This window comes from uncultured Megasphaera sp. (assembly GCF_900539295.1).
Classification (GTDB): Bacteria; Bacillota; Negativicutes; order Veillonellales; family Megasphaeraceae; genus Megasphaera.
The window spans coordinates 1-57,671 of the sequence record NZ_UQBH01000013.1 but is presented as its reverse complement, the minus strand read 5'-3'; the positions used below and the strand labels follow the sequence as shown (position 1 = coordinate 57,671).

Annotated in this window: 49 protein-coding genes, 3 tRNA genes and 1 riboswitch (1 of these 53 running past the window's edge); of the genes, 13 read left to right on the top strand and 39 right to left on the bottom strand. The window is 51.3% G+C overall.

The features are described from left to right. The 5 genes in view from QZQ46_RS05865 to QZQ46_RS05845 are tightly spaced (at most 2 nt apart) and all read right to left on the bottom strand, a layout consistent with a single transcriptional unit that may run on beyond the window. Positions 1 to 1,456, bottom strand: partial view of a peptide ABC transporter substrate-binding protein gene (locus tag QZQ46_RS05865; protein WP_296827831.1) — the 5' portion only. 134 nt of this gene lie to the left of the window's left edge; the window shows 1,456 of its 1,590 coding nt (coding positions 1-1,456); its start codon is at positions 1,454 to 1,456; its stop codon lies off the left edge, out of view. After that, positions 1,456 to 2,424 carry an ABC transporter ATP-binding protein gene (locus QZQ46_RS05860; protein WP_296827823.1) on the bottom strand — a complete coding sequence of 323 codons (969 nt, stop codon included), beginning with the start codon at positions 2,422 to 2,424 and terminating at the stop codon, positions 1,456 to 1,458. Before QZQ46_RS05860 ends, QZQ46_RS05865 begins: the two co-directional genes overlap by 1 nt. Beyond that, positions 2,411 to 3,406 carry an ABC transporter ATP-binding protein gene (locus QZQ46_RS05855; protein WP_296827820.1) on the bottom strand — a complete coding sequence of 332 codons (996 nt, stop codon included), beginning with the start codon at positions 3,404 to 3,406 and terminating at the stop codon, positions 2,411 to 2,413. Before QZQ46_RS05855 ends, QZQ46_RS05860 begins: the two co-directional genes overlap by 14 nt. After that, positions 3,403 to 4,308 (bottom strand): ABC transporter permease, encoded by a 906-nt coding sequence (locus QZQ46_RS05850; protein WP_296827817.1) that lies wholly within the window; start codon positions 4,306 to 4,308, stop codon positions 3,403 to 3,405. The genes QZQ46_RS05855 and QZQ46_RS05850 overlap by 4 nt, the downstream gene beginning before the upstream one ends. Before the next feature lie 2 nt (positions 4,309 to 4,310). Next, on the bottom strand, positions 4,311 to 5,243 hold the full coding sequence (locus QZQ46_RS05845) for an ABC transporter permease (RefSeq protein WP_296827814.1): 933 nt from the start codon (positions 5,241 to 5,243) through the stop codon (positions 4,311 to 4,313). 145 nt (positions 5,244 to 5,388) lie between these two features. On the opposite strand from QZQ46_RS05845, the gene QZQ46_RS05840 reads away from it, so the two are divergent. Next, positions 5,389 to 6,594 (top strand): MFS transporter, encoded by a 1,206-nt coding sequence (locus QZQ46_RS05840; protein WP_296827812.1) that lies wholly within the window; start codon positions 5,389 to 5,391, stop codon positions 6,592 to 6,594. A 6-nt stretch (positions 6,595 to 6,600) separates the two neighbouring features. Here the strand turns inward: QZQ46_RS05840 and QZQ46_RS05835 are convergent, their stop codons facing one another. From QZQ46_RS05835 to recG, 15 genes are all read right to left on the bottom strand, one after another. After that, positions 6,601 to 8,211 (bottom strand): FAD-dependent oxidoreductase, encoded by a 1,611-nt coding sequence (locus QZQ46_RS05835; protein WP_296827809.1) that lies wholly within the window; start codon positions 8,209 to 8,211, stop codon positions 6,601 to 6,603. A gap of 9 nt (positions 8,212 to 8,220) precedes the next feature. Beyond that, complete coding sequence (locus QZQ46_RS05830; RefSeq protein WP_296827806.1) at positions 8,221 to 8,892, bottom strand: 2Fe-2S iron-sulfur cluster-binding protein; 672 nt, start codon at positions 8,890 to 8,892, stop codon at positions 8,221 to 8,223. A gap of 73 nt (positions 8,893 to 8,965) precedes the next feature. Then, the gene (locus tag QZQ46_RS05825; RefSeq protein WP_296827804.1) at positions 8,966 to 12,400 is read right to left on the bottom strand and encodes a pyruvate carboxylase; all 3,435 of its coding nucleotides are present in this window, start codon (positions 12,398 to 12,400) and stop codon (positions 8,966 to 8,968) included. Between the two features lie 186 nt (positions 12,401 to 12,586). Then, a complete protein-coding gene (gene tatC, locus QZQ46_RS05820; protein WP_296827800.1) occupies positions 12,587 to 13,282 on the bottom strand; it encodes a twin-arginine translocase subunit TatC in 696 nt (231 codons plus the stop codon). An 85-nt stretch (positions 13,283 to 13,367) separates the two neighbouring features. Beyond that, complete coding sequence (locus QZQ46_RS05815) at positions 13,368 to 13,871, bottom strand: nitroreductase family protein (protein ID WP_296827797.1); 504 nt, start codon at positions 13,869 to 13,871, stop codon at positions 13,368 to 13,370. A gap of 321 nt (positions 13,872 to 14,192) precedes the next feature. Next, a tRNA-Leu gene (locus QZQ46_RS05810) sits at positions 14,193 to 14,276 on the bottom strand. Positions 14,277 to 14,372: 96 nt separating this feature from the next. Next, positions 14,373 to 15,758 (bottom strand): sodium:alanine symporter family protein, encoded by a 1,386-nt coding sequence (locus tag QZQ46_RS05805; RefSeq protein ID WP_296827794.1) that lies wholly within the window; start codon positions 15,756 to 15,758, stop codon positions 14,373 to 14,375. Between the two features lie 111 nt (positions 15,759 to 15,869). After that, positions 15,870 to 15,957: riboswitch (glycine riboswitch) on the bottom strand. 166 nt (positions 15,958 to 16,123) lie between these two features. Further along, positions 16,124 to 16,516, bottom strand: a complete 393-nt coding sequence (locus QZQ46_RS05800) for a cytidine deaminase (protein ID WP_296827791.1) — start codon at positions 16,514 to 16,516, stop codon at positions 16,124 to 16,126. Continuing rightward, entirely contained in the window at positions 16,509 to 17,270 is a 762-nt protein-coding gene (surE, locus tag QZQ46_RS05795) for a 5'/3'-nucleotidase SurE (RefSeq protein ID WP_296827789.1), read from the bottom strand. Before surE ends, QZQ46_RS05800 begins: the two co-directional genes overlap by 8 nt. A 10-nt stretch (positions 17,271 to 17,280) precedes the next feature. Beyond that, positions 17,281 to 18,531 (bottom strand): glycosyltransferase family 2 protein, encoded by a 1,251-nt coding sequence (locus QZQ46_RS05790; RefSeq protein ID WP_296827786.1) that lies wholly within the window; start codon positions 18,529 to 18,531, stop codon positions 17,281 to 17,283. Between the two features lie 20 nt (positions 18,532 to 18,551). Then, a complete protein-coding gene (pssA, locus tag QZQ46_RS05785) occupies positions 18,552 to 19,226 on the bottom strand; it encodes a CDP-diacylglycerol--serine O-phosphatidyltransferase (protein WP_296827783.1) in 675 nt (224 codons plus the stop codon). Then, positions 19,223 to 19,876 (bottom strand): phosphatidylserine decarboxylase, encoded by a 654-nt coding sequence (locus QZQ46_RS05780; protein ID WP_296827780.1) that lies wholly within the window; start codon positions 19,874 to 19,876, stop codon positions 19,223 to 19,225. Before QZQ46_RS05780 ends, pssA begins: the two co-directional genes overlap by 4 nt. Positions 19,877 to 19,890: 14 nt before the next feature. Beyond that, positions 19,891 to 20,622, bottom strand: coding sequence for a WecB/TagA/CpsF family glycosyltransferase (locus tag QZQ46_RS05775; RefSeq protein WP_296827778.1), 732 nt, complete (start codon positions 20,620 to 20,622; stop codon positions 19,891 to 19,893). Positions 20,623 to 20,641: 19 nt separating this feature from the next. Further along, entirely contained in the window at positions 20,642 to 22,105 is a 1,464-nt protein-coding gene (gene guaB, locus QZQ46_RS05770; protein ID WP_296827776.1) for an IMP dehydrogenase, read from the bottom strand. A gap of 120 nt (positions 22,106 to 22,225) precedes the next feature. Beyond that, positions 22,226 to 24,265 carry an ATP-dependent DNA helicase RecG gene (recG, locus tag QZQ46_RS05765; RefSeq protein ID WP_296827773.1) on the bottom strand — a complete coding sequence of 680 codons (2,040 nt, stop codon included), beginning with the start codon at positions 24,263 to 24,265 and terminating at the stop codon, positions 22,226 to 22,228. A 137-nt stretch (positions 24,266 to 24,402) separates the two neighbouring features. Here recG and rpmB point away from each other — a divergent pair, with 137 nt between their 5' ends. Continuing rightward, positions 24,403 to 24,594: a 50S ribosomal protein L28 gene (gene rpmB, locus QZQ46_RS05760; protein WP_044503206.1), complete on the top strand. Its 192-nt coding sequence runs from the start codon at positions 24,403 to 24,405 to the stop codon at positions 24,592 to 24,594. A gap of 156 nt (positions 24,595 to 24,750) precedes the next feature. On the opposite strand, the gene QZQ46_RS05755 is transcribed toward rpmB, so the two are convergent. The 3 genes from QZQ46_RS05755 to ppsA form a co-directional block, all read right to left on the bottom strand. Further along, positions 24,751 to 25,578 carry a pyruvate, water dikinase regulatory protein gene (locus QZQ46_RS05755; protein WP_296827770.1) on the bottom strand — a complete coding sequence of 276 codons (828 nt, stop codon included), beginning with the start codon at positions 25,576 to 25,578 and terminating at the stop codon, positions 24,751 to 24,753. A gap of 2 nt (positions 25,579 to 25,580) precedes the next feature. Further along, positions 25,581 to 26,219 (bottom strand): helix-turn-helix transcriptional regulator, encoded by a 639-nt coding sequence (locus QZQ46_RS05750; protein WP_296827767.1) that lies wholly within the window; start codon positions 26,217 to 26,219, stop codon positions 25,581 to 25,583. A gap of 189 nt (positions 26,220 to 26,408) precedes the next feature. Further along, complete coding sequence (gene ppsA / locus QZQ46_RS05745; RefSeq protein WP_296827843.1) at positions 26,409 to 28,811, bottom strand: phosphoenolpyruvate synthase; 2,403 nt, start codon at positions 28,809 to 28,811, stop codon at positions 26,409 to 26,411. Between the two features lie 327 nt (positions 28,812 to 29,138). On the opposite strand from ppsA, the gene QZQ46_RS05740 reads away from it, so the two are divergent. Beyond that, complete coding sequence (locus tag QZQ46_RS05740; protein WP_296827763.1) at positions 29,139 to 31,220, top strand: transglycosylase domain-containing protein; 2,082 nt, start codon at positions 29,139 to 29,141, stop codon at positions 31,218 to 31,220. Between the two features lie 58 nt (positions 31,221 to 31,278). Here QZQ46_RS05740 and QZQ46_RS05735 read toward each other — a convergent pair whose 3' ends face one another. The 3 genes from QZQ46_RS05735 to cytX all read right to left on the bottom strand — a co-directional run bounded on the left by QZQ46_RS05735 (position 31,279) and on the right by cytX (position 33,294). After that, positions 31,279 to 31,695 carry a GNAT family N-acetyltransferase gene (locus QZQ46_RS05735; RefSeq protein ID WP_296827760.1) on the bottom strand — a complete coding sequence of 139 codons (417 nt, stop codon included), beginning with the start codon at positions 31,693 to 31,695 and terminating at the stop codon, positions 31,279 to 31,281. Positions 31,696 to 31,791: 96 nt separating this feature from the next. Further along, positions 31,792 to 31,995 (bottom strand): hypothetical protein, encoded by a 204-nt coding sequence (locus tag QZQ46_RS05730; RefSeq protein ID WP_296827758.1) that lies wholly within the window; start codon positions 31,993 to 31,995, stop codon positions 31,792 to 31,794. Between the two features lie 135 nt (positions 31,996 to 32,130). Beyond that, positions 32,131 to 33,294 carry a putative hydroxymethylpyrimidine transporter CytX gene (gene cytX, locus QZQ46_RS05725; RefSeq protein ID WP_296827755.1) on the bottom strand — a complete coding sequence of 388 codons (1,164 nt, stop codon included), beginning with the start codon at positions 33,292 to 33,294 and terminating at the stop codon, positions 32,131 to 32,133. Between the two features lie 239 nt (positions 33,295 to 33,533). Here cytX and QZQ46_RS05720 point away from each other — a divergent pair, with 239 nt between their 5' ends. Genes QZQ46_RS05720 through QZQ46_RS05710 form a run of 3 tightly spaced genes read left to right on the top strand, consistent with a single transcriptional unit; the run spans position 33,534 to position 36,596 of the window. Next, positions 33,534 to 34,670 carry an efflux RND transporter periplasmic adaptor subunit gene (locus tag QZQ46_RS05720; RefSeq protein WP_296827752.1) on the top strand — a complete coding sequence of 379 codons (1,137 nt, stop codon included), beginning with the start codon at positions 33,534 to 33,536 and terminating at the stop codon, positions 34,668 to 34,670. Between the two features lie 14 nt (positions 34,671 to 34,684). Next, positions 34,685 to 35,389, top strand: coding sequence for an ABC transporter ATP-binding protein (locus QZQ46_RS05715; RefSeq protein WP_296827749.1), 705 nt, complete (start codon positions 34,685 to 34,687; stop codon positions 35,387 to 35,389). Beyond that, positions 35,379 to 36,596 carry an ABC transporter permease gene (locus QZQ46_RS05710; protein ID WP_296827746.1) on the top strand — a complete coding sequence of 406 codons (1,218 nt, stop codon included), beginning with the start codon at positions 35,379 to 35,381 and terminating at the stop codon, positions 36,594 to 36,596. The genes QZQ46_RS05715 and QZQ46_RS05710 overlap by 11 nt, the downstream gene beginning before the upstream one ends. Before the next feature lie 64 nt (positions 36,597 to 36,660). Here QZQ46_RS05710 and QZQ46_RS05705 read toward each other — a convergent pair whose 3' ends face one another. Further along, on the bottom strand, positions 36,661 to 37,182 hold the full coding sequence (locus QZQ46_RS05705) for a flavodoxin (protein WP_296827744.1): 522 nt from the start codon (positions 37,180 to 37,182) through the stop codon (positions 36,661 to 36,663). Positions 37,183 to 37,397: 215 nt separating this feature from the next. On the opposite strand from QZQ46_RS05705, the gene QZQ46_RS05700 reads away from it, so the two are divergent. Both QZQ46_RS05700 and ychF read left to right on the top strand, forming a co-directional pair. Further along, positions 37,398 to 38,639: an LL-diaminopimelate aminotransferase gene (locus QZQ46_RS05700; RefSeq protein WP_296827741.1), complete on the top strand. Its 1,242-nt coding sequence runs from the start codon at positions 37,398 to 37,400 to the stop codon at positions 38,637 to 38,639. Positions 38,640 to 38,653: 14 nt separating this feature from the next. Further along, positions 38,654 to 39,760 (top strand): redox-regulated ATPase YchF, encoded by a 1,107-nt coding sequence (gene ychF, locus QZQ46_RS05695; protein WP_296827738.1) that lies wholly within the window; start codon positions 38,654 to 38,656, stop codon positions 39,758 to 39,760. Between the two features lie 73 nt (positions 39,761 to 39,833). On the opposite strand, the gene QZQ46_RS05690 is transcribed toward ychF, so the two are convergent. From QZQ46_RS05690 to QZQ46_RS05670, 5 genes are all read right to left on the bottom strand, one after another. After that, positions 39,834 to 40,085, bottom strand: coding sequence for a helix-turn-helix domain-containing protein (locus QZQ46_RS05690; protein WP_296827841.1), 252 nt, complete (start codon positions 40,083 to 40,085; stop codon positions 39,834 to 39,836). A 149-nt stretch (positions 40,086 to 40,234) separates the two neighbouring features. Further along, a complete protein-coding gene (locus tag QZQ46_RS05685; RefSeq protein ID WP_296827736.1) occupies positions 40,235 to 41,644 on the bottom strand; it encodes an FAD-binding oxidoreductase in 1,410 nt (469 codons plus the stop codon). 257 nt (positions 41,645 to 41,901) lie between these two features. Continuing rightward, positions 41,902 to 43,803 (bottom strand): ABC-F family ATP-binding cassette domain-containing protein, encoded by a 1,902-nt coding sequence (locus tag QZQ46_RS05680; protein ID WP_296827733.1) that lies wholly within the window; start codon positions 43,801 to 43,803, stop codon positions 41,902 to 41,904. Positions 43,804 to 44,055: 252 nt separating this feature from the next. Beyond that, a tRNA-Ala gene (locus QZQ46_RS05675) sits at positions 44,056 to 44,131 on the bottom strand. 56 nt (positions 44,132 to 44,187) lie between these two features. Beyond that, a complete protein-coding gene (locus QZQ46_RS05670) occupies positions 44,188 to 44,643 on the bottom strand; it encodes a flavodoxin family protein (protein WP_296827729.1) in 456 nt (151 codons plus the stop codon). A gap of 372 nt (positions 44,644 to 45,015) precedes the next feature. Between QZQ46_RS05670 and QZQ46_RS05665 the strand changes: the two genes are divergently transcribed. Both QZQ46_RS05665 and QZQ46_RS05660 read left to right on the top strand, forming a co-directional pair. Then, positions 45,016 to 45,492, top strand: coding sequence for a hypothetical protein (locus tag QZQ46_RS05665; RefSeq protein ID WP_296827727.1), 477 nt, complete (start codon positions 45,016 to 45,018; stop codon positions 45,490 to 45,492). A gap of 96 nt (positions 45,493 to 45,588) precedes the next feature. Continuing rightward, the gene (locus tag QZQ46_RS05660) at positions 45,589 to 46,071 is read left to right on the top strand and encodes a hypothetical protein (protein ID WP_296827725.1); all 483 of its coding nucleotides are present in this window, start codon (positions 45,589 to 45,591) and stop codon (positions 46,069 to 46,071) included. Positions 46,072 to 46,153: 82 nt separating this feature from the next. Here QZQ46_RS05660 and QZQ46_RS05655 read toward each other — a convergent pair whose 3' ends face one another. The 3 genes from QZQ46_RS05655 to QZQ46_RS05645 all read right to left on the bottom strand — a co-directional run bounded on the left by QZQ46_RS05655 (position 46,154) and on the right by QZQ46_RS05645 (position 49,565). Then, positions 46,154 to 47,674 carry a pyruvate kinase gene (locus tag QZQ46_RS05655; protein ID WP_296827722.1) on the bottom strand — a complete coding sequence of 507 codons (1,521 nt, stop codon included), beginning with the start codon at positions 47,672 to 47,674 and terminating at the stop codon, positions 46,154 to 46,156. A 270-nt stretch (positions 47,675 to 47,944) separates the two neighbouring features. Then, complete coding sequence (locus tag QZQ46_RS05650) at positions 47,945 to 49,108, bottom strand: acyl-CoA dehydrogenase family protein (protein ID WP_225068932.1); 1,164 nt, start codon at positions 49,106 to 49,108, stop codon at positions 47,945 to 47,947. A 380-nt stretch (positions 49,109 to 49,488) separates the two neighbouring features. Beyond that, positions 49,489 to 49,565 (bottom strand) — tRNA-Pro (locus QZQ46_RS05645). Positions 49,566 to 50,201: 636 nt separating this feature from the next. Between QZQ46_RS05645 and QZQ46_RS05640 the strand changes: the two genes are divergently transcribed. Then, positions 50,202 to 50,543 carry a zinc ribbon domain-containing protein gene (locus tag QZQ46_RS05640; RefSeq protein ID WP_296827719.1) on the top strand — a complete coding sequence of 114 codons (342 nt, stop codon included), beginning with the start codon at positions 50,202 to 50,204 and terminating at the stop codon, positions 50,541 to 50,543. Positions 50,544 to 50,563: 20 nt separating this feature from the next. Beyond that, complete coding sequence (locus QZQ46_RS05635) at positions 50,564 to 50,926, top strand: hypothetical protein (protein ID WP_296827717.1); 363 nt, start codon at positions 50,564 to 50,566, stop codon at positions 50,924 to 50,926. A 103-nt stretch (positions 50,927 to 51,029) separates the two neighbouring features. On the opposite strand, the gene QZQ46_RS05630 is transcribed toward QZQ46_RS05635, so the two are convergent. The 4 genes from QZQ46_RS05630 to xylB form a co-directional block, all read right to left on the bottom strand. Beyond that, positions 51,030 to 52,049, bottom strand: a complete 1,020-nt coding sequence (locus tag QZQ46_RS05630) for a LacI family DNA-binding transcriptional regulator (protein ID WP_296827713.1) — start codon at positions 52,047 to 52,049, stop codon at positions 51,030 to 51,032. A 121-nt stretch (positions 52,050 to 52,170) separates the two neighbouring features. Beyond that, positions 52,171 to 52,788, bottom strand: coding sequence for a DUF4867 family protein (locus QZQ46_RS05625; RefSeq protein ID WP_296827711.1), 618 nt, complete (start codon positions 52,786 to 52,788; stop codon positions 52,171 to 52,173). After that, positions 52,788 to 54,227, bottom strand: coding sequence for a sugar porter family MFS transporter (locus QZQ46_RS05620; RefSeq protein WP_296827708.1), 1,440 nt, complete (start codon positions 54,225 to 54,227; stop codon positions 52,788 to 52,790). Before QZQ46_RS05620 ends, QZQ46_RS05625 begins: the two co-directional genes overlap by 1 nt. Positions 54,228 to 54,250: 23 nt before the next feature. After that, positions 54,251 to 55,774, bottom strand: coding sequence for a xylulokinase (gene xylB, locus QZQ46_RS05615; RefSeq protein WP_296827705.1), 1,524 nt, complete (start codon positions 55,772 to 55,774; stop codon positions 54,251 to 54,253). Between the two features lie 306 nt (positions 55,775 to 56,080). Here xylB and QZQ46_RS05610 point away from each other — a divergent pair, with 306 nt between their 5' ends. Continuing rightward, entirely contained in the window at positions 56,081 to 57,565 is a 1,485-nt protein-coding gene (locus QZQ46_RS05610) for an L-fucose/L-arabinose isomerase family protein (protein WP_296827702.1), read from the top strand. Positions 57,566 to 57,671: the final 106 nt, after the last annotated feature.

Below are 57,671 nucleotides of genomic sequence, written 5' to 3'. Positions count from 1 at the left end.
CGTCAAAGAGCATCTGTTCGGCCTGATGCATATAAGCCATGCGCTGTCCTTCATCGTTGGTAGCCTTTGCTAAGCGAATCAGTTCATTATAGGCCGGATTGTGGTACTGGGCATCATTTTCCTCATCGGCAAAGACATCGAGAAAAGTCATGGGATCGGCGTAATCGGCAATCCACGACGCCCGAGCCACTTGGTAGTCCCCCTGAGCCCGCGAGGCCATGAATACTTTTGACTCCTGATTCATGAGGGATACCGACACGCCGAGGTTTTCCTTCCACATAGCCTGCAGGGCTTCGGCAACGGCCTTGTGCATTTCATTAGTATTAAACAGGACCGTCACAGCCGGCAGCGGATGATTTTCATCGTATCCCGCTTCCTGCAGCAGCTTTCGAGCCTCTGTCGGATCTTCCGTGATGAGGTTTCCCCCTTCTTCTCGGAAATCACGGCCCGTCGCCGTATCTTTCAATCCCGGCGGAACCCAGGCATAGGCCGGTTCTTTTTCAGCCCGTATGATGTGGTCAATCAGGCCTTGGCGCTGAATGGACAGGGCGAAAGCCTTGCGGACGCGGACGTCATCAAAGGGCTTTTGCTGTACGTTAAATACATAATAATAGGCACCCAAATACGGGGCAATCTTGTACAAGCCCATTTTTTCCAGTCGTTCCTGATCGGCCGGCGGCGGTTCAACGGTCATGTTGGCCTGATTGCTTTCAACCAAAGTCAGGCGCGTCGCCTGGGAATCGCTGATAGGAAGGTCGATATGACTGAGTTTTACGGCATCGGCGTCCCAATAGCGGTCATTTTTAACCAGTTTAATTTCGCTGGAATGATTCCAACTGACGATCTTAAAGGGGCCGCTGGAAACCATGCCTTCGGCATCGGCCGCCCAGGTATCCGGTTTTTCTTCGACAAGCTTTCGCGGTACGGGATAATAGCAGTGAAAGGCCGTCAGGTTCAGGAAATAGGCCGTCGGCTCTTTCAAGCGGACTTCCAGGGTCTTGTCATCGAGGGCTTTGACGCCGACTTCATCGGCAGAGGCTTTCTTCTTAAAGTAATCTTCAGCCTTATCGATACAAAAGAGCATATAGGCGTTTTCCGAAGCGACATCAGGGTCGACGACGCGCTTCCAAGAATATTCGATATCGCCGGCCGTAATGGGCGTACCGTCGCTCCATTCAATACCGTCTCGGAGATGAAAGATATAGGTCTTGCCATCGGCCAAAACATCCCAACTCTTGGCCAGAGCCGGCTTGGGAACATCGTTTTCGAGACGAGTCAGACCTTCAAAAATTTGTAACTCTGTATTACTTTCGGCAAGGGCCGTGGTCATGGCCGGATCGAGACGGGACGGCTCAGCTTCTAAGACGTAGCTCACCGTATCCGGCCGTTCTACGCCGCAGGCACTGAGAAGGACGGCCATTAATACTGCCATCAATAAAAAGATATATTTTTTCATCAGTCCGTCCCTCCTTTGACATGGTGGCAGGCAACGACCCGACCATCATCGACGGGCCGAAAGGCCGGTATCTCCCTGCTGCATCGTTCATCGCTATAGGGACAGCGCGGATGAAAGACACAGCCAGAAGGTACGTCGAGAGGGCTGGGAACTTCACCTGAAATAAGGGTCTGTCGCCGATAATGCGGATCCGGTCGGGGGACCGAGGCGATGAGCATCTTCGTATAGGGATGGAGGGGGTGATGAAAGACGGCGTCGCTCGGCCCCAATTCAACGAGGCTTCCCAGATACATGACGCCAATGCGGCGGCTCAAATGATGGACCATGCTCAAGTCATGGGCAATAAATAGATAGGATAGTTGCCGTTCCGCTTGGAGCCGCTTCAGCATATTGACAATCTGGACCTGGACCGATACGTCGAGGGCTGAAATCGGTTCATCGCAGAAGATGCATTCCGGATCGACGGCCAGGGCCCGGGCAATGCCGATGCGCTGACGCTGTCCGCCGCTGAATTCATGAGGATAGCGCTGGGCCGTTTCCGGTCTTAAATCGACCTGCGTCAATAAGTCGGCCACGCGCTGACGCCGCTGGCGGTCATCGGAACAGAGGCAGTAATTGCGCAGGGGTTCGCTGATAATATCTTCGACGGTCATGCGGGGATCCAGGGATGCATAGGGATCCTGAAAGATCATCTGCACCTGGCGCCGATATGCCTGCCATACAGAAGGAGTCTCGATGTTGTCCCCTTTATAGTAAATAGTTCCTTCGGTCTTAGGGTATAAGCCCAATAAGGTACGAGCGAAAGTCGATTTGCCGCAGCCCGATTCGCCGACGAGACCGACGGTCTCGCCCGGTTCAATGGCGAGGGATACGCGGTTTACAGCCGTGAGAAATTTTGTCGGCCGGCCCAGCCAGCTGCGATTTATAATGAATTGTTTCGTAAGGCCCTTAGCTTCAATGAGTGCCATCGTCGCCCCTCCTTTCTGCCGCTGTCAGCCAGCAGGTATAGTGATGGCCGGGACCGACTTCTTCCCGCGGCGGTTCCTGTTCCATACAGACCTTCATGGCCAGGGGACAACGCCGATAGAATCGACAACCCTGCGGCATGTGGAATAAGTCCGGGGCCTGACCGGGAATACCCGTCAATACCTTATTTCGATCCGACGGATCAGGCAATGAGGCTAAAAGCCCTCGGGTATACGGATGAGCAGGACGGTAAAAAATGTCGTCAGCCGATCCTTCTTCGACGACCGTACCGGCGTACATGACGTAAATTCGGCGGCACATCTGGGCAATGACACCGAGATTGTGCGAAATGAGGACGACAGCCATGCCCAATTCTTCTTGAAGTTTTTTCAAGACGTCTAAAACCTGGGCTTCCGTCGTCACGTCGAGGGCCGTCGTCGGTTCGTCGGCAAAGAGGAGTTTTGGCGAACAGGACAGGGCCATGGCAATGAGACAGCGCTGACGCATGCCGCCTGATAATTGATGAGGGTATTGGTCGAGCCGTTTTTCCGGAGATGTCAACCCGACGGCTTTAAGGAGTTCTAAGGCCTTGGCCTTTTGTTCCTTTTTCGTAAGCTTTTGATGAAGGCTGATTCCTTCACAAAGCTGGTCCCCAATGGTGAGGACCGGATTGAGGGATGTCATGGGATCCTGAAAAATCATGGCCATATCGCGGCCGCGAAGGTCATTCATATCCCGCTCTGACAAGGGAACGATATCGCGGCCTTCCCATAAAATCTCTCCGCTCCTGTATTCTGCCGCGCCTTGAGGCAATAACTTCATGACCGCCTGGGACGTGACCGACTTGCCGCAGCCCGATTCGCCGACAATGCCGACGGTTTCACCGGGATGGACCGTTAGCGATACGTCGTGAACGGCTTCCAAAAGGCCGCGATACGTATGGAATGAAATGGACAAATGACGCACTTCGAGTAACGGATTCATCGGCTCCCCTCCTTCTGGTTCTGCGGATCCAAGGCATCGCGCAGACCGTCGCCTAAGAACATGAAGCCCAGCATGGTAATGCACAAGGCCAAGGCCGGAAAAACGAGCTGGAAGGGAAAGGAACGCATGCTGTTGATGCCTTCCGAAGCCAGAACCCCCCAGCTTGCCATGGGCGCAGAAACGCCGAGGCCGATGAAGCTTAAAAAGGCTTCTGTAAAGATGGCCTCCGGAATCGATAAGGTCAAGGTGACGATGATCGGTCCGACGCAGTTGGGAATCATGTGACGCCGCAAAATCTGCCAGGTAGAAGTCCCGCAGGAACGGGCGGCCATAACATATTCCTGTTGCTTCAGGCTGAGGATCTGACCGCGGACGACACGTGCCATATTAAGCCAATAGGCAATGCCCAAAGCCAAATAGATGTTGAGCAGTCCCGGTTTGAAGACGACCATCAGCAAGATGACGTAGAGCAGCATGGGAATCGAGTACAAGATGTCGACGATATGCATCATGAGCCGGTCGACTCGGCCGCCGACCAAGGCCGAAATCCCACCGTAAAGGACGCCGATAAAGACGTTGATGAGACTGGCTACAAAGCCGATAGATAAGGAAATGCGGGCACCGTACAAGATGCGGACAAAGAGATCCCGGCCGAGGGAATCAGTACCGAACCAGTGCGCCGCCGAGGGCCAGGCGTTGGCTTCGGCAAGACTTTGGTCGGCATAGGTATAGGGAGACAAAAAGGGTCCGACGACAGCCAGGACAGTCATGACGATAACGATAGCCATGCCCCAGAGGGCCAGGGGATTCCTTTTCATCTGACGCCAGCCGCGGTCGCGCAGCGTTTGGGGTTCCACGTAGGGTTCTCTTCGGTCAGCCGCCGTAATCGGTGTGAAATCCATAGCTATTCCTCCTTTCGGCTGTCGACGGTAATGCGCGGATCCAAGAACGGATAAATGATGTCGACGAGCAGATTCATCATCATGATGAGAAAGCTGTAAAAAATCGTAATCCCTAAGATGACCGTATAGTCGCGATTATAAATACTGGTGACGAAATGGCGGCCTAAACCGGGAATGGCAAAAATGGTCTCGACGATAAAACTGCCAGTCATCAAGGCAGCCGCCAAGGGGCCGATGTAGCTGACGACAGGCAACAGGGCGTTGCGCAGGGCATGGCGGTACAGTAACGACCACGGGCCGACGCCCCGCGACCGAGCCGTCCGTATATAGTCCTGGCCCAAAGCATCGACGAGACTCGACCGAGTCAATCGCATGATGAAGGCTGTCGGCTGGGCAGCCAAAGCTAAGGCCGGCAAAATGACATAGGCCGGCCCCTTCCATAAGGCAGCCGGCAGGATCGGCCAAGTAAAAGCGAAGAGCTGTATGAGCACAGCTGCTAAGATAAAGCTGGGAACCGAAACGCCGAGAGTCGCTCCGATCATCATCCCGTAATCGACCCAGGTATTCTTATACCAAGCGGCGGCCATGCCGGCCAAAACGCCGATCCCGATGGCAAGACAGAGGCTGATGAGTCCGAGTTCAGCCGATACGGGCAGGGTTTCTGCAATAATGTCATTAACCGTTTTGCCGGGATATTTGTAAGACGGGCCGAGGTCGAGGACAGCAGCATGACGGACGTAATCGACATACTGGTCCCACAGCGGTTCATCTAGGTGATACCGGGCTTCAACAGTCGCCATGACGGCCGGCGGCAGTTTCTTTTCCTGCGTAAAGGGGCCGCCGGGAATGGCGTGCATCAGGCCAAAGGTAATGGTAATGACGGCCCACAGGACGATACAGGCGCCTATCAGGCGCTTTGCAAGGTAAATGGCCAAGGAGAATCATTCCTTTCCAATATAGATAAATTCATTATAAGGCTCTATATCCTTCATGACAAGGCAATTGCCGTTGTTATTATCACGGTGTCAGCGTATAATAGTAAATTGACTACGTTAACAAATCGAAAGAAAGGTGATCGCTGTGAACTGGAAACTCTGTTTAGCAATTCTAACGTGTAACGTCGTCTTCATGTCCTCAAGCTACACCATGCTCATCCCCTTCCTACCCATGTATCTGACCCGGGACCTCGGCGTCGATGCGGCGTCGGTCAACATTTGGTCCGGCATCGTCTTTTCCTCAACCTTTCTCATCAGTGCCGTCATGGCCCCCATTTGGGGACGGATGGCCGATAAGAGAGGCAAACGGCTCATGGCTATCCGCGCCAGTTTTCTTTTATCCATCAGTTATTTTCTCGGCGGCATCGTAACGACGCCATTGGAATTGACCTTTATGCGCATGTTCCAAGGCTTTGCATCGGGCCTGTGGCCCATGGAGCTGGCCATTATGACCACCTATGCACCGCCTAAAAAACTTGGCATCTGCCTGGGCGTCATGCAGGGCGCACTCACAGCCGGCGGCATCATCGGGCCCCTCTTCGGCGGCATCTTAGCCGAAGCCTTCGGCATGCGCCGTTCCTTCTTTTTGGCAGCCGCTGCCCTGTTCCTTAACTTCTTAGTCTTAGTATTCTTTATTAAAGAACCTCCGACGGACACGGCCGCAGCCGAGGCGGAAAATACTTCTAATGACGGAAAATCGGTCAGCCTGTGGAAGACTCCTGTCATCCGCCTGATGCTCATCAGTGCAGCCTTGGTACAGGCGGTCATTCTCATCGTCCAGCCGATTTTAACGACCTATATTTCCCGTCTGGCCGGCGACATCGATAACCTGGTCTTTGTGTCAGGCCTCATCTTTTCTCTCGGCGGCTTTGCCAGCGCCATTACGGCTCCCCTCTGGGGCCGCTTCGGTCAGCGCCACGGCTTCGTTAAAACCCTGCGCATCGTCCTGATTCTGGCAGGGATTTTCTTCCTGATCCAGTCCCTTCCCGATGCGCTGTATACCTTTGCAGCCAGCCAATTCGCCGTCGGCCTCTTCTTCTCCGGTATCTATCCGTCGATCAATGCCATCTTGGCAGAAAAGACGAGTGCCAATATCAAGGGCCGTGTCTTCGGCCTCCTGTTCTCAGCCCAGCAGATCGGTGCCATAGGCGGCCCGATCCTAGGCGGCGTCATCGCCACCTTCCTTGGCATGAAGTACGTCTTTTGGGCTGCCGGTGCCATTCTCTTGTGCCTCAGCATGGCCATCACCTGGAAGGTCCATCATCTTCATGGTACCAAAGCAGCCGATTGATAGGCCTTATCCCCGAGTACCCCGGTTGTGGGTATAGTCCGGCAGGAGTTTCGGTGACAAGACGTCACTCGTAAACCCGGCAGCTGCCCGTTCTTCATCGAAGCGGCGGACATGGTCAAGCCCTCCCTTTCCGGGACGGGCCGTCTGACTGTAGACTGCTGCCGCCGTTCCGGCAATCCGGCCAAAGACGATGATATCCAAGAGGCTGTTTCCCATGAGGCGGTTCTTGCCGTGAATACCTCCGACGTCTTCCCCGGCAGCATAGAGGCCAGGGATTTTCGTTTCACTCTTGGCCCCGATACAGATGCCTCCATTTTGATAGTGCAGGGTCGGGTAGACTAAAATCGGCTGTTTTCGGATATCGATGCCGAATTTTTCATACATATGGATCATAGCCGGCAGTCTGGTTTCCATCGTCCCCTCGCCATGGAGGATATCGACCATAGGCGTATCGAGCCAGACAGCCGGACCGTGAAGGGCATAGACCCCTTTATTCCGTTCTTGGCACTCGCGGATGATGGCCGCTGCCACGACGTCCCGCGTTTCTAAGGGATGGAGAAAGGCTTCGCCGTTCTTATTGACCAGCATGGCATCGAGGGAGCGAACCTTTTCCGTAACCAGAGCCCCATAAATCTGAGGCGGATAGGCAGCCCCCGTCGGGTGATACTGAATAGCCCCGGCATAGAGGAGAGGAACGCCGGCCCGATAGGCCATGACCAATCCGTCAGCCGTCGAACCGTAATGATTCGACGTGGGAAATCCCTGGTAGTGGAGGCGTCCGGCACCGCCGGCAGAAAGGATGACACTCTTGGCACGGACGACGTGATATTCCTTGGTATCGAAGTCATAGAGGACGGCACCGGCAGCCTGTCCGTCTTTGTCGAGCAGTAATTCGACAGCCGGCGAATATTCGATGACGTCGACACCGGCATTTCGCACTTCATCACGAAGGACACGCATGATTTCTGCTCCCGTATAGTCGCCGCAGGCATGCATCCGTTTATAGGACGTCCCGCCGCCATGGGTCGTCACCATCGCGCCGTCACTGTCCTTATCGAACAAGACGCCTAGGGAACTGAGCCACTGAATGGCTTCCGGTCCATGGAGGACCAATTCAGCCAATAGTTCGGGAATATTCTTGTAATGGCCGCCGCCCATAGCATCTAAATAATGGGCTGCCGGTGAATCTTGATCCTTATCGGCAGCCTGTATGCCCCCTTCGGCCATGCCCGTATTGGCATCGCCCAGGCGCAGTTTGGTCACCATGAGGACCTTGGCCCCGTGACGGGCAGCCTCAATCGCAGCTGCTGCACCGGCTCCGCCGCCACCGATGACCAGGACATCCGTTTCAAATTGGATGTGGTCTAAATCGACGTCAGCCTCATCCATACGGCTCCTTCCCTGTAAGAGAATGGCCAGCTCATTGGGTACCAAGTCGCCTTTATTCGGTCCTACGGAAAGGCGCGTAAATCCATCTTGGTTATAATCCGGGTGAAACTGCCTTAAAAGAAGGTCTTTTTCTTCGGCCGTAAACCGCGGCAATTCTTCTGACAGGCGAATATTGCGCGTCGCCTCGACCCGTGCCTGAGACGCCCGCATTTCTTCGGTATATATCATGAGGTCCTCCTATTTTTCAATAGTCCGCCCTTCATACAAGCGGCGTAATTCATCGTCATCGGCATCCATTAAGCGCTGTACATCGGCAATATACTTTCCTTCTTGAATGGCCTTTACGCGATCCTCTAAATGGCGGCTCTTTTTGGCCATATACTTGCCGAGAATGCGCCGAGCTAAGAGGCCGACCGGGCCGTGACTGATTTTAGCCGGACAGCTGGCGGCGCAGATATTGCAGCAGACACAGCGGAAGGATTCTTTCGCACAGCCGGCGTAATCTCCCTTTTGAGCCAAGGCGATATATTTCATGACCTGAATTCCTTGAGGACAGTTCCGCGTGCAGGCATTGCAGTGGATACAGTTGTAAATTTCGGGATAAAGCTGACCGACGACGTTTCCGGCAACGGGCAGATCATCCATGTCATAGTCCATCTTTTTGATAGGAAACGATTCCAGCCGGCCGACGCACATGCCGTCTTCGACTTTGGTCTGACAGGCCAGGGCCGAGTGCGTTTCAGTCTGTCCTTTCAGACGGTAGACGACGGCACAGGCACCGCAGAATCCGCTGCGGCAGCCGCAGCCTCGGACGAGGCGGAAGCCGGAATATTCCATAGCCCGCATAATCGTCAAGTCTTCCGGAACAGAAAACATCTTGCCCAGTAAATAGACGGTTACCATTTTCATAGCTGTTCTCCTTTAATTAAAAAGGTGCTGCCGCACATGCGGCAGCACCTTTATTGCTTTATAAATCGTAATCTTATTCTAATACTTCGAGCAGGCAGTCGCCGCTGATGATGGCCTGGCCTTTGACGGCATAGATTTCGCCGACAGTACCGTCGATGGGCGACGTAATCGTCGTTTCCATCTTCATGGCTTCAGTAACGACTAAGGGTTCGCCCTTCTTAACTTTCTGGCCCTTCGAGACGAGGACGTTGACGACCGAACCGGACAAGGTAGCACCGATATCACCGGCCTTATCGGGATCGGCTTTACGGCGGGAAACGGTCTTCATATCGACGCTCTTATCCTGAACGCGGATTTCACGTTCGGCACCGTTGAACATGAAGGTAACCGTACGGACGCCGCTTTCATCAGGATCGCTGATGTTGATCAGGGTGATGATGAGATCCTTCCCTTCTTCGATTTCAACGTGAAGTTCTTCATTTTTCTTCATGCCGAAGAAGAAGGTCGGTGTATCGAGAACGCTGACATCGCCGAATCTCTTGACCTTTTCATTGTAGTCTTCAAAGACCTTCGGATACTGGCAGTAAGCATTGATATCTTCGGCTTCGTGCTTGTAGCCGTTTTCAGCCAGTTTGGCACGGACGGCGTCGAAATCGACAGGAGCAAGGCTCTTGCCCGGCCGTTCCGTAAGGGGTTTCTTCCCTTTCAGGATGATCTTCTGGAGTTTTTCCGGGAAGCCCTGGTAAGGAATACCGATACGGCCTTCAAAGAATTCGACGACGGACTGCGGGAAGTCGAGGACGTCGCCCTTATCATAGATATCCTGTTCGGTCAGGTTGTTCTGAACCATGAACAAGGTCATGTCGCCGACAACTTTAGACGACGGCGTAACTTTGATGATATCGCCGAACATCATGCTGACCGTGTGGTACATCTTCTTGATTTCATTCCAGTGATCGCCGAGGCCGACAGCCTTAGCCTGCTGGCGGAGATTGGAGAACTGGCCGCCCGGCATTTCATGCTGGTATACTTCCGTATTCGGATAAGCTTCAGCTTTATCGACGCCCTTATAGTACGGACGAACCGTAGCCCAGTAGCGGGACATTTCTTCCATAGCATTGACATCGAGATCCGGCTGGCGGTCCTTGCCGCTCAAAGCGTAGTACAAGGTGCTCATGCTCGGCTGGCTGGTGCCGCCGGCAAAGGCCGAGTAGGCAACGTCGACGATATCGACGCCGGCATCAATAGCCCGGCTGTAGGTCGTAATCGCATTGCCAGAACCGTCATGGGTATGGAGATGAATCGGCAGGTCAACGGCATCTTTCAAGGCCGATACCAGGCGGTACGAAGCTTCCGGCTTCAAGAGGCCTGCCATATCTTTAATGGCGATGATGTTGGCACCGGCATTTTTCAATTCCTTAGCCATGTTGACGTAGTAGGCCAAGTCGTATTTATTCCGCGACGGATCGAGGATATCACCGGTGTAGCAGAGTGCAACTTCTGCCAATTTATTGTTTTCACGAACGGCCTGAATCGTGCCGTACATATTGTCTAAGCTGTTAAGGCTGTCGAAAACACGGAATACGTCGATGCCGTTCTTGGCCGAGAGGTCAATGAAGTTCTTGACGACATTGTCCGGATAGCTGGTGTAGCCGACGGCATTGGCACCGCGGACGAGCATCTGAAGAAGGATGTTCGGAGCCTTTTCACGCATCTGGCGCAGACGAACCCAAGGATCTTCATAGAGGAAGCGGTACGCTACGTCAAAGGTTGCCCCGCCCCAGCATTCATAGGAGAAGAGGTTCGGGAGTTTCTTAGAAGCGGCTTCCAAAACGCGGAGCATATCGATGGTACGAACGCGGGTAGCAAACAAGGACTGGTGAGCGTCACGCATGGTCGTATCGGTGAAGAATACCTTATGCTGATCTTTGATCCACTGGGAGAATTTTTCTGGTCCCATAGCATCAAATTTCTGTTTCGTGCCGTCCGGATACGGGCCGTTTTCAACACTCGGCAGTTCCAACGGTTCAAATTCAGTCTTTTCCTGGTGGCCGGCACCGGCATAGCCGTTGATCGTCGTATCGCTGATGTACTCTAAGAGTTTCGTGCCGCGGTCCTGTACGACCGGCAGATTGAACAGTTCCGGATGATTGTCGATGAAGTTTACATTATAAGAACCGTCGACAAATTCCGGGCTTCTCAAAACGTTGATCAAGAAACCGATATTGGTCTTGACGCCGCGGATACGGAATTCCTGAAGGACGCGGAGCATCTTCTGAACGGCTTTAGCATGATCGAGGCCGTAAGTCGTCGACTTGACCAAGAGCGAATCATAGTACGGCGTAATAATCGCACCTGTATAAGCGTTACCGCTATCGAGACGGACGCCGAAGCCGCCGCCGCTGCGGTATACCGTGATTTTACCGGAATCAGGCATGAAGTTGTTCATCGGGTCTTCCGTCGTAATACGGCACTGGATAGCATTGCCGAGGCAGTGGACAGAATCCTGAGACTTAATGCCGATTTCATCGCTGTCAAGGGCATAGCCTTCAGCGACTTTAATCTGGGTCTGGACGATGTCGATACCCGTAATCATTTCGGTAACCGTGTGTTCTACCTGGACACGGGGGTTAACTTCGATGAAGTAGAAGTTGCCGTCAGGGGTAACCAAAAATTCAACCGTACCGGCATTGACGTAATGAACGTTTTTCATCAATTTCAAGGCAGCATCGCAGATCTTCTGGCGAAGTTCTACCGGCAGGGCCGAAGCCGGAGCCGTTTCGACGACCTTCTGATGACGACGCTGAATGGAGCAGTCACGTTCAAAGAGGTGAATGACGTTGCCGTGTTCGTCGCCCATGATCTGAACTTCGATGTGTTTCGGATTGATGATACACTTTTCAAGATAAATTTCATCGCTGCCAAAAGCCAGCTGAGCTTCCGATTTTGCCCGTTCATAAGCATCGCGCAGTTCTTCCATGGAGTCGACCATACGCATGCCGCGGCCGCCGCCGCCATTAACGGCTTTCAACATAATCGGGAGACCTACTTCTTTGGCAAACGATTCGACTTCTTCATAGCTTTCAACGCGGCCGTCGCTGCCGGGAATATACTGGATACCGGCCTTCTTTGCCTGAATACGGGCATTGATCTTATCGCCGAACATGATAAGGTGTTCAACCTTCGGGCCGATAAAGATAATACCTTCTTCTTCACAGCGTTTCGCTAAGTCCGCATTTTCGGACAAGAATCCGTAACCGGGATGAATGGCATCGACGTCGTGCTCATGGGCAATACGGATAATATCTTCAATATCTAAATATGCATCTACCGGTTTTTTGCCTTCACCGACCAGATACGATTCATCTGCGCGGAAACGATGCAGCGACAGCGAATCTTCTTTGGAATAAATCGCAATCGTGCGGATTCCCAGTTCATTACAAGCCCGGAAAACACGAATTGCAATTTCTCCGCGGTTGGCAACTAAAACCGAACGAATTTTTTTCATGAAAATACCCTCCTGCGTATAAAGATTAAATCAGACCGGTAAACGCACAGCATATCGACGCCCATACATTCACCGCTTTCTCTATTATAGCAAAATGGAAAAACATTACAAGAGACGGCCACTTTGTATACAAAGAAATACTGTATACACGCGACATAAAGTTAATTTATCAATAAATATTCCCCTTCAGCGCTTCATGAACCGCATGACCAAAATCGTTCCCTCGTAGAGAAAAATCAAGGGCACGGCAATGGCCGTCTGTGTGATCATATCCGTCGTCGGCGATACGACACCGGCAAAGATAAAGGCTCCGACGACAAAGAATCGCCGTTTTTGCCGCAGTGACTTCCCCGTAACCAGCCCCAACTTGGACAGGATAATGAGGGCCAGGGGCAATTCAAAGCCGATGGCAAAGGGCAGGACAAAGGCGACGAAAAAGGACAAGTAAGCGGCCAAAGAAAACATCGGCTGCAGGGACACGGCAGAAAAGCTCATGAAAAATCGGACAGCCTGCGGGAATACGACGAAGAAGGAAAAGGCCGCCCCGCCATACCATAAGATGAGGGCTGCCGGCAGAAACCACAGAACAGCCCGCTCCTCTTTTTCATGCAGGGCCGGTTTCAAAAACCGCCATAATTCATAACAGTGGATAGGCAGGGTCACAAATAATCCCGTTACAGCTGCGACTTGGATGTAAGAAAAGAAGACTTCTGCCGGATTCAAAAAATACAGTCTTCCTGCCGGTGCTGAGATGACGGCAATGATATCATCTACATAAGTATAGGCAGCGATACTGCCGATGAGCCAGGCAGCCAGCGAAAAGAGGAGACGCCGCCTCAGTTCCGCTAAATGAAGGGTTATAGGAGCTTTTTCTTCAGTCATAGAAATCCCCTTCCTTTAACAAAAATAGGAAAAGGTCCTGTCACATAGCGACAGGACCCTTTCGATGCCGTACAACAGTTATTTATTATACGTAATGAATTCGGGATGGATCATAACGGTCTTCATGCGGTTTGTCTTCTGCCGTTGCCTGGGGATAACCGAGGGCTACGATGGCAAAGGGGGTCACGCCTTTCGGAGCGCCCAAGGCACGACGTACCAAAACTTCGCGAGCCCGATAAGGGGTAACGCCAAGCCAGACAGCACCGAGATCAAGGTGTACCGCTTCGATGAGGATGTTTTCAACAGCAGCACTGAGATCGAGTGAAGCAAAAGCAGGAAAACGCATATTTTCGTCACGAGAACAAACGACAATCGCCAGGGCAGCGCCGTTGGCACAGCCGGCATACGGACTGCATTGAGACAAGTCCTGCATGACACGTTTGTCGCGGACCACATAAAATTCCCAAGGCTGTTGATTTCCGGCAGATGGAGCAGCCATTGCAGCATGCAGCAGCTTTTCTATCTTTTCATCTTCTACCATAGTGGGCAAAAATTTACGGATACTCCGTCTGGCAAAGATTTCATTCATGTAAATCGACTCCTCCCTATAATCATTTATCTATTTTATTATAACATATTTAGATAGGAAGAAAACAGTGGCTAACAGAAAAAGAGTATGCCCCTTTTTCTTTCTATATATATCTATAATATGAGCGGATCTCTTTTTCGCCCCTACAAAGATAAGGATAACATTCGGCTAAAATACGGCGGTCCTACGGAAGGAACTGCAGTCACCAGAACCAGCTTGCAGACAAGCTGTGCAGGCACCTCGATATGAATCTACTTCAGGATAAAAAAAGAACTGCAACACATTGCTGTAAAAGGCTTTGTGCTGCAGTTCTTAATGATTTGGTGCCGAGGGAGGGACTTGAACCCTCACGGTGTTACCCGCCTGATTTTGAGTCAGGTGCGTCTGCCATTCCGCCACCCCGGCATATCTCTTGTGCCTTGCAGAAATTTTACTCAGTGCTTGGCACAAGATTAATTATACCATAATGGAGAGAATCGTCAAGTATTTTTTACGAAAGATTTAATGGCCCGGCGTAGCTTCTTCTTCCAAATCGTCGGACAGATCTTTCTTTTCTTCTTTCAAATAATCGAAGTATTTTTTCGTCTCTGCTACGACGACACCACTCAAGCCGATGAGGGCAATGAGGTTCGGAATAGCCATCAGACCGTTTACGATATCAGCCAGGATCCAGATGACATCGAGTTTAATGAAAGCACCGCAGGCGACGAGAGCGATGAAGATAATGCGGTAGGGCATAATGCCTTTAACACCGACGAGGTATTCAACGCAGCGTTCGCCGTAGTAGTTCCAGCCGAGGATCGTCGTGAAAGCAAAGAGGGTAAGTCCGATGCAGAGGATGATGCTGCCATACGTCGGGAAGGCCATCGTAAAGGCGGCATTGGTAAGAGCTGCCCCGTTGACGTCACCCATCCAAGCCCCGCTGACGACCAAGACGAGACCCGTCAAGGTGCAGATGATGATCGTATCGATGAAGGTACCGGTCATAGAAATGAGGCCCTGTTCAGCCGGCCATTTTGTTTTAGCAGCAGCTGCAACAATCGGTGCACTGCCGAGACCCGATTCGTTGGAGAAGACGCCGCGGGCTACCCCATTTCGCATGGCAACCAATACCGTAGCTCCAAGGAAACCACCGGCAGCCGCCGTCGGAGTGAAGGCGCTGACGAGAATCTGTTCAATAGCTGCCGGAACTTTATCGGCAAAGATGACCAAGAAAGCAACCGTCGAGATGATGTAGATAATGGCCATAGCCGGAACGACTTTAGACGCTACGCGGGCGATGGACTGCAGGCCGCCAATCGTAATAGCTGCAACCAGGATGGTCAGGACGACGGCCGTATATTCGACGGGAATGCTTGTCGTCAGCCGCGTGATTTCAACGATGGAGTTGACCTGAGCAAAGGTCCCGATACCGAAGAAGGCGACGAGGACGCCGAAGAAGGCAAACAAGAAAGCCAAGGGTTTATATTTTTTGCCTAACCCATTTTCGATGTAGTACATCGGGCCGCCGGCGATTTCACCGTTCTTGTCGACCGTCCGATACTTAACGGCTAAACAACCTTCAGCGTATTTTGTAGCCATACCGACGAAGGCTGCCATCCACATCCAGAAAATGGCTCCGGGACCGCCGGCATGAACAGCCGTCGCGACACCGACGATATTGCCGGTACCGACCGTAGCTGCCAAAGCCGTACATAAAGCTTTAAAGCTGTCTACGTCACCATCGCCCTGGTTCTTAGCTGTGAAGATGAGCTTCAAGGCTCTCGGCAGCTTCGAAATCTGCAGCAAACGAAGGCGAGCCGTCAATAAGATACCGGTCCCGATAAGCAGGATCAATAAAGGCGGTCCCCAAATAAAACTGTCAATGGCATTCAATGTTTCCAACATCTTGCATACTCCCCTTTTAGTGTATTTTAGTATAATAACATAAAAAAAGACCTATCATCATCACTCTGAAGAGATAGGTCCTAAAAGGTCGCAGAAAAATAAAGGCTTTCTTCCGCTAGCTCTGTCCTTTTGCCTGAGAGATTAGAAACAATATCCTTGCACCTTCGGCGCCCAAATGGGACTCTCCAGAGTCGTGTCCACACACGGTCCCACCCCTTAAGGGGCACCTGAGAGTTTGACTCCGTCGGTAGGCTGTGCCTTCTCCCGTGTGTTTCGTTCACGCAATATGTATGATGTGCTGTTATTATAACGCTGCTGTAAAAAAAATGCAAGCCCTTTGTGGAAATTTGTCCGTATTGACGATACTATCGGGACAAATCTGCTCCGGAAAAGGCATAGGGCAGGAGTTCTTCCCAAGAAACAACCTGTACGCCGCCCTTCATATCGGCCATGATAATCCGCGGAATGCGAAACTCGGCCATGACCTGTCGGCAGGCGCCGCAGGGCGAACAAGGCCCGTCCGTATCGGCGACGACAGCCAGGGCTTTAAAGCCTCTCTCCCCTTCGGAAAGAGCCTTAAAAATGGCCGTCCGTTCGGCGCAGTTGCTTAAAGGGTAACTGGCATTTTCGATGTTGCATCCTCCATAGACGCGGCCTGATTCCATCAGCACGGCAGCCCCTACCGAAAAATGGGAATAAGGACTGTATGAATGACGGCGATATTCCTTGGCGGCGTCGATGAGCTCGGCATCAGTCACAGTGAAGCGCCCCTTTCAGATGATCCAGAGACCGTTCTGCCGTCTGCTGCCACTTGAGCGGCGTCAAAGCAATATGGCCGTCGCGGACGCAGGCGACGTCACTGTCCGGAGGGGCCGTCGTCATGTCAATGTCACCGACAATTCGATAGCAGACGCTGTCGTCCAGGTCTCGTTTTTCAGCGATGACATTGTGGTAAATCTGGACAGTCTGCGACGTAATCCGGACGTTTTTCAGGCTGATTTCCCCTTCAGGCGGCACGTTGACGTTGACAATACCGGGGAAACGGCCTTGGAGAGTAATCTTTTGAATCAATTGCCACATCAACTGCGCCGTCTTGACGCATCGTTCTTCCGTCAGGTTGATCATCGATACGGCAAAAGCCGGCAGGCCGTAGTACGGGCCTTCCATAGCGGCTGATACCGTCCCCGAATAGAGGACGTCACTGCCAAGGTTATAGCCGTCGTTGATACCGGAAATGATAAGATCCGGCTGATCATCCTTGAGGAAGAATTCGAGGGCCATTTTGACGCAGTCTACAGGCGTTCCGGAGACGGCGATTTCCCGAATGCCTTCTTCATGGGACATTTCCTGACAGTAAAGGGGCTTATTAATCGTCATCGAATGGGAGGCAGCACTGCGCTGGCCATTCGGCGCAACGACAGTCAGCCGGCATCCATGGGCCGAAAGTTCTCGTTTTAACGTCTGCAGGCCCAGGGCCTTCAACCCGTCATCATTGGTCAACAAAATGTGCATAATAAACCTCCTACTTTTTATTTTCCTTCCGCAGCAGAGCCGCGCTTTCATAGGATAACGCCCTGGTGTGCGGGGTGTGACTCCATTTCATCTTATGCCTGTCTTTGAAACCGAGGAAGTTGACGGGAATCCAGCTGTACATGAAAAGGGGATACACGATGAGGTACAGCCAGGATTTACGGGGAACCTTGATCTGCAGTAAGACGATGATAGGAATGAGATATTGTCCGACACCGATGATCGTCCAAATCTGGACGGGCACGATGGTGTTCAAAATATTGGTATAAAAAGGCCAATAGGAATTAATCGATGCCAGTACAGCGTATATCGTCGAAGCCATCATAAAAAAAGGCTGGGACAAGGTAATGATACCGTCAAGCATACGAATATTTCCCGTTTTGATGCCCCGGGCAAACAACTTGGGAATGAAGCGCCCGCCGCAGTCGCACTGTCCTTGAGCCCAGCGCTTTCGCTGACGACAGGACTGCATGAAGCCGACGACTTTTTCGTCATAAATGATGGCATCATGGGCCCAACAGGTCCGCACGCCTTCGAGGAGGACCTTCATGGAAAATTCCATGTCTTCCGTCAGGCAGTCGCAGCCCCAGCCGTACTTGCGGACGATTTCCGTTGCAATGCACATCCCCGTACCGCCTAAAGCCGTCGACAAACCGATGTTGTATTTAGCCAAATGCCACATGTGGTTGATCAGCCAAAAAGCGATGGAAAAGGTACCGGCAATCCAAGAGTCGGTCGGATTCTTGGAATCCATATAGCCTTGGATGACCTTCTCCCCTTTCAACAGGTGATGGTTCATTTCCCGCAAAAATTCGGGATGGACCAAGTTGTCGGCGTCAAAGACGACAAAGGCATCGTATTGCTTTTCCTGAGCCAGCATTTGAGAAAACATCCAGTCCAGAGCATAGCCCTTGCCGACTTCTTCCTTATTGGTCCGGACTTTGACGATGGCTCCGTGTTCACGGCAGATGTCAGCCGTATTATCCGTACAGTTATCGGCAACGACGTAGATATCGTACATGTCCTTCGGATAATTAAGCTGTTTTAAATTATCGATGAGCTGCCAAATGACCCGCTCTTCGTTATGCGCACAAATGACGGCAGCGAAAGTATGCTTTGGGGCTGCCGTACTGTGCTCGCGCCGCTTCATCAGACCGAAGCAGGCTAACGTAAAGTAATATAGTGAATAAAAAACGATGATGACCTGTATGGGTATCATGATGATATCCAAAATATGTTCCATATGCGACTCTCCCTAAAGACTTAGCGAGCTGCTGCGACGTTCATGGCCGTATTGACTAACCCGAAGATAATGTACAGTAAGAATGGCATCGTAATGATCAAATGCCAATCAACAACATACAAGACCAAGGCCCCGATAATGACGGCAATCGCCAGAGCCGATTTATGGAGTACGTCAGGGCTGGCACCTTTGAAGTCCGGGTGGTGGATCTGGCTGACCAAATTATATCCCAAGAGGACGACTAAAATCGCGACCAACCACGGCGGAAGCACGGCACCGGAAATGACGAAGGTCGCAATGAGGCAGCCGCCGTTCGGGATCGGCATGCCTTGGAAATAACCGTGGACGACGCCGGTATTGAGATTGAAACGAGCCAGGCGAATGCCGCCCAGGGCTGCATAAATAATAGCAGGAATCGCGCCGACCCAGCCTAAGGTCTGCAAGGAATAGGTATAAATCAAGAAAGCCGAAGCAGCCCCAAAAGATACGACGTCTGACAGGGAATCCAGTTCTTTGCCAAATTCACCGGCAACGCCGAGAGCCCGGGCTGAACGGCCGTCACAGGCATCACAGACGACAGCCAGGAGAATGCAGATTCCGGCCCAAACAAATTCCCCATGGAGTGTCATCATCATACTCAGGACACCAAAACTCAGGTTTCCTGACGTAAACAGACACGGTATTATCTTCTTCATGAAACAATCCTCCCTATTATCGATTCACCGCCGCGAACTTTATCGCCTTTTTCGACAGTGATTTCAACGTTGTCACGTACATAGATTTCTGCACAGGAACCGAATTTTATCATGCCGTATAACTGGCCATGCTGTAATTCATCACCCAACGTGACCCAGGAGACAATGCGCCGGGCCAGGACGCCGGCAATGATATTAACCAAAATATCCGTACGTGCCGAATGAATGCCGATGGAATAGCGTTCATTTTCGTAGCCGACACCATCTTTATAAGCCGGACGGAATCGGCCGCAGGTATACTGCTGGAAGTCAATCGTTCCCGGCAAAGGCGCCCGATTGACGTGGGCATCGAAAATAGACAGGAAGATAATGATTTTCCGGCACCTTTGATTCAGATACGAGTCTTCCTCGACCTCTTCGATACCGACGACAGTACCGTCAGCAGGCGATACTAAAAGGCTGTCATCGGCCGGCGGTCTGCGCCGGGGGTTGCGGAAAAAATACATAAAATACAAGGCCAGCAAAACCGGCAGGGCTGCCGCATAGGCATTGATAAAATAGCCTGCCGCCACGGCCAGTAAAAGCGGCACAATGATAAATGGGTAGCCGTCTTCTACAATATAAGGTTTGTTTAAGACATCACTATTCAATTCATCACCTCAAATCACTGACTCCGTTTGCTGCCCTTCACAGCGATGACGAACTTCGGCAGAGCCAGCATACGCTTAAAGCGTGTCGGCTCTTTGATGAGACGATAGAGCCATTCCAAGCGGTTTTCCTGCATCCATTTCGGAGCTCGGGCCGCTTTGCCGGCCAAGACATCAAAAGTCCCGCCAACACCCATACAGACGCAAGGGCCGAGTTCATACAAATGCTCGTGTATCCATTTTTCTTGCTTCGGCACGCCGAGGGCGACTAAGAGAATCCTCGTTCCCTTGCTGCCGATTTCTTCAATGATCTGTTTTTCTTCATCGACGGAGAAAAAGCCAGAATGAGTCCCGACGACATTGAGCGTCCCTAATTGCCGCTTCAGATTGGCTGCTGCCTGATCGGCAATGCCGGGAGCACCTCCAAAGAGGTAGACAGCCGTTTGGCGTGCAGCTGCTTCTTGCAGCAGACTGCACGCCAAATCGACACCTGTAACACGTTCTTTAAATTTCTTGCCCTGTTGCTCTGCAGCCCACAAGACGCCGGCCCCATCGGGAACTACCAGGTCGGCCTGCTGCAGGATTTGAGCCAGTTCGGAATCGGACTGGGCCCGCATGACCATTTCCGCATTGGCCGTCGCAATGGAAGCAGCACGGCCTTCATCGATACACTTGAAGGCCAGTGCCTGCGCTTCTTTCATAGTGACATTGCCAATGGGAACGGACAAGATATCGATTATACTAGTCAACGTATACCCTCCGCCCTGCTTAGTTTACGCTGTAATTCGGAGCTTCTTTCGTGATATTGACATCGTGAGGATGGCTTTCACGAAGACCGGCTGCGGTAATCTGGATGAACTGCGTATTTTCAATCATTTCTTTGATGTTGTGGCAGCCACAGTAGCCCATGGATGCCCGAAGACCGCCGACCATCTGATAAATCGTATCGGCAGCAGGTCCTTTGTAAGGTACACGGCCTTCAATGCCTTCCGGAACGAGTTTCTTCGCATTAGCATCTTCCTGGAAGTAACGGTCTTTACTGCCCGATTCCATGGCAGCCAAGGATCCCATACCGCGGTATTCTTTGTAGCTTCGGCCCTGGTAAATAACCGTTTCGCCCGGACTTTCTTCCGTACCGGCAAGGAGATTGCCCATCATGACAACGTTGCCGCCGGCTGCAATGGCTTTAGCCATATCGCCGGAGTATTTGATGCCGCCGTCAGCAATGACAGGAATGCCGTAGCGCTGTGCAACTTTTGCGCATTCATGAACGGCCGTGATCTGCGGTACGCCGATACCGGCGACGATACGAGTCGTGCAGATGGAGCCCGGTCCGATACCGACTTTAACGGCGTCGACACCGCATTCAATGAGGGCTTCCGTAGCAGCGCCGGTTGCGACGTTGCCGGCAATAACCGGAAGGTGAGGATACATCTTCTTGATTTCTTTCAGCGTATTGAGTACGCCCAAGGAATGGCCGTGAGCCGTATCGATAACGACGACGTCGACTTTAGCAGCGACGAGAGCATCGAGGCGGTCGGTCATGTCATGGGTGACACCGACAGCAGCTGCGACCAAGAGGCGGCCGTTGCCGTCTTTTGCCGAATTCGGATATTTCGTAGCTTTTTCAATGTCTTTAATTGTGATTAACCCCTGCAGGTTGCCTTCTTTATCGACGAGGGGCAATTTTTCAATGCGGTGCTTGCGGAGAATTTCTTTAGCGTCTGCCAGGGATGTGCCGACAGGAGCCGTAATCAGATTTTCCTGGGTCATGATATCGCCGATGCGGCGGCTCATGTCTTCTTCAAAGCGCATGTCACGGTTGGTGATGATACCGACGAGTTTGCCGTCGACCGTAATAGGTACACCGGAGATGCGATATTTCCCCATCAATTCATTGGCATCGGCCAAGAGATTGTCAGGGTGAAGGAAAATGGGATCGATGATAATGCCGTGTTCCGACCGTTTTACCTTGTCGACTTCACGGGCCTGAGCTGCAATGGACATATTCTTATGAATAACGCCAATGCCGCCTTCGCGGGCAACGGCAATCGCCATAGGGGCTTCCGTTACCGTATCCATACCGGAACTCATAATAGGAATATTCAGTTTGATATCGCGGGTCAGGTTCGTTGATACGTCCACTTCTTTCGGAAGTACGTCAGACTTGGCCGGAACCAAGAGAACGTCATCAAATGTCAAACCTCTCATACCAAATTTATCAGATCTCATATTTGCACCTCTGTTTTGAAAAATATAAGAAATAAAAGGGGTAAATCCCCTTAAATAGCTTATCCCTTATTATAACTGAAATCACCTGTTCTGTACATAATTTTAAAGTAATTTTTCTCATCAGTTGTTCAAGAGACCGGCAAAAGACTTGCCAAACCGCCGCTTCAGAGCTGCCTCGACGGCCTCGGTATTTCCCGACTCCTGCCACCACTGCCGTGCCGCATCGCGGGCCGCTTCCAGGATGGCCACGTCGTTTATGATATCGGCAGCCTTTAAGTCCGGAAGGCCGTGCTGGAGGTAGCCGAAGAGCTGGCCTGAACCGCGGAGGAGCAGGTCCTTTTCGGCCAGGGTAAAACCGTCGTGAATCGTCTCCATCCACTTAAGGCGCTTTTTCGTCTCTTCCGTGCCGCCCTTGGCCATGAGGATGCAGTAAGCCTGAAGGTCGCCGCGTCCTACGCGGCCGCGCAGCTGATGGAGCTGAGCCAGGCCGAAGCGCTCGGCACCGTCGATGAACATGATCGTCGCATTAGGGACGTTGACGCCGACTTCGATGACGCTCGTCGCCACCAACAGGTCGATGTCCCCCTGTTGAAAGGCTTCCATGACAGCTTCCTTCTCTTTACCGGCCATGCGGCCGTGGACCAGGCCGCAGGTGCGATTCTTGAAAAACTTATGGCGCAGCTCTTCATAGAGATCGGTCGCCGCCTGGAGATCGACGGACTCAGATGCTTCTACCAAAGGACAGACGACGTAGCATTGCTGACCTTCAGCCATGAGCTTGTCCATAAAGGTATAGACCCGGCGGCGCAAGGCTTCACCGACGGCATAAGTCTTAACCGTCTTGCGCCCCGGCGGCAGTTCACGGATAGACGACACGTCGAGATCGCCATAGAGCGACAGGGTAAGCGTCCGGGGAATGGGCGTCGCCGTCATGAATAAAGCATGGGGTTCCTGCCCTTTCCGGGCCAGAGCCGACCGCTGCCGGACGCCGAAGCGATGCTGTTCATCGGTGACGACCAATCCCGGACTGCGAAAGACGACATCTTCCTGAATCAAGGCATGGGTCCCGATGAGGATGTCAATCGTCCCCTCTTGAAGGTCTTCTAAGAGCTGCTGCCGTTCTTTAGCCGTCGTCCGGCCGGTCAAAAGGGCGATGGTGACGTCGAGGCCGTCAAAGAGTCGGAGAAATTCTTCATAGTGCTGAGCCGCCAAAATCCCCGTCGGTGCCATCAGCGCCCCCTGGTAGCCGTTTTCGACGATTTTTGCCAAGGCCAGGGCAGCGACGACGGTCTTCCCCGAGCCGACATCCCCTTGAACTAGGCGCTGCATGGCCGCTTCACTTTCCATGTCATTCTGAATATCTAAGAAGGCCTGTGTCTGCCCCTTGGTCAGCGTAAAAGGCAGGTGTTCATAAAAGGCGCGAAGCAGCTTCCCGTTAGGGCCGCACTTGATGCCCTGACGCCGGCCTTCACGGTGGCGGCGCAGCAGGAGGCCGAGCTGCATGTCGAAGAGCTCTTCAAAGGCCAGTTGGCGCCGCGCCTGTTCTTTAGCCTCCATAGACGACGGAAAATGGAGGTTTTCATAGGCCGCGAGCGACGGCAGCTGCGAAAATACCGAATGGCGGCCTGCTTCCCAGCCGGGAATGATTTCCGGATGAACCGCCGCCACATCGAGGGCACTCCGGACAGCCTTTCTCAGGTCCTGCTGGCGAAGTCCGTCTGTCAGTCCATAGACGGGGACGAAACCGGCCCCTTCCACCCGCCCCTCTTCCGTGTCGGGAGAATTCATCTGACGACGGCCGTAGGCCCATTCCAATTTCCCAAAGGCGGTCAAGGTCATGCCGACCTTGAACTGCCGTTTCTTAAACGCCTGGTTGAACCAGACCAATTCGACGGCGCCCGTCCCGTCACTGACGGCCACCTTCAAAAGGGACAGCCCGCGCCTCGGTCGCGCTTCTTGAACTGAGGCCACGGTGCCGCATAAAAGTACGGCCTCCCCGGTTCCGCACGGTGCCTGACCGATGGGCAGGCAGTGGCTTCGGTCCTCATAGTCGCGGGGAAAATACTGCAGGAGGTCCGTTACCGTCGTAAGGTGCAGCCGGGCAAAAAGCGCTTCCTTACGAGGTCCGATACCTTTTATATCGCGAATAGAAAATTCCATAAAAAAAACTCCTTGTCAAGAACTTTCATTTATTGTATCATATTTTGTAGGCTTTTTATAAATAAAACTTGCGTTGCCCTATGATTTATGATAAGATTTATACGTTGTACTGTTGATGGTGCAGGGAGGTGTAACTAATGGCAAACTTTTGCGAAGTATGTGGTAAAGGAACAATGAGCGGCATGAATGTCAGCCATTCCCACGTCAAAACGAAAAAAACCTGGAAACCGAATATCCAGCGAGTCCGCGCTATCGTCGACGGCGAAATCAAACGAGTTAACGTCTGCACTCGTTGCCTTCGTTCCGGCAAAGTCCAGCGCGATGTTTAATGACTATCAAAAAAGCGTTGCCTTAGGAGGCAGCGCTTTTTTTAGTATCTGAAAGCATACAGGGAACCGCCGCCCTTCCCTGCAGGACAATTGACAGCAGAGAAAACAAAAAGGATTGGGTCTCAGACCGAATCCTTTTTTATTTTGCCCCGAGGCTTATCCCTCATCGGGGTACAATTCTTTATTTCGTTTGACGATTTCCATGACTAAGTTTGCAGTTTCTTCGATGGCTTTCGACGACACATCGATAATCGGGCAGTGCAGGCGGCGCATGACGCCTCTGGCATATTCCAATTCTTCATTGATCCGTTCGATATTGGCGTAGCTGGCGTTGGCATCAAGGCCCATGCTGCGCAGCCGTTCCGAGCGGATGAAGTTCAACTTAAAAGGATCGATGATGAGGCCGACGATTTTACGGGCCGGGATCTGGAACAGTTCCGGCGGTAGGTTGACTTCCGGCACCAAAGGAAGGTTGGCCGCCTTGACTCGTTTATGAGCCAAATACATCGACAACGGCGTCTTTGACGTCCGCGACACACCGACGATGACGATGTCGGCCTTTAAAAAGCCCATAGGGTTCTTGCCGTCATCGTATTTTACAGCGAATTCAATGGCTTCGACGCGCTTAAAGTATTCTTCGTCGAGCTGGTGAATCATGCCGGCCTTCAAGGTCGGTTCCGTATCGGTCAAGGTACCGACACCGGAGAGCATAGGGCCGATGATGTCGACGACGGTGACATTGGTCGACGCTGTCAAATCCTTCAATTTACGGCGCAAAGTCGGTGAAATGATGGTATAGCAAATCATGGCCTGGTCGGCTTCCGCCTTGCGTACCAGTTCTTCGATCTGCTGCTCCGAACGGATATAGGGGACGCGGATAATATTAAATTCTTGCTTATCGTATTGGCTTGCCGCTGCCCGGGCGACGCGTTCTGCCGTCTCCCCCAAGGAGTCGGAGCAAGCATAAATAATCGGCTTTTTCAAGATTATCTCCTTCCTAACCCACATTCTACAAACAACCGGTTAATGTTTGTCTTTGAAATTCTTCCGATGACCTGCAGTTCCTTTTTATCATCTTCGTCACTGGTAATGACGTTGACGACGGGAAGACAGTCTATTTCATATTCGTTCAAACGCTGGGCGGCGACGATGGCCTTTTCATCAGGCTGTACATAAATCACCTTACTCACCGGCGTCATGACCATTCTTACCGGCAGGGTTCTAAGGTCATTGCTGCCCATAGCTGTCTTTAATAAATCCTTTCGCGATACGACGCCGGCCAGAATATTGTCGGTTCCGACGAACACCGTCCCCACATCTTCCGTGAACATGGCAATAATAGCATCATAGGCACTCGTATGCTCGCCGACAATGACCGGCTGAGACAGGCAGGACTCAATGGTAATATCGGTAATGGCCCGCGACAGCAGGTCCTTTTCCTTGTTGCCTGTAAAAAAATAGCCTAATTTCGGACGAGCGTCTATAAGCCCCAGCATCGTCAAAATAGCCAGGTCTGAACGCAGGGCTGCCCGCGTCACATGAAGGCGGTTGGCAATATGCTGACCCGTAATCGGACTGTTTTCCTTTACGATTTGTAAAATCTTCTCCTGACGTTCCGATAACATAGCGTCTTTTCACCTCCTATGCACCAATAGCACTCTCATTCGCTTACTATCATATCATATATAGCCCGGTTAGGCGATATAAAGTATACATTATTTATAATCATATCATACCGGATAGCCCTGCCAGAAAAAGGCGGTCCAATCATTTCGTTGGACCGCCTTTCTTCGGCTCACTTCGTCACGGGACGATTACCACGTATAATCTTCTGTGTCAACACGGCCTCTTCCGGTCAGCGAATCGAGGAGGATACGCTGTTCAACCTGGGCAATATTCTTGCGCGTCGAAATGACGGCGTCCGGGTTGACGGAAATGGAGTCGATGCCGCTCTTAACCAAGAATTCAGCAAAATCAGGATAGACACTCGGTGCCTGGCCGCAGATAGAAACGGTCTTGCCATCTTTGTGTGCTACTTCGATGAGATGGCGGATAGCCCGTTTTACAGCTAAATTCCGTTCGTCAAAGAGAGGTGCTACCGTATCGTTGTCGCGGTCGCAGCCCATGACCAACATCGTCAAATCGTTAGAGCCGATGGAGTAGCCGTCGACGAACTGGTTGAACTGGTCCGCCAAGATGATGTTCGACGGGATTTCAGCCATGAGCCATACTTTGAAGTCCGGCCCGCGATGGAGACCTTCCTGAGCCATGAGGTCGACGACTTTCTGCATTTCATCGACGCGGCGGCAGAAGGGAATCATGACGTTAAGGTTCTTGAAGCCGTATTCTTCACGGACTTTGCGGACAGCCTGCAGTTCGAGTTTAAAGGCTTCTACGTACTTGGGATCGTAATAGCGGGATGCACCGCGCCAGCCAAGGAGAGCGCTGCTTTCCTGGGGTTCGTATTTATCGCCGCCTTTAAGATTGCGGTATTCACTCGATTTAAAGTCGCTCAGGCGCAGGGTTACCGGACGCGGAGCCAGAGCCTGGCAAACTTTGCGGATGCCTTCCGACAATTGATCGACGACGTGATCCGGACGGCCCGTTTCGATGAGGTACAAGGGATGTTCGTGAATGAAGGTCGTCCAAATAAATTCTTCACGCATGAGGCCGATGCCGTCGCAGGGCAGGGCTCCGTATTTTTCAGCGAGATCAGGGTTGCCGAGGTTCATATAAATCTTGGTTCCCGTAACCGGTACCGATTCGGCAGCGACGACGGTCGCACCGGCGGCACCGCCGGCGGCATCTGCACTCTTCGGTTTGATCAAGTCGGCTACGACGCCTTCATAGACGATGCCGTTCGTCGCATCGACGGTGATTTCAGCTCCATCGGGAATAGTCGTCGTCGCTTCGACGCTGCGGCTCTTAGTCCCGACGATGCAGGGAATGCCCAATTCACGGCTGACAATGGAAGCATGGCAGGTCATACCGCCGGCATCAGTTACGATGGCTTTCGCCTTCTTCATAGCCGGCACCCAGTCGGGAGCCGTCATGGTCGTTACCAAGATTTCACCGTCTTTAAATTCAGCGATTTTCGACGGGTCGAGGATGACGTGAGCTTTACCGGCAGCGCTGCCCGGACTTGCCGGCAGGCCTTTTACGATGACATTGCGGTCCGTCGTCGCAGCAACCGGTTCAGCTGCAGCTTCGCTCTTTTCTTTATTCTTCTTGGACCAAACCGTTTCCGGACGAGCCTGAAGGAGCCATACTTTATTCGTCCGTTCGTCTACGCCCCATTCCATATCCATGTAGCAGCCGTAGTGTTTTTCGATTTTCTTGGCATAGACAGCCAGTTCACGGATCTGTTCGTCCGTAATGACCTGCTGTTTCTGCAGTTCAGGAGGAACCAACCGTTCTTCACAGTCTCCGCCGGGTTTACGAACCAGTTCAACGGGTTTCGTATTGACCATACGCGATACGATGGACAAATCATCTTTACGAATCTTGAAGTTATCCGGCGTGACCGTCCCTTGAACGACGTATTCGCCAAGGCCCCAGGCCCCTTCAATGGTAATCGTCGTGTCATCACCCGTGACTAAATCGACGGTGAACATGACGCCGGCCGATTTGGAAAAAACCATCATCTGGACAGCGGCGCTCAAAGCGACGGACAGGTGATCAAAGCCTTGTTTCGTCCGGTAATACGTAGCGCGGTCGGTAAAGGTCGAGGCATAGCATTCCTTAACTTTTTGGATGACCATGTCGGCCCCCTGGACGTTGAGATACGTATCCTGCTGGCCGGCAAAGCTGGCGTCGGGCAGGTCTTCCGCCGTAGCGCTGGAACGAACGGCGACGAAAGGCTGCGCTTCGCCGACTTTCTTACCTAATTCTTCATAGCTCTTACGGATTTCTTCCGCTAAATCAGCCGGCATCTGCGCATCACAGATAGCTTGACGGATTTTAGCCGTAACATCGCGGAGCTGAACGGCGTCTTCAACGTCAGTCAGTCCTTTCAATAATTCCGGAATCTTCACATCCATACCCGTTTCATGCATAAAATGGCGGTATCCGGCAGCCGTCGTCGCAAACCCATAAGGAACGGGAACGTCCGTCTGGGACGTCAATTCACCGAGAGACGACGATTTGCCGCCGACGAGAGCTACGTCAGCTCTGCGCAGTTCATCAAACCATAATACGTATGCCTTTTCTCTATCCATTGCCATCATCTTTACCTCCTGCTGCTGTACTTAATTGTATATGCTAAATTACCTGTTTTCTACGTTTATAGTACGCTAATAATCCTAAAATGTCAATGGTTATTTCAAAATATCGAGTTATTCGCCTTATAATAGTACACTATATATAAAATTTTTTCAGATTCAGTATAGCGTAAAACGTTTTAAAAACAGGGGTTCCTTTAAAGTTTCTCAACCTCTTTCATATATATAGGATAATAAAGCCGATTGTGGTATAATAAGAAGCTAGTAATATTTAATTTATATAATAACCTTAATATGATTACAAACGTCACGTAGGAGGAAAAAATGTATACACCCAGACGCAGAGCAAAAAAAGCCAAAGAGGCCGGTCCATTTCGCCGCATCCGCCTTTTTATCGCCTTATGCCTTGTCGTTTTTGCCGGCTTAGGGTTTGGCTATATTTTTGCTGCCTATCAGAGCTTACCGACCGTAAGCAATAGTATGCGGCCTGCTGTGTCGTCCCAGGTCTTTGATGCCCACGGACGGCTGATTACGACCCTTCATTCCGACCAAAACCGGCTGCCGATCGATATCAATAAAGTGCCGCAAAATCTGCAGAACGCCTTTATCGCAGCTGAAGACAACCGCTTTTATCAGCACATCGGCATCGATCCCATCGGCATCGTCCGCGCCCTGTTCACCAACCTGACCAACCGCGGCATCGCCCAAGGCGGTAGTACGATTACCCAGCAGCTCGCCAAAAACGCCTTCCTGTCTCAGGAACAGACGCTGAAGCGAAAAATTCAGGAAGCTATGCTGGCCTTAGAAATCGAACAGAAGTACAGTAAAAAAGAAATCCTTGAAATGTATATGAATCAGATTTACTTCGGCCAAGGCGCCTATGGGATTCAGACGGCCGCCAAGACCTACTTCAATAAGGACGTCAGTGAATTGACCCTGACCCAGTGTGCGATGCTGGCCGGTCTTCCCAAGAGCCCGAACTACTACTCGCCGTTCAACAACCTGAGCGAAGCCAAGCAGCGGACCAACGTCGTCCTCGACCAGATGGTCAAGTACGGCTACATCTCTTCGGCCGAAGCCGATCAAGCGAAGAATGATGACCTCGAACTTTCGAAGAACCATCAGACCCAGGAAAGTGACGAAAATGCGTCCTTCATCGACTATGTATCTCAGCAGGTCGCCCAAAAATACGGCGATGATGCCCTCTATAAAGAAGGCCTGAAGATCTACACGACCCTCGACGTCGACAAGCAGCACGCTGCCGTTCAGGCACTGCACAACCTGCCGGACAACTACACCGATGCCAATGGCCTGACCCAGCCTCAGGGCGCCATCGTCTCCATCGATCCCAAGACAGGATACATCCTGGCTATGGTCGGCGGCCGCGGCCAAGACAGCTTCAACCGCGCCAGCCAGGCAGTCCGCCAGCCCGGTTCGGCCTTCAAGCCGTTCGTCTATCTTACGGCTCTGCAGCATGACATGACGCCGGATACGACGATGGAAGATAAACCTGTCACCTACGGCAGCTGGAGCCCGAGAAATGCCAGCGGATCCTACCGCGGATCCATGCCGTTAAGCGTCGCTTTGGCAAACTCGGTCAATACCATTGCCGTTCAGCTTGCCGACCGCGTCGGCCCGAGCAACATCATTGCCAACGCCAAGAAGATGGGCATCACCACCCTCGACGACAAGGACGACAACCTGGCCATGGCCCTGGGCGGCCAGACCAAGGGCGTCACTCCCCTTGAAATGGCCAGTGCTTACGGAACCTTCGCCAACAAGGGCGTCCACGTCAAACCGACGGCCATCGTTAAAATCCTCGACCGCAACGGCAACGTCCTCGAAGACGAATCGACCCTTGAAAAAGAAGAAAACAAGACGCGCGTCATGTCCGAAAAAGAAGCCTATGAAATGACGATCATGCTCGAAGGCGTCATCGACTACGGCACCGGCACGGCCGCTGCTCTCGGCCGTCCGGCAGCTGGTAAGACCGGTACGACAGACGACAATAAAGATGCCTGGTTTGTCGGCTATACACCGGATATCGTCACCGCCGTCTGGATTGGCGACGATACGGGTTCCCAGAGTCTCGGTGAAGTCTACGGCGGCACCATTCCGGCAGAAATTTGGAGAGACTACATGTCCTCTGCTGCCAGCGATGAACATGACCGTGACTTTGCCGTTCCGGCAGGCATGGAACGAATCAAGGCCCGAGCCGCTCTCTCCAACAACAGCGCCCGTGTCGCTGAAGATTCCAAAAAGACGACAGATACAGCGGAAAAGAAAGATTCCGACGATAAAGAAAAAACTGATGAAAAAGCCGAGCCCCGAAGCGAAGAAGCATCGAGACAGCCGTCGGAGCAGGCACGAAGACAACAGGAAGACAGCAACAATAGAGAACAGTAACGCGAAAAAAGCAGCGGCACAGACATCTGTGTCACTGCTTTCTTTCATTTAAACAGGATTATTTTTTTCTCATATATACGAAGGAAAGGCCGCTGTCTTCGGCAACTTCCTTAACAGCCCTATAGCCCATTTTTTCGTAGAGCCTGATATTGATCCAACTCTTGGTACAGGTATATAATTCCTTCGTTTTGCCGACAGCCGCTTTATCTACTTCAGAAAGCAGCCGCTGGGCCAATCCCTGATGGCGATAATCAGGATGCATCATAAGGCGCCCTACTTCCACAAGGTCGTCGTTCTCCCGATAACGAATGACACCGATGATGGTACCGTCATCGGAAAGGAGCTTCAGCGTCGTCCAGTTGGCAAAATCCCGTCGGCAGTGATTCTCTGTTTCCTGCAGGGCCGGCACGTCGCGGATGCCGATCATAGCCGCTTCGCTCTCAAACGCCAGCAATTGCAGTATACACGATACCAAACATCTCTCCAACATCCGCCGCAAAGAGAGCAAAAAAACAGCCCCTTAACGGGGCTGTCTGAGGACCTTGTACCTTATGAACGTTATGGCAGGAATTTAGTCAATGCAGTACCGGGAAAAAATTCCCTTGAGGGTAAAGCTGTGTTTATCCTTTTCCTGATGAACGGCCTGTTTCTGTTCGCTCATAGAAGCGACGAGAGCCTGGCCGCGGCAGTAAATACCTTCACCATTAGCAGAGCCATCGAAAGGCAAGGGCATCATGGTGTTAATCATATCGTCGAACGTGTATCCTTTATTCATATGAAAGCCTCCTTTAGAAAGACTTCAATAACAATTATCATTTGTTGATTATAAGTCTACACGTTTCGCTCTCTTACGTCAACTGAATTGCCAGATTAATTCGGCAACCTAACTATTCGTTAAAGAGATTCATGGTCAGGCTTTGACGATTTTATGGATGATTGTGCTGAGGATCATGATAACGACGACGACGGGAACGGTAATACCGACCGGCGTATCGACGCTGAGTAAGTAACGGTACAAAATGACGCCGAGGACCCATAAAACAATATTGAGCCAGTTGACGCTTTCTGCCGTATGGTCTCTCTTTAAAATAAAGAAATCTGCCAAGAGGATGGCCGTCATCGGTGCAAAGACCGAACCGATGAGATAGAGGAAGTCCTGGAACTGATCGGGTGCTGCAAAAACAGCCAGGACGACGCCGAGGACGGTGGCCGCGAGAGCCATGACCTTGTCGGAGGATTTAGGCACTAAGCTCTGGAAGCTGACGCCTGCTGAAAAGGCATCGAGGAATGTCGTCGTAACCGTCGACAGCAAGACGACGAGGATACCGGCCAGACCCATGCCGGCCTGAAGCATGATCGCGGCAATATCGTCCTGCCCCGTAAAGAGGGCTGCGCCCATGCCGATGATAAACATCCACGAGCTGGCGATAAAGTAAGCACCGCAGCTGGCAGCGGTAGCTAAGGCCGGCTTTTTAGCCGTTCGCGTATAGTCCGAAATAATCGGCAGCCACGACAACGGCATGGCGACGGCCAGTTCGACGGCGCCGCCGAAGGTAAGTTCGCCGGCCGGAACGATTGGCGTACCGTTTTGGAAAACGACCATGCTGAGGATAATCGTCAAAATAAACAAAGCTGCCATGACGACGACATTGACCTTACTGAGGTTTTTGAGGCCCATAACGATCCACAAGGCGATGAAAGCACCGATGATGACGCTCCACCAAGACATGCCGATAGCAGCAATGGTATTGGCAGCCAAAGCCGCACTGCCTACCATGACGGCCGTCCAGCCGACGAGCTGGATAACGTTCAAGCCGGCAAAGAGCTTTGCCCCCTGCGTACCAAAGGAGATCCGCACCGTTTCCATAGCGCTGCCTCCCGTACGGCCGCCGATGAGGCCGGCCAGGTACATGATGATGCCGCCAATGATATGACCGAGAATAATGGCTTCTAAGGCCCGGACAAAGCCTAAGGGGGCCAGGAGCATGCCGGTCAGGATTTCTGCGATGGAAATCCCTGCGCCAAACCACAATAGGCCGTTGGAAAAGGCCGAAGTTTTTCGTTCATTTACCATATAGTATCAAACCTTTCTATCATAAATAATGTTATAAATAATAACCTATCTCAGTATACCATATTCTTTGGAAAAACCCTATGGAGAAGCGAAGATTTATCACAGTTTTAACTCACTTTACAATAACTCTAGGCTTTTTCTTTATCCTTCGACCTTGACCATGCTATACTGGTACTGATTATAGACTAAAAATTATTATTGGCAGCAAATTTCAAGTATTATACGTTTGGAGTGATATCATGAGAATAGACAAGCGCCTGAAAATCGCCATTGCCGCTGTCATCATCGCCGCCCTTGCCATTGGCGGATACACCTACTACCAAAGTCAGCAGCAGGCAAAACAAGCCTCTGCCGTTGAAACGGCAGAAGTCGTCCGCAAGGATTTGAAGTCGACTGTATCGGCCACAGGGACCATTAGCCCTGTCGACTCCGTCGAAGTATCGCCGAAAATCACGGCCCGTATCAGCCAGGTCCTGGTCAAAGAAAATGATACGGTCACGGCCGGCCAGACCGTCGCCATCTTAGACGGCAAGGATTACGAAGCGCAGCGCGACCAGGCTCAGTATAAAGTCACTAATACCAAGGTGGAATATGAACGAGCTGAAAAGCTGTATGAGCTCGGTGCCGGGACCAAGCAGGATCTCGACACGGCAAAATTCAATTACGACACGGCCCTCAGCACTTTGTCGGAAGCTGAATCGGACGTAGCTGAAACGGTCATCACCGCTCCGATGGACGGCGTCGTCGTCGGCGAACCGAAGACGGTCGGCACCATGGCCGTTCAGGGCAACAGCAACCCGACGGTCATCATGCGCATTGCCGATACGTCGAGCAAGCAGATTTTAGCCCAAGTCGACGAAACGGATATCGGAAAAGTCCAAGTCGGCCAGGAAGCGACCTTTACCGTCGACGCCTATACGGACCGCACCTTTACAGCCCGAGTCTCGAAGATTTCTAAGACCGATACCAGCAACACCTGGGATACGAACAGTTCTTCGTCTTCCTCGTCGAGTTCCTCCAGCTCTTCGGCCAGCGTCATCTACTATTACGTCACCCTTGATGTCAGTGACCCTGATGACGTCTTAAAACTGGGCATGACGGCCCGCGTCGACATTACGACGTCAGAAAAACAAGACGCCCTGGTCGTCCCCATCGCCGCCTTGAAGACTAATGATTCCGGCTCTTACGTCCTTCGCGTCAAGGATGACGGAACGACCGAACAGGTTCCGGTCAAGACCGGCATCTACAGCAGCGACTACGTCGAAATCCTGTCGGGTCTCACCGAAGGCGACAAGGTTTCCATTACCTATACGGCCAGCAAGTCTTCTTCGTCTTCCTCGAAGAGCAGCAGTCGCCAAGGGCCGCCGCCCATGTAAGGGAGGTCTTGGCTATGAATCCCATCATTGAACTCCAAGGTATTGAAAAGATATACCACATCGGCGGTGAAGATTTCGCCGCCTTAGCCGGCATTACCCTCAACATTGAAGAAGGGGAATTCGCCGCCCTTATGGGGCCATCCGGCTCGGGGAAATCGACGCTGATGAACATCCTCGGCTGTCTCGACAGGCCGACGGCCGGATCGTACCAACTGGGCGGAAAGGAAGTCGCCCATCTCAATGACGATGAACTCGCCGTCGTCCGCAACCAGCACATCGGCTTCGTCTTCCAGAACTTCAACCTCCTGTCGCGGATTACGGCCCTCGACAACGTCGCCCTACCCCTGGTCTACGCCGGCGTCGGCCGCAAAGAGCGGACCGAACGGGCCATGGAAAAGCTGAAATCTGTCGGCCTTGAAACGTGGGCCCACCACAAGCCGAACGAGCTCTCCGGCGGCCAGCGTCAGCGCGTTGCCATCGCTCGAGCCTTGGTCAACAACCCGCACATCATCATGGCCGACGAACCGACGGGCAACCTCGATACGAAGTCGACGAAGGACATCATGCGCCTCTTTGAGGAGCTCCACGAAGACCACAAGACGATTATCTTAGTCACACACGAACCGGAAATCGCCGCCTGTGCGACCCGTCAGCTCCTCTTGTCAGACGGCAAAATTACCAAAGATGCCGGAAAGGGGGTCGTCATGGATGTTATTTAGTGAAAGCGTCCAAATCGCCATTACGGCGCTCTTATCAAACAAGCTGCGCTCCATTCTGACCATGCTGGGCATCATCATCGGTGTCGGCGCCGTCATTGCCATGATTTCCATCGGCATGGGGGTCCGTCAAAACGTCACCAACTCTATTGCCAGCCTGGGCAGCAACATGCTCATCGTCATGCCGGGCTCGGCCAACAGCGGCGGCGTCCGCTCAGCAGCTGGCTCCAACAAGAAATTGAAGTACGACGACGCCTTGGCCATCAAGAAGCAGATCAAGAATATCGATTATGTATCGCCGACGGTCAACAGCTCGTATCAGGTCGTCAACGGCAACCAGAACTGGAACACGTCGGTCTACGGCGTCACGCCGGAATACCTTCACATCCGTTCCCTCACCGTCCAGACAGGATCCTTCATCACCCAGTCCGATCTGAACTCCCGCAACCGCGTCGCCGTCATCGGTACGACGGTTGCCACCAACCTCTTTGATGAAACCAATCCTGTCGGCAAGACGATTCGCATCAACAACCAGCCGTACAAAGTCATCGGCGTCCTCGAAAGCAAAGGCCAGTCTTCCGTCGGCCAGGACCAGGACGACATGGTCATCGTACCTTTGACGACGGCTCAGGAACGACTGCTGGGTATTACCTACATCAAGTCCATCAACATCCAGGTCTCCAGTGCCGATAAAATCGAGCAGGTCCAATCGGAAGTCGAAGCCCTCCTGCGCCAGCGTCACCACATCACGAACGGCAAGGAAGACGACTTCAACGTCCGCAACCTGACCAGCCTCATGGAAACGATGACCCAGACGACGACCATGCTGACGCTGTTCTTAGGCAGCATCGCCGCTATCTCCCTTGTCGTCGGCGGTATCGGCATCATGAACATCATGATGGTCTCCGTTACCGAACGGACTCGTGAAATCGGTATCCGCAAGGCCTTGGGAGCTACCTTCCAAAACATCATGATGCAGTTTCTCATCGAATCTGTCGTCATCGGCGTCATCGGCGGCCTCTTAGGCGTTGCCTGCGGCGTCGGCATCGCCTTGGCCATTGCCGAGTCGGGCCTCTTCGAGACGGTCATTACGGCAGCACCGATCATCATATCCTTCAGCTTCTCCGTCGGTATCGGCCTATTCTTCGGCATCTATCCGGCGCGAAAAGCAGCCAAACTCGATCCGATCGAAGCCCTGCGCTACGAATAAAAAAGAAGCACTGTTCCCGAGGGACAGTGCTTTTTCGATGCAAAAAATATTTTAGATACCCGATTTATCCCTTCAGCCAACGGCGAATATCGTCTTCGGCATCTTGAACGGTCGACCCCAAAATAGTCAGCGGCGTTCCAAGTTCCGCCTTCGGGCAGAGGGCATGGATATCTTCCAAGCTGCGGCCGACGCCGCTCCCTTCGTGAGTGCAGAAGGGATAAATTGTCTTTTCAGAAAAGTCGTGATTTTCTAAGAAGGTCCACATGGCCATGGGAATGGTACCGCACCAATTGGGATAGCCGAGAAACACGATGTCGTAGGCACTGATATCATCGAGATCCCTGGCCAGGGCCGGACGAATCCGATCCTTCCATTCCTTTTGGGCAATGGTGACCGTTTCCCGATAGTCATGAGGATAGACAGCTGCCGCACGGATATGAAACAGGTCCCCGCCGGTCATGCGGCCGATCATCTTAGCCGCCTGTTCCGTATTGCCGACCTTCAGGTTGACGATTTTGCCGCTGACGTAATTCATGCCGGCATGTGAAAAATAGGCGATGAGACATTTTTTCCCTTGATAATCCATAGCTGCTTCCTCCTCATTCGGGCCTTCCCTGAAAATAGTTGCTGTAATTTCATTATACGGCAAATAACGAAACGATTCAATCACCGTCACGAATGGCAGTCATTTTATTTTCTCATGCCTGCCGCCGCGCCCTCACCTTTCCAAGGTCCATATAATGTAGTAAAATAAAGAAGCTAATAGATTTTTACTATCAACGAACAGAAGGAGGTCCATTTATGGCTCACGTAAATGAAAACTACTTAAAACTCCCCGGCAACTACCTCTTTGCGACGATTGCAAAGAAAGTTGAAGCTTACTCCAAAGCACATCCGGAAGCAAATATCATCCGTCTCGGCATCGGCGACGTAACCCGTCCCCTGGCATCGGCCATCATCGAAGCGATGCATAAAGCCGTCGACGAAATGGGCAAGGCCGAAACCTTCCGCGGCTACGGCCCGGAACAGGGTTATGACTTCCTCCGCCAGGCCATCATCGACGGCGATTATAAAACGCGAGGCATCGACCTCGACCTCGACGAAGTCTTCGTCGGTGACGGCGCCAAAACGGACGTCGCCTGCATCCAGGAAATCTTCGGCAGCGACCTCAAATTCGCCGTAGCCGATCCGGTCTACCCGGTCTATCTCGACTCCAACGTCATGTGCGGCCACACGGGTGAATGGAATGCCGAAAAAGGCATCTATGACGGCGTCGTCTACCTTCCCTGCACGCCGAAAAACGGCTTCAAAGCCGTACCGCCGACGGAAAAAGTCGACATCGTCTACCTCTGCAACCCGTCCAACCCGACGGGCACGGCTATGAGCAAAGAAGAACTGGCCAACTGGGTAGCCGCAGCCAAGAAGAATAAATTCATCATCATCTATGACTCGGCTTATGAAACGTACATCACCGAACCGGACGTTCCCCACAGCATCTTTGAAGTCGAAGGGGCTAAAGAAGTCGCTATCGAACTGCGTTCCTACTCCAAATGCGCCGGCTTCACGGGCACCCGCTGCTCCTATGTCGTCGTCCCCCATGCCTGCACGGCTTATAAAAAAGACGGCACGGCTGTCGACCTCAACCCCTTGTGGAACCGCCGCCAGTGCACCTTCTTCAACGGCACGCCGTACATCGTCCAGCGCGCTGCCGAAGCTTATTACAGCCCGGAAGGCCAAAAACAGTGCTTGGCTGACGTCCAGTATTACATGGAAAACGCCCACATCATCCGCGACGGCCTGACCAAAGCAGGCTTCACCGTCTACGGCGCCACCAACTCGCCTTACGCCTGGGTACAGACGCCGAACGGCATGAAGAGCTGGGACTTCTTCGACCTCCTTCTCGAAAAAGCTCACGTCGTAACGACGCCGGGTTCTGGCTTTGGCCCCCACGGTGAAGGCTATCTCCGCCTGACGGCCTTCGGTACCAAAGAAAATACGATTGAAGCCGTAAACCGCATCGCTAACTTAAATTTATTCAAATAAAGGTGGTTTAACCATTGAGTACTAACCTAGAAGTAGGCATCGTCGGCTTGCCGAATGTCGGTAAGAGCACCCTCTTTAATGCTATTACCAAAGCCGGCGCAGAAGCAGCAAACTACCCCTTCTGCACGATCGAACCGAATGTCGGCATCGTAGAAGTACCGGATCCGCGCATCCAGGTCCTGACCGACATGTACAACCCGAAAAAAACGATTCCCGCCGTCATGCGCTTCGTCGACATCGCAGGCCTCGTCGCCGGCGCGTCGAAGGGCGAAGGCCTGGGCAACAAATTCCTCAGCCATATCAGGGAAACAGACGCCATCGCCGAAGTCGTCCGCTGCTTTGAAGATTCGAACATCACCCACGTCGACGGCTCCATCGATCCGATCCGCGACATCGAAACGATCAACACCGAACTCTGCCTGGCTGACCTGGAAACGACGCAGAAACGGGCTGACCGCATCGCCAAAGTCGCCCAGTGCGGCGATAAAGAAGCCAAGGCCGAATACGACGTCCTGAAAAAGGTACTGACCTGCCTTGAAAACGGTGAACCGGCCCGTAAAGCCGGCCTCACCAAAGACGATCTTCCCCAGGTCAAGGATCTCAACCTCCTTACCTTAAAACCCATCATCTACATTGCCAATGTCGCCGAAGACGAAGCCGGCAATCCTGACGCCAACCCCAACGTCAAGCGCGTCGAAGAATACGCCGCTCAAGAAGGGGCTCAAGTCGTCGCCGTCTCGGCTAAGATTGAAGCCGAAATCGCCGAACTTCCCGCCGACGAAGCCGCCGTATTCTTAGAAGAACTGGGGCTTCCCGAATCGGGTCTCGACAAGCTCATTAAGGCCAGCTATGCCCTCCTGGGCCTGATTAACTTCTTCACGGCCGGTGCCGACGAAGTCCGGGCCTGGACCATCGTCAACGGCACGAAAGCCCAGAAGGCTGCCGGCAAAATCCACACCGACATCGAACGGGGCTTCATCCGCGCTGAAATCGTTTCTTACGACGACCTCATCGCCTGCGGCAGCGAACAAGGTGCCAAAGAAAAAGGCCTCGTACGCCTGGAAGGAAAGGATTACATCATGAAAGACGGCGATGTAACCTATTTCCGTTTCAACGTCTAAGACAATAAAAAATAGAAAACACGAAAAAAGCTCATCCCGTGACAGCAGATTACTGCCATGGGATGAGCCTTTTTCATAAGACTTGTACTTCTTCTTCGCTCTTCAGATTGGGTCGAGGCGTCCGTTCGTCCGTCAGACCGGCAATATAGTCTAGGGAAGTATGATACAGCCTAGCCAGCTGAATCAGTTTTTCTACGGGAATTTTCCGTTTTCCCAATTCGTACATGCCATATCCAACTTGGGAACATTTTAAGATTTTGGCTACATCAGCTTGAGAAAGTCTCGCCTCCAATCGGAGCGTCTTCAAACGGCTGTAGTATTTCATGTCATCACCTGTTTTCATCATTATCGTATTCCAGAAGTACATTAGTAATGTCCTTTATACTATTATAGTAAATATATAAAAAGACGGCAATGATTATCTGCATATAATCGTTGCCGTCTTTGCAATTTAGACAATCTTTTATGAAATACTTAACAAATTTGTACCAATTTACCGGGATTCATGATATTATTGGGATCTAAAGCCTTCTTGATGGCTTTGATGACATTTAGTTCTGCTTCCGGAGTACAGAGAGCAAACTCTTCGAGCTTCTTAAAACCGACGCCGTGTTCGCCGGACATCTTGCCGCCGAGGGCATAAACCCGCGGGAAGAGGTCGCGGTGGAAGGCCTTGATCTTTTCAAACCATTCTTCCGGCGACAAGCCTTTAGCGTTCAAAGGCAGCACGTGGATGTTTCCATCGCCGATATGAGCGACGGTGACGCAGTAGAGGTCGTACTTTTCACGAAGTTCCGGAATCTGCTTGGTGATGTCGGGAATCTTGTCGAGAGGAACGACGAAGTCTTCCGTCTGGAACATCTTGTCGACGTCGCGGGCCGCTTCGGCAAACTGCTTGCGCAGTTTCCAAATCCGCTTGTCGGCTTCAAATTCATCAATGGAGCCGTTTTCTTCGGCCAAATCGCAGAGCTGTTCCATCTTGCGGTCCGAATCGTCTTCGCTGAACGATTCTACCGTAACGATGACGTAGTCGCAGCCTTCGTCGACGTGAGGCATTTTCATGTCCAAGAACTTGCAGGTCATGCGCAATGCTTCATTGTCCATGAATTCGATACTCGTCGGATCGATGCCGGCTTTCAAAATCTTATTGGGCAGGGCAAAGGCTTCTTCATCGGTCTTGAATACGCAGACCATATTGAACGTGTAAGGCGGCATAGGACGAAGCTTGACCGTGACTTCGGTAATGATGCCGAGAACACCTTCAGAACCGGCAAAGAGCTGTTCCAGGCAAAGACCGGTAGAACATTTCTTCAAGCGGGCACCGGCATCGAGTATGTCCCCTGTCGGCGTAACGACCTTCAAGCTGTAAATCTGATTGCGCGTCGTCCCGTATTTGACGGCCTTATTACCGCCGGCATTGTTGGCTACGTTGCCGCCGATCATGCTGCTGTCGGCACTCGACGGGTCACCGGCATAGAGAAGACCGTGTTTTGCCGCTTCGCGCTGGAGATCACCGGTGATGACCCCGGTCTGGCAGACGGCGTACATGTTGTCGGCATCGAAGGTCAGGATCTGATTCATCCGTTCCAATTCGACGACGATACCGTGATAGACGGGGATAGCGCCGCAGGCAACGCCGGAACCGGCCGAACGCGGCGTAATAGGAACGAGGTATTTGTTGGCCAGTTTAACGACTTCAGCCACTTCTTCCGTCGAGCCCGGGAATACGACGACTTCCGGTTTGTGGAAGTAATGAGAATTCCCTTCTTCGTCGGTCTGGTATTTTTCTAAGTAATCTTTGTCAGTTTTGACGAATTTGTCCCCCAAGACATTCCGTAATTCGTCTAATAATTCTGGTGTAACCGGATTAAATGATGCTGCCATATATAAACGCTTCCCCTCTGTCAGTCTGGATTTAAGTATTCCAAAAAGCTATAGTAATTTCACTTCTTCATGGAAGTTGAACATAGTATACCATATCCAAAAGACTTGTAAAGCCACTTTTTCTTCATTTATTAGGATAAGAGGTATTTTACCTCTTATCCTAAAACGAAAAACCGTGATTTTTACATAAAGTTTTACGTTTTACGGCAGCATCGCTTTTACCGGTTATATTTATTTTTTATATCTTCTATGCTTGATTAAGATTCAGCCAGTTCTTCCCACTCTTCATAGGCAGCATCGAGCTTGGCCTGCGCTTCTTCATACTCTGTTGTCAGGCTCATCATGGCCTCAGCATCGGTCTGATTTTCCGGCATGTTCATCTTGACCTCATACATCTTGACCGTCGCTTCAAGTTCGGCAATCTTCAGCTCTAACTTTTGAAGCTTCGCTTCTTGACCGTATGCAGGCGCCTTTTGCACCTTTACAGCCTGAACCGGAACAGAGGGCTTCTTAGGCGCAGTACCTTTTTCCGGCATTTCTTGGGGATTGTTTTCGGCAGCTAACGTTTCTGCCTCCCGAAGTTTTTCCCGATAATAGCTGTAATTTCCGACGTATTCCGTCAACTGTTTGTTTTCAAGGACCAGAGTCCGCTGGGTAATCTTATCGAGGAAGTAACGGTCATGAGAGATGACGAGATAGGTCCCGCCAAAATCGAGGAGAGCCTGTTCAAGGACTTCCCGCGTCGGAATATCCAAGTGGTTCGTCGGTTCGTCGAGGATGAGGAAATTAGGCCCCTGCAGAAAGAGTTTAAGCAGGGCCAATCGAGCCTGTTCACCGCCGCTGAGGCTGTCGATGACTTTAAAGACGTCGTCGCCGCGGAAAAGGAAGTGGCCTAAAGCCGACCGGGCTTCGTCTTCGCCGTAACTGAAGGCATTCATGATCTCTTCAAGGACCGTCCAGGCCCCGTGAAGTTCCGTGTGTTCCTGGGCAAAGTAGCCGATATGAACCTTGCTGCCCAAGGTAATGTGACCGTCTGTCGGTTCTTTTTCCCCCATGATCATGCGAATGAGGGTCGTCTTGCCGGCCCCGTTGGGGCCGATGAGGGCAGCCGCTTCACCGCGCCGCAGGAGGAGCGACAAGTGGTCGAAGAGCTGCCTGTCGGCAAAACCACCGCTGACCTTATCAAGGGTCAGTACCTTTTGGCCGCACTCTTCGGCAGGCTTGAAGGTAAAGTGAAGACCTGCATCGTCGGGCTGCCATTCGATTCGTTCCAGCCGATCGAGCTGGGACTGGCGGCCCCGAGCCTGTTTGGCTTTGATGCCTGCCTTATACTTACGAATATATTCTTCCGTCTCGTGGATGTGTTCCTGCTGCTTTTTATAAGCCCTTTCGAGAGCCAATTGCTGCTGATCGTGCTGTTCGACGTAACGCGAATAATTGCCCTTGTACTTGGTCACCTTGCCGTGGGACAGTTCCAAGATTCCCGTCGCTACGCGGTCCAAAAAGTAGCGGTCATGCGAGACGATGAGGATGCCGCCGCCATACGACAAGAGGTAGCCTTCGAGCCATTCCAGCATATCCATGTCGAGATGGTTCGTCGGTTCGTCGAGGAAGAGATAGTCCGGCCGCCGCACTAAGGCCTTGGCTAAATTGATGCGCGTCTTCTGACCACCGGAAAAACTTTGGACCGGTCGATCCATATCGGCTTCAGAAAAGCCGAGACCGCGGACGATTTTACGGGACATCGATTCGTATTCGTAGCCGCCGAGCCATTCAAACCGTTCCTGAAGGCGGGCATAGCGGTTCATCAGCCCTTCGTCATCGGGACGGGACTGCATCTCCTTTTCAAGGTCCTTTAAGTCCTTTTCCATGCGCATGACATCCTGCCAGGCCTCGGTAATCGTCTGGCCCAGAGTAATATCGTCGTCATAGGTCACATCCTGCTGCAGATAGCCGATAGACTCCCCTTCCGACACGATAAAAGCTCCGTCATCGTACTCCTCTTCCCCGATAAGACACTTGAGGAGCGTCGACTTCCCGGCACCATTAGCCCCAATAAGGCCGATTCGTTCGCCGCGGCGGATTTCAAAACTGACATCATGGAATACGGAACGCACTCCAAAAGATTTGCCCAACTTCTGTACCTTAATACTGCCCATATATAGTAACCTTACCCTCCTGCAAGAAATAAAAATCCAGTCTCATCATAAGTAATAATTATATCATGAAAAGGCCGCTGCCTCAACGAAGGAAGTCCGAAGGACAGCCTCAGGACAGAGCTTATCCTGTCTGCACACGCATCTTCATGGGAAATCTTTTAAATTGCCCCCACAAATGACTATACCTTAGTATTAGGGAGATTATAAAAATAACCACGCAGTTCGCAAACTGCGTGGTTATCACATTTCTTATGGTGGAGATAAGGAGGATCGAACTCCTGACCTCTTGCATGCCATGCAAGCGCTCTCCCAGCTGAGCTATACCCCCATGTATTGGCTACAAAAGAGATTATAGCATTAACAGCCGGTTACTGTCAAGCATTTTTAAGCAGCCGGATCATTTTCCAGACGGCTGTATGTATTTTCGGCGAAGTTCTGTACGCTTTCCGTATCGAGCAGTTCATCAACGCCCAAGGGCAGTTCTGCCATGCTTTCATCGACATAGACGACGTGCGTGCCGGCAACCCAGACGCCAGCCGGCAGCAGTTCGACGGCCTGACGAAGGTTCTTTGAGATATCGTCCGAGAAAAGGTCGCGATGCATCGTAGCAAAGATGGCTGCTTTCTTAGCCTTCAGGCGCGGCAAAACAGCCCGCGACTTTTCGTCAAGCTTAAGGTTCAAGAACCAAACGCCGACAAAGACAATATCGTAATCATCGAAGTGTTCTGGAGCCTGTTCCATAGGCAGAAAATCCGTATTCGCCGGTAAAACAGAGCGGACCGCTTCGGCTAATTTTTTCGTTCTTCCCGTTTCGGAGGAGTACAAGACTAAAGCTTTCATAATCCCATCCCCTTTCATTAAAATAAGTATCTTTCTGTGGCCTTACTATACCATAAAAACAAAGAAAAATCCGTTGCATTTGCAACAAATTGATAATTATTTTTATTTATCGCTCAGGAAGTATAAATCGTCCTATTCGCACCTAACACCCATATGTCTGAACCAAATTCTTGGCCCTTTAAATCCCCCATCAGGAATGCTTCATGATTACAATACGACGCTACAAGTAGAAGTAAGATAATTGGATCTGTATTTCTGCTAAATCACCTCGTAAGGCATCCTTAAAATCAATTTATATAATTTTAACAAAATTATATTTTTAGTGTATAATGATAATATATGTTTTGATACGAGAAAGAAAGCGAATACGCTATGGGAAGTGGATTTTCAGGAGGTGCCGTGATGAGAAGAATACTTCAGGGACTATGCGCGTTTGTCTTTTTATTTGCCCTTGCCTTTCCGCTGCATGATGTGTCTGCCAAGCCAAGGTATTTTGACGATGCACAGAATTATTTGATTTGGGATACGGGTACCCACCACGGATCGGCCGTTGATTTATCCTCGGCCGTCGTCGTGAAGGACACGCCGGAATATATCATCATTGCTGCTCTGGACTATTTCGTTACCTATGATAAGTCCGCAGAATATCCCATGCGTTCTCAGAATACGGTCTATTTTAAAGAGTATAAACAGACATCTGATTTATATTTTACGTCCGATTATGAAAACAGGTATCAAAATGGAGAATGGCGTAAATTGACAAACGTATTCGTCATGATTCGCCATGCTTACCCGATAATAAAAGAACGAGCCATACAGAATACAAAGAAGATTTCAGCCCAATCATGACGATGCTGCAAGGTGAGCTCCGAAACACAAAGGTCTTAGCACTGAATTAAAGAGTAACTTATCTTCCTGTCAAAGAAAGGTTGGTGCATTCCACTCATGAAAAAGAAGCTTCTCTCCGTTTTGGCAATACTCGTTTGTTCCGGAAGTATCGCCATGGCAAAAGTTCCCTTAAATGAAGCCGTTTTAGGCGGCATCTACCCGGGCATGCCGGTTCAGGAAATGATTCAAATCTATGGCGAACCCCTAAAGGGTGAAGTCAGCTATGCTGCCGGCATCCAAGTCTATGCTCAAAAAATGCATTACGGCGACTCCGTGTATCTCTATGCTCAAAGTGACTATCAGAGCGGTCCCTTTGAAATAGTTATGATTAACATTACGGCCAATAACGGCTTTGCTACCCCGTCAGGGATTCACGTCGGTTCCACCCGGGAAGACGTCATCCGGACCTACGGCCAGCCGGATATCCGCTTTGCCCCTACGCATCCGGAACTTTGGTATAAACCGGGTAATGGCCTCGACATGGTCTTTCATATAAAAAACGGCGTTGTCACAAGAATTGGCTTAGGATGGAATAGTTGATACAAGACCTAAAAAAGGACTGCCAAACAAAAAATCAGAGAAGGAATGGACTTCATTCCTTCTCTGATTTTTTATGTTCACTTTATAGTTTTCCGTTTTCAAACATATTTTGGGCGATGTGCAGGGCCCGCAGCTGGGATGTTTTCTTATGCTGGTGTTGTTCCATGCGCAATAGGATGTTAGTCAGGGCTGTGACGGCTTCTACGATGTACGGTCCTTTATTGAGCATAACGCATTCGGCCCGTTCCCCCATGGCGGCGTCGGTAATTTCAGCTCGCGACGGAAGGCCTTTTTTGACCAGATTTTCAAGGACTTGGGTCGCCCAAATGACCGGCACGTGGGCCGCTTCACAGATCCACATGATTTCTTCCTGCAGTTCGGCAAGTCTCCGATAGCCGACTTCAACGGCCAAGTCACTTCGGGCAATCATGATGCCGAGGGGCTGTTTTGACGCGGCCTGAACGATGATTTCCGGCAGGTTATCTACGGCTTCCTGGTTTTCAATTTTAGCTACCAGGGCAATTTGGCGGTAAGCTTTGCCGCAGCGTTTTTGAAGTTCCCCCTGCAGGAGGGCCACGTCGGCCGCCGATTTAACGAAGGAGTACCCGATGGCATCGGCATACTGTACGACAAAATCCAAATCTTCTTTGTCTTTGTCCGTAAGAGGCGACAATTTCATCGGCGTCTGCGGGAAGTTCAGACTCTTTTCATTCTTTATTTTCCCGCCCAAGGGCTTCGTATAGGTAATGGTCAAATAAGCCCCTTCAGGCGTCACTTTCTCAACGATAGCCCGAATTTTTCCGTCATCGATAAGGACCGGCTGACCGGCTTCCATGTGTTCAAAGACTTCGGGGATACTGCACGAAATGACGATATTTCCTTTATACTCTTCAGGATAGGCTGAAATCGGTCCGGATACTAAAAAGACCTGTTCGCCGGGCATGACCCGCGCTTCACTATAGCGAAGCAGAACCGACTCGATGCGAACTTTCGGCCCTGCCAGATCCATGTAAACCTTGCAGTGATTTCCCGTTTCTTGTTCGGCCCGCCGAATATAGGAAATCATCGTCCCCCAAAGTTCCTGTGAGTCGTGAGCGCAGTTGATGCGAGCACAGTCCATGCCGGCTGCCACTAAGTCGCGGATAAGGATTCCGTTGTCCTCTGCTGCTTCAGTAGGCAATGTCACCATGATTCTCGTCCCGGTCTTACCCGTTCCAAAAATCCGCCCCGTATTGTAGGTTAAGAGGCCGTCGCCATAGAAAAATCGCCGCTGCTGCGGATAAGGAACGAGGTTCTGTTCCGGCTCCCGGCAGATACGGCCCAGGGAGGCCATGACGGCATCGAGATTAGTAATGGCCCGGGCTTCGCCTCGTCCGAGGGACGACAGGCCAAAGGGCAGCAGTGAACGCTGTATCTTTCGCAGATCATGACAGCGAAGAGCCAAGTAAAAGGCCATATTCCAAGCACTATAGGTAAAGTGTCTCCGCTGTATCAGAGGCTTCCACTGCCGGTATAAGGCGTCGCCCCGCGAGAGGACGTCCTTCCGCAGTCTGCAAAGGACGTCGTAAAGCTCTTTCGCTGATGGATATATATCTTGTTCCAATTCATTCACCCCATTTGCATGATTTTTATTCATATAATTTATTATATTCCTGTACACAAACTTTCTCAACGCCGGCAGCCTTGCTTTACACTTATTTTACACCCCTTTAAAAGCCTAATTTCACCTAAAAAAACACAGCGTCTTGCAGTCCGTCAAAAAGCCGTACCTAAAATAAAAAAGACTGTCGTACACGCCGGAATTCTTCACGATGCCCCCGGCACAGGAAAGTGCCGGGGCCAAGTACAACAGTCTTTTTCGTATAAAATAATCTTATTTCTGAGCTGCTACGAAACCTGCAATGACCATGCGCTGAACTTCATTGGTGCCTTCATAAATCTGCATGATCTTAGCATCACGGACCAATTTTTCAACCGGATATTCACGGCTGTAACCAAAACCACCGAGAATCTGAACGGCTTCTAAAGCAACTTCTACGGAAATGTCACCGGCAAAGCATTTAGCGATAGCTGCTTCACGAGTATAGCTCCGTTTCGGTTCGGCATAATAGGTGTTGAGGAAGTTGATGATAGCCGACCGAGCGACTTCGGTCTTCATGTCCATGTCAGCCAGTTTAAAGGAAATAACTTCATGTTTGATGATCGGTTTGCCAAAGGTAACGCGTTCTTTCGCATATTTGACGGCTTCATTAATAGCCCGCTGCGCAATACCGACAGCCAGGGAAGCTACCATCGGACGAGCGAGGTCCAAGGTCTGCATAGCATAGACGAAGCCCTTGCCTTCTTCACCGATGAGGTGATCAGCCGGAATGCGGACATCCTGGAAAATGACTTCCGTCGTATTCGACAGGCGGATACCCATCTTGTCTTCTTCTTTACCGACAGAAACGCCCGGGCGATCACGTTCTACAATGAAGGCCGAGATGCCTTTTACGCCCTTCGATTTGTCCGTAATGGCAAATACCGTATAAACGGAAGCGACGCCGCCGTTGGTAATGAAGCATTTTGTACCGTTGATGACGTATTCATCGCCTTCTTTGACAGCAACCGTCGTACCGGCAGCCGCATCGGAACCTGCGTTCGCTTCAGTTAGGCAGAATGCGCAGAAACCGCTGCCCTTTTCACCGGTCAAATATTCTGCATACAGTTTCTTTTGAGCGTCGTTGCCGTGCTGGAGAACCGGTTTGAGGCCGAGACCCGAAGCTGCAATAGCCGTAGCCACGCCGGCGTCGACTTTAGACAGTTCTTCATAAACAGCAGCAACCGTGTAATAATCCTGTCCCATGCCGCCGTATTCTTCAGGAATCTCTAAGCCGCAAAAGCCGATATCAACGGCTTCCTGGTAAATATCCAAAAGTTTTTGGCCCGGTTCTTTTGCTTCATCCAATTCATGCACAAAGGGAGCTACTTTCTTTTCCGCAAAGTCCCTTGCCAAGGCGACGAGATCCTGCTGATCCTTATTGAGAATATAACCCATGATAAAAAAACCTCCTCTAACAATGAACAACAAAAAACAATACGACGGCGGTAACTATACTATTCATACTTATATTCTATCAAATATTCGCATATAAAGAAAGTTTTAAATAAGATAAAAGCATATTTTAATTCTATTTTAAGAATATATTATCAAAAACTTATATCTGTCTAAGCCCTCATTTATCTGCTAAAAACGCTCTGTCCTCAAAAAACTCTAAAAAAAAGGACGAGCCATTTGCCCGTCAAAAAAAAGATTTCCGTCAAACCTTATCGGAAAATTATTCATAATTAAGTTCCACTGCCTGTCGGTATAAAAAAAAGAACCATTCTCCGTATCACATCACTCAAAATGATATAATCCAGAGAATGGCCATGTTTTGGTCGGAACGGCGAGATTTGAACTCGCGACCTCTTCCACCCCAAGGAAGCGCGCTACCAAGCTGCGCCACGTCCCGTCAACCTTTGTCCTGTCGACCTTTTAATTTTAACTGATTCAAGGGTACTTGTCAAGTTCTAATTTTCCAATCTACTATCGTGGAGCAAGGGGAACTCTGTGACAATTCATGAATTTCATACCGACAAAGACTTGCGACAAAAAGAAGGCGACTCACTTCCATTTATGATATCCGGAATGGATATATTTAACGATTAGTTGTATACTATATTTAATTAAAACAAGAGGTGGTACATTTGAATATTATCGGACACACACACTACATCCGGAACAACCTTCTCGCCTTCCTATTCGGCGTTCTAGCCCCATCGATGCTTCTTTTGGGATCCCGCGACGATACTGGCAGCATTTATCTCACAGCCAGTTTGCTCGCCTTTCTGCCAGCGAATATCGCTTATCGTAAAGGCCGAAACTTTGCGAAATGGTTCATCTACGGCATACTCTTATGGTTAATCGCTACAATTCATAGTATATGCATCCATGATAATGACAAGGCAAAAGCCAGAAAAGGGTACCAAAAATGCCCTCACTGCGGTGAATACAGCCGACCGGAAGCGACCGTCTGCCGCTGCTGCGGCCGTGATTTATTTATATCCTAAAAATCCGGATAGTTTCCACATAACAAGAGGTGCTCATTTTGAATATTTTGAAGAATAAAGACATCCTCATCGTCATCGCGTTAATCATAATTCCTGCCATGTTTCTGTGGCGTTTTGACATTTTTCCGGCATTCGCATATGTCATCGCCTGCCTTGTCGCCTTGATTCCGGCCGTCATCGCTGCCAACAAAGGCTGTAATCTCGTCTTATGGTTCATATACGCCCTGTTCCTCTGGTTAATCGCCTTCATCCATAGTTTACTTCTCAAAGACAATGACGGGTCCTTGAGGCAGAGAGGGTACCGTAAATGTCCCTATTGCGCAGAGTACATCCGACCGGAAGCAAAAATTTGCCGTTACTGCGGCCATAGTTTATCTTAACCATTATAAGAGGTGTCATTATGGAAAAACCACACCATGTACGTGATTCGTTAACCGCTTTTTTAATCTTTTCTATTCTCGTTCCCATTCTATTATCCGATGTGAACTTATTGGGAAATAACGGCGATATCTATATAGAGTATTGGATTTTCTCTGTATTAGCCCTGGTCCCCGCCAACATCGCCTCTCATAAAGGCCGCAGTTTTGCCATATGGTATATATACGGACTTTGCCTTTTTCTAATCGCCTTCATTCATAGTTTATGCATCAAAGATAATGATATGGCAAAAACCCTCAAGGGCTGGCATAAATACCCTTACTGTGGCGAGTTCAGCCGCCCGGAAGCCACCGTCTGCCGCTGCTGCGGCCGTGACTTGCCTTAGCCTCATTTCTTGAAAACTTCGCACAACACAAAAAGCCCTTCCCTATCATGACAGTATACACGGTCACGATAGGGAAGGGCCTTTTTTATATATTACGCTTATCTTATAAATTTTCCAGGAGCTTGATTTCATTCTTTAGGATATAGCGCTCCCGTTCCGGTTTTTGATCATTGACCAGGTACTGGAAAGCCAAGTCCATGGCCCGATATCCCTGCTGGTACGGGTGCTGATAGATGATCGTCTTTAAGACGCCCTGCTTCATCATATCGACGGTCGTTGGCGTGCTGTCGAAGGCGACGATGGTCAGGTCTTTTTCTTTTTTCAGGCTGACGACGGCCCGACAAGCACCGTACACACCACCGGCGACGATGAATAAGGAGTCGATGTCAGGATGTTCTTCGAGCATCTTCTTCGTCTCTTCGTAAGATATGATTTCATCATCCTTGTTGACGGCTGTCGAGAGGACCGAAAAGCTCGGCAAGGACTTCATGCGCCGATAAAAGCCTTGGAGTCGAAGTTCATGGCCCCAGGCATGGCGCGACCCGGTAATGATGCCGATTTTGGCTTCCGGTCCGCGCAGGAGCTGCAGCAGAGCACAGGCCGTTTCGCCGCCGTTGGCATAGTCGCTGCCGACGTAGCACTGACGGCGGCAGTTTTGTACATCGTTATTGACGGTTACAACGAAGACGCCCTTATCGACTAAGGCGTCGATGGCCTCAGCGATTCGTTTATCGTTAATGGGGCTGATGATGAGGCCGCTCACGGGAACCGCTTCCAGCTCGGCAATAAGTTTCAACTGGGCGTCTACATCAAACCCCTTCATATGACGCATCGTCAACTGGATGCCATAGATCTGATAGCGGCTTTCTGCCGTCTCGATACCGCGAATGATTTCATCGAAGAAGGCATTGCCTTCTGAATTCAGAATAACGCCGACAATGGGCCGATGCCGTCTGGCTGCCAGGGCCTTGCCGGCCGGATTCGGTTTATATCCCAATTGCTTTACCATATTCATAACGGCTTCAGCCGTTTCCGGCTTGACTCGTCCCCGGCCGTTGAGGACCCGGTCTACGGTCCCTCGTGAAACGCCGCAAAGTTCAGCAATTTTTTTAATCGTTACCATACTTCTCCCTCACTTATCCTCATGCTTAAGGTTAACTGATCCTCTCTATTGTACCAAACATTGCGGCATGATAAAAGGAACTATCTATAAAGTTCGCGCTTTATAAATAGTTCCTCATCTGTCAAATCTTAATATTCTCTCCAACCAGGCCTATCCAAGCATGGTCCTTTTGCAGCCCGCTCTCTTCATGAGCGATGAGCCACTTGTTGACGGCAAAGAGCAGGGCATTTTCGCCATGACCGCCGACCTTATGGGGCAAGGCCTCGTTGGTGCCTTTCGGAAGGACGACGCCGCAGCGAAATTCTTTTCCGTCGACGCTGCACGGTGCAAAGTGAAGGGTCGTCGCATAGAGCTCAACTGCCGTTCCAGCCGGAACGAAGAAGGCTTCCACGCGGGCCGTATCATAGGTGTAAGAGGATAAATCGATATCCTGCTGACGGCCGACTAATAAGATGAGGTCTGTCGCAGCGATGTCAATTTCAGAAGACCGGTGATATTCCAAGGCATTGAGCGTATCATTGTGACCGCTGCAGTGGCCGAATTCAATGGGAAGGAAACCAAAGGATTCCTCTTCCAAGGTTTTTGCCAGAGGCAGGGCTTCAAAAGCCCCGACGGACGGCTCATACATCGTCCCTTCCGATACAACAGGGACGCTGTTCATAACTTCTGCAAATTCTTTAATATCGACATCGAGGACCCGTCCGTAGACGGCGAATTCTTTATCCGTTACTTGTTTCATTACTGATTACCTCCGTGAATCCCAATATTTTTCAACTTCATGCCGGACATCAAGTTCTTTTCAATCTGTTCCAAAGAAACATTCTTCGTTTCCGGGACAAAGGCAAAGGTCAGGGCAATGAAGACGGCATTCAAACCGGCGTACATCCAGAAGGTCATGGAAGAGCCGAGGGCATCGATGAGGCTGAGGAAGGTAGCACCGACGATGGCGCAGGTGATCCAGTTGGTCATGGTCGAGCAGGCAACGCCGAATTCGCGCATCTTAAGGGGCTGAATTTCCGAGCAGAGGACCCAGACGATAGGGCCGGCACTCATGGCAAAACCAGCGATGAAGATCATGGTCATGATAGCAGACAAGTAGCAGACCCAAGGAGCGGGATTTCCGCCTTCGATGACGGCCATGCAGAGACCCATGACGACCATAGCCGCTGCCATGACGGCAAAGCCGATTTTCAGGGCCGGTTTACGGCCGGATTTATCGACAGTGTAGACGGCAATGAGGGTTGCCAAAACGAAGACGATACCGTTGATGACCGTGCCGATCATCTGGTCTTCCGTGCTGGAAAAACCACCGAGGCTGAGGATTTTCGGCGAATAATACATGATGACATTAAAGCCTGTAAACTGCTGCATAGCCTGGAGCAGGACGCCGAGGAATACGGCGCGGCGAACATTCTTATTGGCCCGTAATAAGGACCAGCCGGCCTGTTTTACTTTCAGTGTATCTTGAATATCTTTTAATTCAGACTTTGCCAAGTCAATATCGGCATGGAGGGTCTGGAGGACATTTTCCGCTTCCGAAAAACGACCCTTGGCAGCCAGCCAGCGCGGGCTTTCAGGCAGCATGAAGACAGTCAGGATTAAGACGACAGCCGGAATGGCAATGACCGTCAGCATCATGCGCCAAGAGCCGCTGTAACTGAAGTACGTATTGGACAGGAAGGCCGACAGAATCCCGACCGTAACCATAAACTGATAGCCTGAAATGACCTGGCCGCGCGAATCTTTATCGGCCATTTCTGCTAAATAAAGGGGTGCCGTATAGGACGCAATGCCGACGGACAAGCCGAGGATTAGGCGAAAACCGATGAGCATATCAACGTTCAGGGCAAGGCCGGATCCGACCGAGCCGACGATAAACAGGGCGGCACCGGTAAGGAGGCTGCGCTTTCTGCCGATGCGGGCCGTCATAAAAGCGGCACAGAGGGCGCCGATGGCAGCGCCTACCATCATACAGCTGACAACCCGTTCCTGGGCGGCACTGTTGAGTCCCCATTCAGCCGTAATAAAGGGCAGGGCTCCGGCGATGACCCCTTGGTCGAGGCCAAACAGCAAACCTGCCATGCCGGCCGTAAAATAAATGAATTTCCGTACTCGTGAAGCGTTCGATTTGGATAAAGCCTTTTCGTCACAAATCATGGCTGCATCTTGATTCATCATGGTCACATCTCTCCTAACGGCGTTTATAAAGTCGCCAAATCTTGATAACATCCGGCTAATTGCCGATATAATTTCTGATATAAAGCGTGGCCTTTTTCATAATAGGCGTGGGCTGTCGGATCGGGCTGGCAATAGGTATTGGTATCGATGAAGTCGCGGCAGGCCGTAACGACGCTCTTAAACAATCCGGCTCCGACACCGGCCAGGATAGCGGCTCCCAGAGCCGGACCTTCCTTCGACGATACGGTTTTGACTTCACAGTTATACATATCGGCCAGCATCTGACGCCACAAGGGGCTCCGTCCGCCGCCGCCGCAGGCCATCATTTCCTGAACGACGATACCCATGTCGCGGAGGATATCCTGACAGTCCGTCAGTGAATAGCCGACGCCTTCCATGACGGCCCGGAGCATGTCGTCCTGGGTATGGATGGCCGATAAGCCGAAGAATACGCCGCGGCAGTCCGGGTCGAGGTGGGGTGTCCGTTCGCCCATAAGATAAGGTAAATAGATGAGGCGGCGGCTTCCCATCGGTACATCTTCAACGTGGTGGTCCATGACGACATAAGGATCAAGACCTGCCTGTTCTGCCTCTTTCATATAGTCATGTCCCAAGGTATCACGGAACCAGCGAAGTGACAAGCCGGCAGCCTGTGTTACCCCCATGACATGCCAACAGCCGGGAACGGCGCAGCAGAATGAATGGACGCGGCCCTTCGGATCGATATGAAGATCGCTCGTATGGGCAAATACGACGCCGCTGGTCCCGATGGTCGTAAAGGCCCTGCCGTCACTGACGATGCCCGTTCCTACAGCAGCCGCTGCATTGTCACCGGCACCGCCGACAACGATGGTCTGAGGCAGGAGGCCCGTTTCTGCGGCAAAGGCCGGAGTCAGGGTTCCCGTCACATCGGGTGATTCGTAGACTTTAGCCAGCCACGACGGATCGATATCAAGACGGTCCAGGATTTCATCGGACCAACAGCGGCGGCGGACATCAAGGAACTGCATGCCGCTGGCATCGGAAACGTCGGTTGCATATTGGCCGGTCATGCGCAGGCGAACATAATCTTTCGGCAGTAAAATGTGACGGCACTGCCGATAGTGTTCCGCTTCATGATTGCGAACCCACAGGAGTTTCGACGCCGTAAACCCGGTCAGGGCCGGATTGGCCGTAATCTCCATCAACTTCTCGGCACCAACGGTCCGGGTAATTTCGATACATTCTTTCCCCGTCCGCTGGTCGCACCAGATGATGGCCGGTCGGATGACTTCTTCCTTTTCATTCAGCATGACCAGGCCGTGCATCTGACCCGATAATCCGATACTGACGATGTCTTTCGCTTCAACGGGGTACTTGGCTAAGATTTCCCGTATCGTCTGTACCACAGCTTGATACCAATCTTCCGGCTGCTGTTCGGCCCAGCCGTTTTGGGGCTGATACAACGGATACTCACAGGATGCCATAGCAACGGCCTGGCAGGTATCGTTGAAGAGTACCGTCTTGGTCGCCGAGGTACCAATATCAATTCCCATTACATACTTCATATATCTTCCTCCCTATGTTCCCTCGTATATCCGGGGACTGCTTACCTTATTGCGTGCTCAAGCACATGTCTATGGTTGAAGTATACCATGACAAAATTAGATGGTCAACGGGAATCTTCATACATGCACTTTTGCTATATTCCAGCATCTACCTGTATTTTTTCTGCATAATGCTGTCTTTCGTAAAAAAACAGCAATCTTAGTATTGACACGAATTTGACAAGCGTGCTATCATTCCCTTAACGAAATGTGCCTAGGCACTCAAAAAAATTACACGTATCCCTACATGGGAAAGGAGACCTTATTATGAATATTCCCGAAGTGAAATGCGGTATTATTTCTGTCAGCCGCGACTGCTTTATTATTTCTTTATCTCAGAACCGCCGTCAGGCCATCGTCGATGCCTATACAAAAAAATACGGTGACCTCTATGAAGTACCGACGGTCGTAGAAAACGAAACGGACATGCTCAAAGCCGTTGAAGAAGCCAAGGCTGCCGGCTGCAATGCCTTAGTCGTATTCTTAGGAAACTTCGGCCCTGAAACGCCGGAAACCTTGATTGCCAAATACTTCGACGGCCCGGTCATGTACGCTGCCGCCGCCGAAGAAACGGGCAAAAACCTCATCAACGGCCGCGGCGACGCTTACTGCGGCATGCTGAACTGTTCATACAACCTGGGCCTGCGTAAATTAAAAGCCCATATCCCGTCGTACCCCGTAGGGACGGCCGAAGAAGTCGCTGCCATGATTGCCGAATTCCAGCCCATGGCCCGCACCCTTATCGGCCTCAGCCAGTTGAAAATCATCACTTTCGGGCCTCGTCCGCAGGACTTCTTCGCCTGCAACGCTCCGATTAAGCCCCTCTATGACTTAGGCATTGAAATCGAAGAAAATTCTGAATTGGACCTCCTCGTATCGTACCAGGCCCATAAAGACGACCCGCGCATTGCCGACGTCGTCGCCGATATGACCGAAGAACTCGGCAAAGACGGCAACCCCTGGCCGGACCTCCTGCCCCGCATGGCACAATATGAACTGACCCTCCTCGACTGGGCAGAAGCGCATAAAGGCTCCCGTCAGTATATCGCCTTTGCCAATAAATGCTGGCCGGCCTTCCCGTCCCAGTTCGGCTTTGAACCGTGCTACGTCAACAGCCGTCTCGTATCCCGCGGCATTCCCGTCGCCTGTGAAGTCGACATCTACGGTGCTGTCAGCGAATACATCGGCATGTGCGCCAGCGGCGACACGGTCACCCTTCTCGACATCAATAACTCCGTCCCCCGCGATCTCTACGAATCGGACATCAAACCGACGACGAACTACACCCAGAAAGATACCTTCATGGGCTTCCACTGCGGCAACACGCCCCTTTGCAAGTTGAAAAAGGGCGGCGTAAAATACCAGCTCATCCAGAACCGCCTCTTAGAAGACGGCGGCACGCCGGATATCACCCGCGGTACCTTAGAAGGGGACATCGCTGAAAGCCCGATTACCTTCTTCCGCCTCCAGAGCACGGCCGGCGGTCAGCTCCGGGCTTACATCGCACAAGGTGAAATCCTGCCGGCAGCAACCCAGTCCTTCGGCGGCATCGGCATCTTTGCCATCCCCGAAATGGGCCGTTTCTACCGCCACGTCCTCATCGCCAAACAGTATCCCCATCACGGCGCCGTTGCCTTTGCCCACATCGGAAAAGTTCTCTTCTCCATCTTCCAGTACCTCGGCATCGAAGACATCGCCTTCAACCAGCCGAAAGGCATGCTCTACCCCAACGAAAACCCCTTTGACATGTAAAAAGTCCACGCATATCAAAAGACGGCACGAATTATTTCGTGCCGTCTTTTCGATAAGGTATAATATTTTTCGCAAAATAAAATAAAGACATGAATCTCCCCATTTG

Coding starts and splice junctions, on each gene's coding strand:
- QZQ46_RS05860 (WP_296827823.1), bottom strand. CDS start 2,424: ATGGCACTCATTGAAGCTAAGGGCCTTACGAAACAATTCATTATAAAT.
- QZQ46_RS05855 (WP_296827820.1), bottom strand. CDS start 3,406: ATGAATCCGTTACTCGAAGTGCGTCATTTGTCCATTTCATTCCATACG.
- QZQ46_RS05850 (WP_296827817.1), bottom strand. CDS start 4,308: ATGGATTTCACACCGATTACGGCGGCTGACCGAAGAGAACCCTACGTG.
- QZQ46_RS05835 (WP_296827809.1), bottom strand. CDS start 8,211: ATGATATATACCGAAGAAATGCGGGCGTCTCAGGCACGGGTCGAGGCG.
- QZQ46_RS05830 (WP_296827806.1), bottom strand. CDS start 8,892: ATGAAAATGGTAACCGTCTATTTACTGGGCAAGATGTTTTCTGTTCCG.
- QZQ46_RS05825 (WP_296827804.1), bottom strand. CDS start 12,400: ATGAAAAAAATTCGTTCGGTTTTAGTTGCCAACCGCGGAGAAATTGCA.
- tatC (WP_296827800.1), bottom strand. CDS start 13,282: ATGACTGAAGAAAAAGCTCCTATAACCCTTCATTTAGCGGAACTGAGG.
- QZQ46_RS05815 (WP_296827797.1), bottom strand. CDS start 13,871: ATGAATGAAATCTTTGCCAGACGGAGTATCCGTAAATTTTTGCCCACT.
- QZQ46_RS05805 (WP_296827794.1), bottom strand. CDS start 15,758: ATGTTGGAAACATTGAATGCCATTGACAGTTTTATTTGGGGACCGCCT.
- surE (WP_296827789.1), bottom strand. CDS start 17,270: ATGCACATTTTGTTGACCAATGATGACGGGTTGAAGGCCCTGGGCCTG.
- QZQ46_RS05790 (WP_296827786.1), bottom strand. CDS start 18,531: ATGGAACATATTTTGGATATCATCATGATACCCATACAGGTCATCATC.
- pssA (WP_296827783.1), bottom strand. CDS start 19,226: ATGAAGAAGATAATACCGTGTCTGTTTACGTCAGGAAACCTGAGTTTT.
- guaB (WP_296827776.1), bottom strand. CDS start 22,105: ATGAGATCTGATAAATTTGGTATGAGAGGTTTGACATTTGATGACGTT.
- recG (WP_296827773.1), bottom strand. CDS start 24,265: ATGGAATTTTCTATTCGCGATATAAAAGGTATCGGACCTCGTAAGGAA.
- rpmB (WP_044503206.1), top strand. CDS start 24,403: ATGGCAAACTTTTGCGAAGTATGTGGTAAAGGAACAATGAGCGGCATG.
- QZQ46_RS05750 (WP_296827767.1), bottom strand. CDS start 26,219: ATGTTATCGGAACGTCAGGAGAAGATTTTACAAATCGTAAAGGAAAAC.
- ppsA (WP_296827843.1), bottom strand. CDS start 28,811: ATGGATAGAGAAAAGGCATACGTATTATGGTTTGATGAACTGCGCAGA.
- QZQ46_RS05740 (WP_296827763.1), top strand. CDS start 29,139: ATGTATACACCCAGACGCAGAGCAAAAAAAGCCAAAGAGGCCGGTCCA.
- QZQ46_RS05730 (WP_296827758.1), bottom strand. CDS start 31,995: ATGAATAAAGGATACACGTTCGACGATATGATTAACACCATGATGCCC.
- cytX (WP_296827755.1), bottom strand. CDS start 33,294: ATGGTAAATGAACGAAAAACTTCGGCCTTTTCCAACGGCCTATTGTGG.
- QZQ46_RS05720 (WP_296827752.1), top strand. CDS start 33,534: ATGAGAATAGACAAGCGCCTGAAAATCGCCATTGCCGCTGTCATCATC.
- QZQ46_RS05715 (WP_296827749.1), top strand. CDS start 34,685: ATGAATCCCATCATTGAACTCCAAGGTATTGAAAAGATATACCACATC.
- QZQ46_RS05710 (WP_296827746.1), top strand. CDS start 35,379: ATGTTATTTAGTGAAAGCGTCCAAATCGCCATTACGGCGCTCTTATCA.
- QZQ46_RS05705 (WP_296827744.1), bottom strand. CDS start 37,182: ATGGATTATCAAGGGAAAAAATGTCTCATCGCCTATTTTTCACATGCC.
- QZQ46_RS05700 (WP_296827741.1), top strand. CDS start 37,398: ATGGCTCACGTAAATGAAAACTACTTAAAACTCCCCGGCAACTACCTC.
- QZQ46_RS05690 (WP_296827841.1), bottom strand. CDS start 40,085: ATGAAATACTACAGCCGTTTGAAGACGCTCCGATTGGAGGCGAGACTT.
- QZQ46_RS05685 (WP_296827736.1), bottom strand. CDS start 41,644: ATGGCAGCATCATTTAATCCGGTTACACCAGAATTATTAGACGAATTA.
- QZQ46_RS05680 (WP_296827733.1), bottom strand. CDS start 43,803: ATGGGCAGTATTAAGGTACAGAAGTTGGGCAAATCTTTTGGAGTGCGT.
- QZQ46_RS05670 (WP_296827729.1), bottom strand. CDS start 44,643: ATGAAAGCTTTAGTCTTGTACTCCTCCGAAACGGGAAGAACGAAAAAA.
- QZQ46_RS05665 (WP_296827727.1), top strand. CDS start 45,016: ATGGGAAGTGGATTTTCAGGAGGTGCCGTGATGAGAAGAATACTTCAG.
- QZQ46_RS05660 (WP_296827725.1), top strand. CDS start 45,589: ATGAAAAAGAAGCTTCTCTCCGTTTTGGCAATACTCGTTTGTTCCGGA.
- QZQ46_RS05650 (WP_225068932.1), bottom strand. CDS start 49,108: ATGGGTTATATTCTCAATAAGGATCAGCAGGATCTCGTCGCCTTGGCA.
- QZQ46_RS05635 (WP_296827717.1), top strand. CDS start 50,564: ATGGAAAAACCACACCATGTACGTGATTCGTTAACCGCTTTTTTAATC.
- QZQ46_RS05630 (WP_296827713.1), bottom strand. CDS start 52,049: ATGGTAACGATTAAAAAAATTGCTGAACTTTGCGGCGTTTCACGAGGG.
- QZQ46_RS05625 (WP_296827711.1), bottom strand. CDS start 52,788: ATGAAACAAGTAACGGATAAAGAATTCGCCGTCTACGGACGGGTCCTC.
- QZQ46_RS05620 (WP_296827708.1), bottom strand. CDS start 54,227: ATGATGAATCAAGATGCAGCCATGATTTGTGACGAAAAGGCTTTATCC.
- xylB (WP_296827705.1), bottom strand. CDS start 55,774: ATGAAGTATGTAATGGGAATTGATATTGGTACCTCGGCGACCAAGACG.
- QZQ46_RS05610 (WP_296827702.1), top strand. CDS start 56,081: ATGAATATTCCCGAAGTGAAATGCGGTATTATTTCTGTCAGCCGCGAC.